At 36.1% G+C, this 57,671-nt stretch carries 56 protein-coding genes and 2 tRNA genes; 31 read left to right on the top strand and 27 right to left on the bottom strand.

What is annotated here, in order from left to right:
* Nucleotides 1-80 precede the first annotated feature (80 nt).
* Complete coding sequence (locus tag ACTJJF_RS00290) at nt 81-464, top strand: acyl-CoA thioesterase (protein ID WP_065398734.1); 384 nt, start codon at nt 81-83, stop codon at nt 462-464.
* A 55-nt stretch (nt 465-519) separates the two neighbouring features.
* Here the strand turns inward: ACTJJF_RS00290 and ACTJJF_RS00285 are convergent, their stop codons facing one another.
* The 3 genes from ACTJJF_RS00285 to ACTJJF_RS00275 all read right to left on the bottom strand — a co-directional run bounded on the left by ACTJJF_RS00285 (nt 520) and on the right by ACTJJF_RS00275 (nt 3,149).
* Nucleotides 520-1,110: an HD domain-containing protein gene (locus ACTJJF_RS00285; protein ID WP_065398735.1), complete on the bottom strand. Its 591-nt coding sequence runs from the start codon at nt 1,108-1,110 to the stop codon at nt 520-522.
* Nucleotide 1,111: 1 nt separating this feature from the next.
* Entirely contained in the window at nt 1,112-1,816 is a 705-nt protein-coding gene (locus ACTJJF_RS00280) for an XAC2610-related protein (RefSeq protein WP_440698271.1), read from the bottom strand.
* An 826-nt stretch (nt 1,817-2,642) separates the two neighbouring features.
* Entirely contained in the window at nt 2,643-3,149 is a 507-nt protein-coding gene (locus tag ACTJJF_RS00275) for an acyltransferase family protein (RefSeq protein WP_440698270.1), read from the bottom strand.
* Nucleotides 3,150-3,525: 376 nt separating this feature from the next.
* On the opposite strand from ACTJJF_RS00275, the gene ACTJJF_RS00270 reads away from it, so the two are divergent.
* The 5 genes from ACTJJF_RS00270 (at nt 3,526) to ACTJJF_RS00250 (ending at nt 8,277) form a co-directional block, all read left to right on the top strand.
* Nucleotides 3,526-3,855 carry a PadR family transcriptional regulator gene (locus ACTJJF_RS00270; protein ID WP_002977573.1) on the top strand — a complete coding sequence of 110 codons (330 nt, stop codon included), beginning with the start codon at nt 3,526-3,528 and terminating at the stop codon, nt 3,853-3,855.
* A gap of 11 nt (nt 3,856-3,866) precedes the next feature.
* On the top strand, nt 3,867-5,588 hold the full coding sequence (locus ACTJJF_RS00265) for a PspC domain-containing protein (RefSeq protein WP_440698269.1): 1,722 nt from the start codon (nt 3,867-3,869) through the stop codon (nt 5,586-5,588).
* 314 nt (nt 5,589-5,902) lie between these two features.
* Nucleotides 5,903-6,505 carry a 1-acyl-sn-glycerol-3-phosphate acyltransferase gene (locus tag ACTJJF_RS00260; RefSeq protein WP_312296344.1) on the top strand — a complete coding sequence of 201 codons (603 nt, stop codon included), beginning with the start codon at nt 5,903-5,905 and terminating at the stop codon, nt 6,503-6,505.
* 76 nt (nt 6,506-6,581) lie between these two features.
* Nucleotides 6,582-7,010, top strand: a complete 429-nt coding sequence (locus ACTJJF_RS00255) for a PaaI family thioesterase (protein ID WP_312296342.1) — start codon at nt 6,582-6,584, stop codon at nt 7,008-7,010.
* Between the two features lie 298 nt (nt 7,011-7,308).
* Nucleotides 7,309-8,277: a chorismate-binding protein gene (locus tag ACTJJF_RS00250; RefSeq protein WP_440698268.1), complete on the top strand. Its 969-nt coding sequence runs from the start codon at nt 7,309-7,311 to the stop codon at nt 8,275-8,277.
* Nucleotides 8,278-8,460: 183 nt separating this feature from the next.
* Here the strand turns inward: ACTJJF_RS00250 and ACTJJF_RS00245 are convergent, their stop codons facing one another.
* From ACTJJF_RS00245 to ACTJJF_RS00195, 11 genes are all read right to left on the bottom strand, one after another.
* Nucleotides 8,461-8,658 (bottom strand): hypothetical protein, encoded by a 198-nt coding sequence (locus tag ACTJJF_RS00245; RefSeq protein WP_065398745.1) that lies wholly within the window; start codon nt 8,656-8,658, stop codon nt 8,461-8,463.
* 5 nt (nt 8,659-8,663) lie between these two features.
* Entirely contained in the window at nt 8,664-9,266 is a 603-nt protein-coding gene (locus tag ACTJJF_RS00240; protein ID WP_065398746.1) for a MarC family protein, read from the bottom strand.
* Nucleotides 9,267-9,310: 44 nt separating this feature from the next.
* Nucleotides 9,311-11,050 carry a BatD family protein gene (locus ACTJJF_RS00235; RefSeq protein WP_440698267.1) on the bottom strand — a complete coding sequence of 580 codons (1,740 nt, stop codon included), beginning with the start codon at nt 11,048-11,050 and terminating at the stop codon, nt 9,311-9,313.
* Complete coding sequence (locus ACTJJF_RS00230; RefSeq protein ID WP_440698266.1) at nt 11,050-11,790, bottom strand: tetratricopeptide repeat protein; 741 nt, start codon at nt 11,788-11,790, stop codon at nt 11,050-11,052. The genes ACTJJF_RS00235 and ACTJJF_RS00230 overlap by 1 nt, the downstream gene beginning before the upstream one ends.
* A gap of 100 nt (nt 11,791-11,890) precedes the next feature.
* Complete coding sequence (locus ACTJJF_RS00225) at nt 11,891-12,898, bottom strand: vWA domain-containing protein (protein WP_440698265.1); 1,008 nt, start codon at nt 12,896-12,898, stop codon at nt 11,891-11,893.
* Nucleotides 12,898-13,890, bottom strand: coding sequence for a VWA domain-containing protein (locus ACTJJF_RS00220; protein WP_065398749.1), 993 nt, complete (start codon nt 13,888-13,890; stop codon nt 12,898-12,900). The genes ACTJJF_RS00225 and ACTJJF_RS00220 overlap by 1 nt, the downstream gene beginning before the upstream one ends.
* A complete protein-coding gene (locus ACTJJF_RS00215; RefSeq protein WP_440698264.1) occupies nt 13,883-14,779 on the bottom strand; it encodes a BatD family protein in 897 nt (298 codons plus the stop codon). The genes ACTJJF_RS00220 and ACTJJF_RS00215 overlap by 8 nt, the downstream gene beginning before the upstream one ends.
* 58 nt (nt 14,780-14,837) lie before the next feature.
* The gene (locus tag ACTJJF_RS00210; protein WP_312296327.1) at nt 14,838-15,701 is read right to left on the bottom strand and encodes a DUF58 domain-containing protein; all 864 of its coding nucleotides are present in this window, start codon (nt 15,699-15,701) and stop codon (nt 14,838-14,840) included.
* A gap of 58 nt (nt 15,702-15,759) precedes the next feature.
* The gene (locus tag ACTJJF_RS00205; protein ID WP_440698263.1) at nt 15,760-16,218 is read right to left on the bottom strand and encodes an N-acetyltransferase family protein; all 459 of its coding nucleotides are present in this window, start codon (nt 16,216-16,218) and stop codon (nt 15,760-15,762) included.
* Nucleotides 16,218-17,222 carry an AAA family ATPase gene (locus ACTJJF_RS00200; protein ID WP_312296325.1) on the bottom strand — a complete coding sequence of 335 codons (1,005 nt, stop codon included), beginning with the start codon at nt 17,220-17,222 and terminating at the stop codon, nt 16,218-16,220. The genes ACTJJF_RS00205 and ACTJJF_RS00200 overlap by 1 nt, the downstream gene beginning before the upstream one ends.
* A 325-nt stretch (nt 17,223-17,547) precedes the next feature.
* On the bottom strand, nt 17,548-18,855 hold the full coding sequence (locus ACTJJF_RS00195; RefSeq protein ID WP_440698262.1) for a hypothetical protein: 1,308 nt from the start codon (nt 18,853-18,855) through the stop codon (nt 17,548-17,550).
* 238 nt (nt 18,856-19,093) lie between these two features.
* Here ACTJJF_RS00195 and ACTJJF_RS00190 point away from each other — a divergent pair, with 238 nt between their 5' ends.
* From ACTJJF_RS00190 to ACTJJF_RS00160, 7 genes are all read left to right on the top strand, one after another.
* Nucleotides 19,094-20,428, top strand: a complete 1,335-nt coding sequence (locus ACTJJF_RS00190) for a peptide-N-glycosidase F-related protein (RefSeq protein ID WP_440698261.1) — start codon at nt 19,094-19,096, stop codon at nt 20,426-20,428.
* A 321-nt stretch (nt 20,429-20,749) separates the two neighbouring features.
* On the top strand, nt 20,750-21,220 hold the full coding sequence (locus tag ACTJJF_RS00185) for a DinB family protein (protein ID WP_065398756.1): 471 nt from the start codon (nt 20,750-20,752) through the stop codon (nt 21,218-21,220).
* A 105-nt stretch (nt 21,221-21,325) separates the two neighbouring features.
* The gene (rlmB, locus tag ACTJJF_RS00180) at nt 21,326-22,075 is read left to right on the top strand and encodes a 23S rRNA (guanosine(2251)-2'-O)-methyltransferase RlmB (protein ID WP_065398757.1); all 750 of its coding nucleotides are present in this window, start codon (nt 21,326-21,328) and stop codon (nt 22,073-22,075) included.
* Nucleotides 22,076-22,244: 169 nt separating this feature from the next.
* Nucleotides 22,245-23,294 carry a DUF6263 family protein gene (locus tag ACTJJF_RS00175; RefSeq protein WP_065398758.1) on the top strand — a complete coding sequence of 350 codons (1,050 nt, stop codon included), beginning with the start codon at nt 22,245-22,247 and terminating at the stop codon, nt 23,292-23,294.
* A 58-nt stretch (nt 23,295-23,352) separates the two neighbouring features.
* The gene (locus ACTJJF_RS00170; protein ID WP_276162902.1) at nt 23,353-23,586 is read left to right on the top strand and encodes a hypothetical protein; all 234 of its coding nucleotides are present in this window, start codon (nt 23,353-23,355) and stop codon (nt 23,584-23,586) included.
* Between the two features lie 31 nt (nt 23,587-23,617).
* Nucleotides 23,618-26,158, top strand: coding sequence for a YfhO family protein (locus ACTJJF_RS00165; RefSeq protein WP_440698260.1), 2,541 nt, complete (start codon nt 23,618-23,620; stop codon nt 26,156-26,158).
* A gap of 42 nt (nt 26,159-26,200) precedes the next feature.
* The gene (locus ACTJJF_RS00160; protein WP_440698259.1) at nt 26,201-27,493 is read left to right on the top strand and encodes a glycosyl transferase family 1; all 1,293 of its coding nucleotides are present in this window, start codon (nt 26,201-26,203) and stop codon (nt 27,491-27,493) included.
* A 91-nt stretch (nt 27,494-27,584) separates the two neighbouring features.
* Here the strand turns inward: ACTJJF_RS00160 and ACTJJF_RS00155 are convergent, their stop codons facing one another.
* Entirely contained in the window at nt 27,585-28,229 is a 645-nt protein-coding gene (locus tag ACTJJF_RS00155) for a hypothetical protein (protein ID WP_440698258.1), read from the bottom strand.
* Nucleotides 28,230-28,450: 221 nt separating this feature from the next.
* Here ACTJJF_RS00155 and ACTJJF_RS00150 point away from each other — a divergent pair, with 221 nt between their 5' ends.
* Nucleotides 28,451-29,413 carry a YpdA family putative bacillithiol disulfide reductase gene (locus tag ACTJJF_RS00150; protein WP_440698257.1) on the top strand — a complete coding sequence of 321 codons (963 nt, stop codon included), beginning with the start codon at nt 28,451-28,453 and terminating at the stop codon, nt 29,411-29,413.
* A gap of 104 nt (nt 29,414-29,517) precedes the next feature.
* On the top strand, nt 29,518-29,922 hold the full coding sequence (tssD, locus tag ACTJJF_RS00145; protein WP_312296309.1) for a type VI secretion system tube protein TssD: 405 nt from the start codon (nt 29,518-29,520) through the stop codon (nt 29,920-29,922).
* An 80-nt stretch (nt 29,923-30,002) separates the two neighbouring features.
* Here tssD and ACTJJF_RS00140 read toward each other — a convergent pair whose 3' ends face one another.
* The 7 genes from ACTJJF_RS00140 to ACTJJF_RS00110 all read right to left on the bottom strand — a co-directional run bounded on the left by ACTJJF_RS00140 (nt 30,003) and on the right by ACTJJF_RS00110 (nt 36,329).
* A complete protein-coding gene (locus tag ACTJJF_RS00140; RefSeq protein WP_440699217.1) occupies nt 30,003-31,184 on the bottom strand; it encodes an MFS transporter in 1,182 nt (393 codons plus the stop codon).
* A gap of 268 nt (nt 31,185-31,452) precedes the next feature.
* The gene (gene arsB, locus ACTJJF_RS00135) at nt 31,453-32,484 is read right to left on the bottom strand and encodes an ACR3 family arsenite efflux transporter (protein ID WP_312296307.1); all 1,032 of its coding nucleotides are present in this window, start codon (nt 32,482-32,484) and stop codon (nt 31,453-31,455) included.
* Nucleotides 32,485-32,489: 5 nt separating this feature from the next.
* On the bottom strand, nt 32,490-32,981 hold the full coding sequence (locus tag ACTJJF_RS00130) for an N-acetyltransferase family protein (protein ID WP_440698256.1): 492 nt from the start codon (nt 32,979-32,981) through the stop codon (nt 32,490-32,492).
* Between the two features lies 1 nt (nt 32,982).
* Nucleotides 32,983-33,594: an arsenate-mycothiol transferase ArsC gene (locus ACTJJF_RS00125; RefSeq protein WP_440698255.1), complete on the bottom strand. Its 612-nt coding sequence runs from the start codon at nt 33,592-33,594 to the stop codon at nt 32,983-32,985.
* Between the two features lie 25 nt (nt 33,595-33,619).
* Nucleotides 33,620-34,093, bottom strand: a complete 474-nt coding sequence (locus ACTJJF_RS00120) for a DUF6428 family protein (RefSeq protein ID WP_440698254.1) — start codon at nt 34,091-34,093, stop codon at nt 33,620-33,622.
* 64 nt (nt 34,094-34,157) lie between these two features.
* A complete protein-coding gene (locus tag ACTJJF_RS00115) occupies nt 34,158-34,490 on the bottom strand; it encodes an ArsR/SmtB family transcription factor (protein WP_312296302.1) in 333 nt (110 codons plus the stop codon).
* A gap of 165 nt (nt 34,491-34,655) precedes the next feature.
* Entirely contained in the window at nt 34,656-36,329 is a 1,674-nt protein-coding gene (locus ACTJJF_RS00110; RefSeq protein WP_440698253.1) for a glutamine--tRNA ligase/YqeY domain fusion protein, read from the bottom strand.
* Nucleotides 36,330-37,362: 1,033 nt separating this feature from the next.
* Here ACTJJF_RS00110 and ACTJJF_RS00105 point away from each other — a divergent pair.
* From ACTJJF_RS00105 to ACTJJF_RS00095, 3 genes are all read left to right on the top strand, one after another.
* Nucleotides 37,363-37,521, top strand: a complete 159-nt coding sequence (locus tag ACTJJF_RS00105) for a hypothetical protein (RefSeq protein WP_312306423.1) — start codon at nt 37,363-37,365, stop codon at nt 37,519-37,521.
* A gap of 61 nt (nt 37,522-37,582) precedes the next feature.
* Complete coding sequence (locus tag ACTJJF_RS00100; protein WP_312306425.1) at nt 37,583-37,750, top strand: bacteriocin-like protein; 168 nt, start codon at nt 37,583-37,585, stop codon at nt 37,748-37,750.
* 191 nt (nt 37,751-37,941) lie between these two features.
* Entirely contained in the window at nt 37,942-38,109 is a 168-nt protein-coding gene (locus ACTJJF_RS00095) for a bacteriocin-like protein (RefSeq protein ID WP_312306427.1), read from the top strand.
* Between the two features lie 9 nt (nt 38,110-38,118).
* Here ACTJJF_RS00095 and ACTJJF_RS00090 read toward each other — a convergent pair whose 3' ends face one another.
* Both ACTJJF_RS00090 and fbp read right to left on the bottom strand, forming a co-directional pair.
* Nucleotides 38,119-39,123 (bottom strand): o-succinylbenzoate synthase, encoded by a 1,005-nt coding sequence (locus ACTJJF_RS00090; RefSeq protein ID WP_312306429.1) that lies wholly within the window; start codon nt 39,121-39,123, stop codon nt 38,119-38,121.
* On the bottom strand, nt 39,124-40,140 hold the full coding sequence (fbp, locus tag ACTJJF_RS00085) for a class 1 fructose-bisphosphatase (protein ID WP_065398771.1): 1,017 nt from the start codon (nt 40,138-40,140) through the stop codon (nt 39,124-39,126).
* 323 nt (nt 40,141-40,463) lie between these two features.
* Between fbp and ACTJJF_RS00080 the strand changes: the two genes are divergently transcribed.
* The 5 genes from ACTJJF_RS00080 (at nt 40,464) to ACTJJF_RS00060 (ending at nt 45,543) form a co-directional block, all read left to right on the top strand.
* Nucleotides 40,464-41,702, top strand: coding sequence for an aspartate kinase (locus ACTJJF_RS00080; RefSeq protein ID WP_440698252.1), 1,239 nt, complete (start codon nt 40,464-40,466; stop codon nt 41,700-41,702).
* Between the two features lie 22 nt (nt 41,703-41,724).
* On the top strand, nt 41,725-43,566 hold the full coding sequence (locus ACTJJF_RS00075; RefSeq protein WP_440698251.1) for a lysophospholipid acyltransferase family protein: 1,842 nt from the start codon (nt 41,725-41,727) through the stop codon (nt 43,564-43,566).
* A 109-nt stretch (nt 43,567-43,675) separates the two neighbouring features.
* Nucleotides 43,676-43,748 (top strand) — tRNA-Phe (locus tag ACTJJF_RS00070).
* Between the two features lie 253 nt (nt 43,749-44,001).
* A tRNA-Phe gene (locus tag ACTJJF_RS00065) sits at nt 44,002-44,074 on the top strand.
* 248 nt (nt 44,075-44,322) lie between these two features.
* Entirely contained in the window at nt 44,323-45,543 is a 1,221-nt protein-coding gene (locus tag ACTJJF_RS00060) for a site-specific integrase (protein ID WP_440698250.1), read from the top strand.
* Between the two features lie 435 nt (nt 45,544-45,978).
* Here the strand turns inward: ACTJJF_RS00060 and ACTJJF_RS00055 are convergent, their stop codons facing one another.
* Nucleotides 45,979-46,476 (bottom strand): hypothetical protein, encoded by a 498-nt coding sequence (locus ACTJJF_RS00055; RefSeq protein ID WP_440698249.1) that lies wholly within the window; start codon nt 46,474-46,476, stop codon nt 45,979-45,981.
* A 206-nt stretch (nt 46,477-46,682) separates the two neighbouring features.
* Here ACTJJF_RS00055 and ACTJJF_RS00050 point away from each other — a divergent pair, with 206 nt between their 5' ends.
* From ACTJJF_RS00050 to ACTJJF_RS00020, 7 genes are all read left to right on the top strand, one after another.
* Nucleotides 46,683-47,225: a toll/interleukin-1 receptor domain-containing protein gene (locus ACTJJF_RS00050; protein ID WP_172795481.1), complete on the top strand. Its 543-nt coding sequence runs from the start codon at nt 46,683-46,685 to the stop codon at nt 47,223-47,225.
* A gap of 2 nt (nt 47,226-47,227) precedes the next feature.
* Nucleotides 47,228-48,688: an SIR2 family protein gene (locus ACTJJF_RS00045; protein ID WP_059155289.1), complete on the top strand. Its 1,461-nt coding sequence runs from the start codon at nt 47,228-47,230 to the stop codon at nt 48,686-48,688.
* A 2-nt stretch (nt 48,689-48,690) separates the two neighbouring features.
* A complete protein-coding gene (locus ACTJJF_RS00040; RefSeq protein ID WP_440698248.1) occupies nt 48,691-49,182 on the top strand; it encodes a TIR domain-containing protein in 492 nt (163 codons plus the stop codon).
* A gap of 3 nt (nt 49,183-49,185) precedes the next feature.
* Nucleotides 49,186-49,893 carry a TIR domain-containing protein gene (locus tag ACTJJF_RS00035; RefSeq protein ID WP_440698247.1) on the top strand — a complete coding sequence of 236 codons (708 nt, stop codon included), beginning with the start codon at nt 49,186-49,188 and terminating at the stop codon, nt 49,891-49,893.
* Nucleotides 49,894-50,040: 147 nt separating this feature from the next.
* Nucleotides 50,041-52,734, top strand: coding sequence for a type I restriction endonuclease subunit R (locus ACTJJF_RS00030; protein ID WP_440698246.1), 2,694 nt, complete (start codon nt 50,041-50,043; stop codon nt 52,732-52,734).
* 13 nt (nt 52,735-52,747) lie between these two features.
* Nucleotides 52,748-54,184: a type I restriction-modification system subunit M gene (locus ACTJJF_RS00025; protein ID WP_440698245.1), complete on the top strand. Its 1,437-nt coding sequence runs from the start codon at nt 52,748-52,750 to the stop codon at nt 54,182-54,184.
* Entirely contained in the window at nt 54,184-55,671 is a 1,488-nt protein-coding gene (locus tag ACTJJF_RS00020) for a restriction endonuclease subunit S (RefSeq protein ID WP_440698244.1), read from the top strand. The genes ACTJJF_RS00025 and ACTJJF_RS00020 overlap by 1 nt, the downstream gene beginning before the upstream one ends.
* A 29-nt stretch (nt 55,672-55,700) precedes the next feature.
* Here the strand turns inward: ACTJJF_RS00020 and ACTJJF_RS00015 are convergent, their stop codons facing one another.
* On the bottom strand, nt 55,701-56,504 hold the full coding sequence (locus ACTJJF_RS00015; protein ID WP_440698243.1) for a tyrosine-type recombinase/integrase: 804 nt from the start codon (nt 56,502-56,504) through the stop codon (nt 55,701-55,703).
* 39 nt (nt 56,505-56,543) lie between these two features.
* On the opposite strand from ACTJJF_RS00015, the gene ACTJJF_RS00010 reads away from it, so the two are divergent.
* Nucleotides 56,544-57,092 (top strand): restriction endonuclease subunit S, encoded by a 549-nt coding sequence (locus ACTJJF_RS00010; protein WP_440698242.1) that lies wholly within the window; start codon nt 56,544-56,546, stop codon nt 57,090-57,092.
* Here ACTJJF_RS00010 and ACTJJF_RS00005 read toward each other — a convergent pair.
* Complete coding sequence (locus tag ACTJJF_RS00005; protein WP_440698241.1) at nt 57,087-57,623, bottom strand: restriction endonuclease subunit S; 537 nt, start codon at nt 57,621-57,623, stop codon at nt 57,087-57,089. The genes ACTJJF_RS00010 and ACTJJF_RS00005 overlap by 6 nt on opposite strands.
* Nucleotides 57,624-57,671 lie beyond the last annotated feature (48 nt).

Here is a 57,671-nt window from a genome sequence, read left to right as displayed (position 1 = left end):
TGTTTCAGGAATTTCCCAGGTTCCTGTCATTATTCTGTTGTTTTGATACAATTTCATTTCGCTTTAATTAATAATGAAATATGACTACAGAAGAAAGAATTGAAGCTGCCGAAACCAGAATCTTTAAAGCGGTTTTCCCAAACACCACCAACCATTATGATACTCTTTTCGGAGGTACAGCCATGCAGCTGATGGATGAAGTAGCCTTTATTGCAGCTACCCGTTTTGCAAGAAAGAGAGTAGTAACCGTAAGCAGTGACAAGATCGATTTTAAAAAGCCTATTCCTGCCGGAACGATTGTAGAACTGATCGGAAGAGTTTCATACGTTGGAAAAACCAGTATGAAAGTAAGTGTTGAGATCTACACAGAGCAGATGTATTCTTATGAAAGAGAAAAGGCTATCGTAGGTGACTTCACTTTTGTTGCCATTGATGAATTCAAAAAACCAATTCAGATTTTATAAATAGATTCGGGCGGCCTTTGGCCGCCCGAATCTATTATTTTCCTGCTTAAAATATTTACTTTAAAACCTTTTCAGTTTCCAGGCTTCTGTTCAGCAGCAGCTCAAAAGCCTCCCCCATTTCATCCGAAGCTCTTGTAATTGCATTTTCAAGCATATTTCTGATTTGTTTTTCGGTAACCCCGGCTTCTGTCCAGCTTTTTCCTGAGGTATGGGAGTTCAGAATAAACGGCATGATTCTATCAATGGAACACGCAAAAATAGCATCCGGTGTTTTCTCTTCTTCAAACTCAAGCCACAGATTAAAGAATTCCGTACGCAAAGGTTCATCCAGGATTCCAAAGATTTTTTGTGCCGAGGCTTTTTCACGCTCAAACTTTCCTACCATGGCTTTTTCATCAAAAAGAAATGTATCTCCCGCTTCAATTTCTACCAGATCATGAATGGAAAGCATTCTGATCACCCTTAAAAGATCGATATCTGCCCGGTTTTTAGCATAGGGATAAAGGATCTGCGCCAGGATAATGATCTGCCATGAGTGTTCTGCTGTATTCTCTCTTCTGGTATCATCCGCATTATAATTCCTTCTTTGAACATTCTTCAGGGCATCTACGGCCAGAATAAAATCGATCTCTTTCTGTATCTTCATCTTACTTTAATTTATTATATTCTTCTGATGAGTAAATCTTGGTTTTGGTTACCCATTTATTCTTTATTTTTTCTTTCGTAATCACTTTTACACGATCTTCATTGGTCATATCCACTTCTTTTTCAAAAACTTTATCCAGCCCTTTATTGGGGATTACGACGTATTCTGTAGTAAAAAGATCACAGCAACCGGATTTTCCGAAAGTAGTCAGGCGTTTGCGTTGGGAATCAACACCAAAAAAATCAAATCCGTTTGATGCAAGGTCTGTAAGCTCTTTACTTTTTACAAAGCTCATTCTGGTACTGTTGAAGACATATACATCATAAGAAGCACTGTGATAGTTCCCCATATTTCCGTTCCTTACGGCTATATCTTCGGTACCGTCAAAATTAAAATCATCTATGATAATAGAGTTCTGGTCTTTGGTCAGCTCCATCATTTTTCCTGGCTTTGGCTTTTGATCCGGCTTTAGGTCTATGACCAGGTCATCAGATACAAAGGTCTGCACTTTGGTATTGCTGTTATTAAACAGTTCTACTGTTCCCTTGTCTGTACACCTGCTTTCATAACAATTTTCAGAATGAATGACAGCGCTATAATTTTTCGAAACATTCTTGATTTCAAACTGATATTGTGCAAAGCACAAAGGTCCCAGAACAACGAAAGCCGACAGACTCTTAAACTTATTGAATAGATTCATAGTCATAGTATATGGATTTGAAGTGTTTTTAAATTCATAACAAAAATACGAATCATAATACCGATTTCAAAATTCAAAACCATTATCTGAAGGATTTGAAACCATTATAATTCTTTACATTCTGAAAACTTCTTTCCCACTATATACTTTGAAATAAATGAAAACTTCCCGACTTTTTATGTAGAAATGCTTTCTATATTTTGTGACTTACCCTTTAACAGTCCATCCCTTAATTTTGTTGTAGGTATTTCAAAATATTTATACATCAAAATTGAAAGTCCTATTGTAAGAATAAAAAAAACACTAAAAGTTACCCCTGTATTTAACATTATGGAACTCTTAAAAAAATCAACCTTACCTATAATCCACTTTTGAACCAGCGAATAATGTATAAGATACATGCTATAGGACGTTAAACTGACGTATGTAATAGGTTGTAAAATGATTTTCGGAGCTGATTTTACTGAATCTAAAAAGGGAATCAGAAACATAGTAGAAATTGATGTAAAAGAAAAACTTAAAACTTGGTCAAAAAAGGGATTGGTTCCATAGTTTAAATAATATTGATGTACAACCATTAATATTAGGCCGGCACAAAAAAAATATTTTTTTGAACTTTCAAAAAACCGATTGTAGTAAGCCTTAACATATGCAGCTAAAACACCATACATCAAACTGTCAAGCCTTGTTATTACCTGCTTCCTGTAATATAAATCCCAGATGCCAATATCAGTTACAGAAACATTGAATAACAGTCTATATGCTCTGAAAGATGTAGTAAATACTATGATTGATATAATGGTAATTAAGACTGCTTTTTTTACACTTAAATTTAAAAATTGATTAAAGAAAAGATCATTATCGGCGAAATCAGATAAAACCACTCTTCAATACTCAAACTCCATGCTTCCGGGAAAAAAGAAGGGTGAGGTGTTTTAAAATTCTGCAGAAATAAAAAGTATTTTATAATTTCTGAATTAAAAACAAATTTTTCATTAAAAATGATATTCAATCCAAGTAAAAGTATTAATACTAAAAGATAGGCTGGAAGTGTTCTAAACCATCTCCGTTTCCAAAACTCCAACAATGTTTTAAAGGTAAATGATTCTTTATTCAGTACTTTAATTAAAATTCCTCCAATTAAAAAACCACTTAGAACAAAAAAAATAGTAACTCCATCAAAAATAAAATACGATACAATTCCTTTAACCATTCTTGGCATATATATCAAACCGTGGCCAACAACAACAAACATGATCGCAAAGAACCGGAGAATATCAAGACCAAAAACCCTACTTTCATCAAAATAGAGTTTAAATAAATTTTTAAAATTCATCATTTTGTTTTTCCAAAGATACAAATAATTCTACCCCTTTTTATTTTTTATAGATCTGTTTTTTTCGCACTTTTTTAGTGAAACCATATATGTATTTCATTCTTTTATTTCCTTTTCTAAAACTTTGACATTCTATTTTTTTTATATAAAATTTAAAGACATCTTACTATTTTCTACTTAAATTTATTTTCACAAAAATTACAGCACAAAAATTACAAACTGATTATCAGTTACTTATAATAATTATTTTAAAATTCCACTACTTTGTATTGCATAATACCATTTTATTTACATATCTTTGTAATGTAAAATTAGAATACGCTCAACTAGCTAGGGGCATTTTTCTAACGATAACCTTAATTAACAAAAATTATCAAAGATGAATACTGAAAATACCAAAGCGCAAATGCGAAAAGGAATTCTGGAATTCTGTATTCTAAGTCTCATCAATAACCGTGAAATGTATGTTTCCGATCTTATTGATGAACTGAAAAAAGGAAAACTGGATGTAGTGGAAGGGACCCTCTACCCTCTTCTTACAAGACTTAAAAACGGAGAGTTTCTCTCCTACAGATGGGAAGAATCTACCGGGGGACCACCCAGAAAATATTATCAGATCACAGAAAAAGGAAAACTTTTCCTGGATGAACTTCTCAATACGTGGAATGAACTGACAGCCTCAGTGAACCAAATCACCCAACAAAATTAAAAAACAAAGCTATGAACAAGACACTCTCAATAGGACTCGCAGGTTTTTCTTTTACAATAGAAGAACACGCATATATAAAGCTCAGCGATTACCTGAACGCCCTTAGAAGCTCACTGGATGCTTCAGAGGCAGATGAGGTAATGCATGACATAGAAATAAGAATGGTGGAGATCTTCAAAGACTCTCTTGGAAAACGTGAAGTGATCAACGATACAGATGTAGAAAAAGTAATCGCACAGATCGGAACTCCTGAGAAAATAGAAGAACAGGAAGAAGCTTATTTTTCTGAAAAAAACACAACTAAAAATACCAATTCAGGAACCAGCTATTCAGACAAAAAACAACTGTTCCGTGATCCTGAAAAACAAAAGATCGCAGGGGTATGTGCCGGTTTAGCTCAATATGTAGGAATGGATATTACTGCCATGAGAGCCATCTGGCTTGGAGTTTTCGTTCTGGGAATTTTCACAGCAGCCATTTCCTCTTCATTGATCGCACTGCTATATGTAATCCTTTGGATCGTACTTCCAAAAGCTGAAACCGCAGCAGATTTCCTGAAAATGCAGGGAAAGCCTATGAACTTCGACAATCTTAAGAATGAGTCTAATAAATTGGTACAGTTTGCCAATGAATCTACTCAGAGGGTCGGAGAGATATACAACGAAAACAAACCTTACATCAATAACGCAGGAAGCGGAGTGTGGAATATACTGAAATATGTTGTAGGAGGAATCTTCGTATTGATGGCAGTAGGAAGTATCATCGGGGTATTTGTATTATTCGGGCTTTTCGGAATGGACACGGACTTCCCCGGAGCTAATGAGATCAGATTCTATATGGATGATCAGGGGCTGGATAAAGTACTGGCAGCCATGATGGTGATCGGAAGCTTAATTCCTGCAATTCTTTTCAGCTTATTAAGCATCAAGATTTTCTCTCCAAAAACAAAGCTGAGAAACATCGGATGGGTTGTGGGAGGTTTATTCCTTCTTCTGATCGGGCTTGGAACTTACTTCGGCATCAGCATGGCCAAGAAAAACATGATCTACAGAGGTAGTAAGGAAGATACTGAAAATATAGCGATCAACACAACTTCTGACACGGTATATGTAGATATGAAGCAGGTAAGCATCCCGCAGAACTACAAAGCATATAATGATGATATTTATTCAGATAAGAGAAACGTTTATGAAGAAGACTATGTTTCTGTAGAAGTGACAAGAAAGCCGGATATCAAAACACCTTATCTTATCATCAAAAAAGAAGGAAACGGATATAACTTCCCTATTCAGCTTACTGTTCCGGTAGAAGTTGTTGACAATAAAGTAATGCTTCCCAACTTCGTAAAGTATCCGTATGAGCATAGATTCAGAGATTACAGAGTTAACTACGAACTTGTAGTACCACAGAAAGCACGGGTAATTTCTATGAATAAAAACAGAATCAATATAGACGGAGACCTTGATGGTGACGGCATTAATGATGATGATCAGGACAGAGATGAAAATGAAGACAAAATCAGAATCGAAAAAAATAAGATTACTGTAAACGGCTCCAGCATTGTATATGATTCCAATGATAAAGACAGCATCATCATCAACGGTAAAAAAGTACCTAACAACCAGGCGAAGAAAGTAATTGATTCTGTAGCATCCGATATCAAAAAAATCAACAAGGATGTAGACATCAAAATCAAAGACGGAAAAAACGAAATTTCCATACAAACTAAATAATTAACTTCAGAGAGTGGCAGAAGGTGTGGATGGAAGACAACCGTTTGAAATTCACACCCTTCTTCTCTCAGAAATGTGAAAAAAAAACAAGATTTAGTTCGCTATGTGAAAAAATTGTTTTAATTTCGTAAAGCTAAAAATATAATAACCAATTAACTAAAAACACAGCCTTATCATGATACAATTTGCAATGGAATTCGTAATGAAAATCGTAGATTTAATTAGCGGTTTGTTTTAAGAGCGATAATATTTCAATATATTTGTAAAGTATAACCAAAGTTTGGTTATACTTTTTTGTTTTTAATTCAAAATCTATGAAAAAGCTGATAGGCAAACTGATGTTAAAATTATTAGGTTGGAAAGTCGTTTTACAGGGCGACGTCAACAACCTGAACAGGTGCATCCTGGTGGTGGCACCTCATACCCATAATATGGAATACATTTTAGGAAACTTTGCCTACTGGTCTCTGAATAAACCGTTGAAAATCATCATTAAAGATGCCCATACCAAAGCATGGTACGGAAGCGTTGTAAAAGGATTGGGAGGAATCGGGATTGACAGGAGTCAGAAGAATGACCTGGTCAACTTTGTGGCCAATCAGTTTGCCAAAGAAGATTTCAGCCTTGTCATCACTCCTGAAGGAACAAGAAGCTGGGTTCCGAAATGGAGAAAAGGATTTTATCATATGGCTTTAGCAGCAAAAGTTCCTATTGTTCTGGCTGCAGGTGACTTCAAAAGAAATATTGTCTATCTGGGATATACTATTCCCTACGAAAGAATTGCTTCGGTTCCTTTTTCAGAGATCATGCAGGAAATTCAGGATTATTATGTGAAAAATGATATCGTTCCTAAAGTTCCGGCCAACTGGAATCCTGATATTATGGGAACCGGTAGTGAATCGGAAGTTAGAAGTTAGAAGTTAGAAGTTAGAAGTTAGAAGTTAGAAGTTAGAAGCAAAATTACTTATTACTCATTAATCATCTATAAGCAAAATGAAAGGTCAGACAAAAGAAGAAATATTAGCGTTCATCAATAACTGGGGTGATGAGACCCTTGCGAAAACCCTTGAAATAAAATTCATCGATATTGACGTTGAAAATGAAACCCTTACCGCAACGATGCCTGTACTTCCGAGAACCCATCAGCCGTTCGGGATCATGCACGGAGGGGCAAGCTGTGTTCTAGCAGAAACTTTAGGTTCAAGTCTGTCGAATATCTTTATCGATGGTGAAAAATATTACGGAGTAGGCACCAATATCAATTCCAATCACCTGAGAAGCAAAAAGGACGGTACTGTAACCGCTACTGCCCGATTCATCAGAAAAGGAAAAACCATGCATGTTTCGGAAATTGAGATCCGGGATGAAAAAGGAACGCTTATCAACCATACAACAATGACGAATAATATCATTCATAAATAGGTTGAAAAAACATACAAAATAAAAAACTCATTTTTTTTGAGTTTTTTTTATATCCTTACTGCAACTTTTTTATTTTCCTGTATCCATACTTTTTTTTGAAATCCAGTATGTATTCATGAAAAAATTTCTTGTCTCCTTTAGAATATCAGGAATATAAAATGAAAAATATAAGATTAAAAAACAATGATTTTAATTTTGACATCTTTAAGACTAATAATACCTTTGCAGAAAGGAAAATCAACCTCGGAATTTCCTAAATTACTTCCGGCCGCTGATTTTCAAAATCACTTCATAACTCATGATTTATTTCAAACTTCCTTTCGACGAAAGACTATGGTCTGTCAGTGAGCAAAACGATAAAAATGCAGTCAGTTTCTATTCTTACGACAGCCAAAATCATATCAGTTTCAACGGCGATATTCTTGAGATTGCCCCTGCTGAATTTAATGAACTGTCTATTACCAATGAGCTTTTAAACAATGGTCCGGCAAACGTTGTCGCTGAAACCAAAGAGGAATATTGTGATACCCTGGAACAGGTAATCGGGGTGATCAAAGACCATCATCTGCCTAAACTGGTATACTCAAGGAGGAAGATTTTTACAGATTTTAATCGTATTGATTATCCGAAAAGTTTTGGAAACTTATGTGAGACTTATCCGAATGCTTTCAGGTATCTCTTCAATGATGGGGAAAACGCCTGGATGGGGGCTTTCTCTGAAGTTCTGGGAAAATTTAATAAGGCAACCCATGAGTTTGAAACGATGGCTCTGGCAGGCACTCTTCCGGTTTCAGAAGAATGGTCCGGGAAAGAAATTGAGGAACAGAAGCCTGTTACCACTTACATCCGTAATATCCTTGAAACCTATTCGGATCAGGTGCTGCAATCGGAAACCTATGATCATATTTCCGGAAATATTAAACATTTGAGGACAGATTTTAAAACCAGAATTAAGTGTGAAGATCTTGATCAGCTTATTAAAGACCTACACCCTACTCCGGCTGTTTGTGGCATTCCCAAAGATTTCTGTAATGAGAATATCAGAAAATATGAGAAATTTCCCCGTGAATTTTATGCTGGCTATATTAAGATCGAAACGGAAGAAACCATCCAGTATTTCGTCAACCTGCGATGCGCCAGACTTTATAAAGATGCCGTACATGTGTTTGTAGGAGGTGGAATTACTGCTCAGAGCAGCCCGGAAAAAGAATGGACTGAAACGGAGCTGAAATCTGAGGCTATACTCAAGAATCTGGTTATCTCTTAGAAGCAATAAGTTTTGGCTAAAGCCAATGGAAGATCTGATTTATTTTTTTAAATGGGCTAAAGCCCATTGCTATTGAATTTTAATTTGGCCATAAAAATATATAATACGTAAATCATTTCATCATTAAAACAAAAAACCTCCTTCATAATGAAAGAGGCTGATTTATATCTGAATAAATTCTATTTATTTTTTTGCACCTATTTTGCTCCATGTATCCATTACGAAAAGCAGGAGAAGGCCTAATGCAGCTGCTGAAGCTGAAAATACAAATTTAAGGTTATCTTCATCACCTAAGATGTCTGTCTGCCAGTTGATAGCATAAAGGTTGATAGCAATGAATACGATAAATACAACTAGAAATACTTTATAAAACTTCTGCATGATACTTAAAAATTAATATAATTCTGCACCAATTGAGCAAAATTTGCGGTGAATAATTTAATTGAAATTGCTAAAAGGATAATTCCAAAAACTTTCTGAAGGATCATTAAGGTTGCATCCCCGATTTTCTGTTCTAACCACTTCGCTGATTTCAGCACCAAATATACGAAAATTGTATTAAGAATGATTCCACAAATAATATTAATATCATGAAATTCAGCTCTGAGGGATAAAGCCGTTGTGAGTGTTCCGGCACCTGCAACCAGCGGAAATGCGATGGGTACAATAGATGCGGCCTTTGCTTCGGTAGTTTTATTGATTTCAATACCTAAAATCATTTCCAATGCTATGACAAAAATCACAAATGCTCCGGCAATGGCAAAGGAATTCACATCTACCCCGATAAGCTTAAGGATCTTATTTCCTACAAACAAAAAAACGATCATAATTGCACCGGCAGTAATTGCAGCTCTGCCTGCCTCAATCTTTCCGAATTTCTGCTGAAGCCCTACTATAATAGGAACAGAGCCAATAATATCGATCACGGCAAAAAGTACCATAAAGCTGGTGATAATCTCTTTAAAAGAGAAACCTTCAAAAATTTCCATCTCTTTGTAATTAAAAATTTCGCAAAAATATGAAAATAAACTGATTATTTGCTAATTTGTGAATATAAATTAACAATTGTCTTCAAAAGTTCTTCCAGACCTTCTCCGGATTTCACAGGAGCATATTTCTCCATCTGAATTTTCTGCTGCAGATTGCTGTATTCTTCTGCTACTGAAGAGCCTTTGTGCTTTTCAAGAAAAGTCTTAAACTCTGCAACAGTGCCTTTGAAGTACTGGTTTCTCACTTCCTGATCCAGCTCCTCCAATGTCACAAAAAACTTTTCATACTCTCCGTTGTCCTTCAGGTTTTCAAGATAGCCAAAATAATCATTGATATCCGTTTTCAGCAATTCTCTGATTTCCTGTTCTGTTTCGGCCACTGAACCTAAAGGTTTAGACGGTACGGTTTCCCTAACTAATGTACGTTTTTTTTGCCAAGTCTTAAATAACAGATAGATAGCGAATAATCCCAGAAGAATGGCAATATTGACCAAAAGAATATTCCAGTGGAATTTACTTTTTTCTTTTACTTTAAATGAAGTTGTTTTTAAAACCGGGGTATTAACTGTTTCAAGGAGGTTATTGGTATATTCATTTACCTTTTCTACAGTAGAACGGGACTCCAGGATCTGATCATGAGAAAAAGCATTTAAAGCCAATGTTTCCTGCCCGAGATCCACATATTCCCTGTTTTCAGGATCGAAGAAAGCAAACTGCTCTGTTTTGATGGCTATTGACCCTGATTTGTTCGGAATTACTACATAGCTTGCCATAACCTCTCCTTTCATACCGGTAGTTCCCGGGCTCACTTTAGAGGTGATCTTAGGGGCGAAAATTTCGTAGTCGGGAGATGCTGCAATTTTAGGAAGTTCCATATCCGGTAAATTACCTTCTCCTGAAACTTTTATAACCACATTCATAGGTTTTTTGGCCTCCACTTTTTCCTTGGAAGCATTATAAACACTCACATTGAAATTTCCTACAGCATTTTTAAAACATTCTGGAGCTCCTTCCGGAAGCTTTCTTACGTTGATTTTTACTTTATTGGAAACAATCTTGTTTTTAGCGGCATAAGAGCTTACAGACGCTGATACGGCTGGAACTTCCACATAGCCTGCTTCATTAGGAAATACCATGAACATAGCCAGGACCTGTGACGGCATATTTCCATAGCCGGACGGGTCTATTTCAGATTTATTGAAATTGATAGGATGTACATTGATATTATCCTGCTCAGGAAGGCGGATGTTTTTTACCTTTCTGAGGTTATCCATATTTCTGGAATATACCCTCAGTACAGCAACTGTAGGCTGATCCTGGTAAACGTCACGGTCTTCGATTTCCATATTCAGGTAGACCTCGTTGGAAGTATTGGCGGCCAGTGCTCTCTTATCTACAATATCTCTGATATTGACATCAAAAGGTTCGGTTTTATAGATTTTATTATTAACGGTAACCAGAACGGAACCTATTTTTATTTTACCCTTTTTCTTAGGTTCAAGGGCAATTCTGGAAATCTTTTGAGTAATTAATGTATTGGTGGCAGGGTCTATGACGGTATTGGTTACAGATCCGCTTCCAATGATATTAAATTTTGAAAGGTCCGGAAGCTGAAATCTGGACTGTTGTTCCAGTTCACTACCATTAAGTTCCAGTACAATCGTCAGATTTACGATATCTTTGCTGCCATATTCGGATTTGTCTGCATCAAGACTAAGATTTACCTGTCCGTAAGTAATTACGGATGCCAGAGTAAGCAATATGTAAATCAATTTATGCTGCATCACCAATCTTTCTCGTTGCTTTCAGGCATCGAATAAGAATTTTTGTTTAAAATTCTTCTGGCGGTTTCTTTTTCTTTTTCGTTTATTTTATCTAAGATCGCATTTTCAAGATTCTTTGGCATTCTGCCCTCATTGTTCGGATTTTGCTGAGGATTATTTCCCTGTTCACTTTTTCCTTCATTCTGCTCGCCACTACCCTGGTCCTGTTTCTTGTCTTTATCTCCTTTCTGATCGTCACCTTTGTTCTGATCATTACCACCGCCTTCTTTTCCTGAGTTGTTCTGCTCGTTCTTTTGTTGTTGTTCTTTTTCTTTCAGTTTGGCAATTTCGTAATTTTTCCGAGTTGCCTCACTGTATGGGTTTTGCTTCAGCGATTTTTTATAATAATCTGCCGCTTTTTCCGGCTGGTTCATCTGCATATAGGCATTTCCTAAATTATGAAGTGCTGCGGCTTTATCAGGAAGGGTCTGTGAAAGCTTTTCTGCTTTTTCAAATTCTGTTTTGGCCTCTTCATACTTTTTACTCTTATACAAAGCATTTCCCATATTGTAATGAGCCGTAAAGTCCTTATCGTTGGATTTCACAGCTTCCATATATTTTGATGATGCTCCTTCATAATCTTTACCGTCAAATTTCTGGTTACCTTCATGAACTAAAGTCCTGTAGTTTTCCTGCCCAAACAAAAAGCCTGAGAATGAAAAAGTAAGAATAAACGATAAAAATATAATTTTAGTATTCATCACTTGCAAAATTATTCCTTTATATGTTAAGAAACAGAGTTTTATTTGTTAAAATTCGGTTAAAGTACTTGTAGAATTTCTTCTATAAATCAGGGAAAAGCTACACATTAAAATCTTTTTTGGGATTAAAAATATAAATTAAAAAGAAGAACAGGATAGATACTGCCAGAAAATATTGATAATAATGGTTGGCATTCTGGGATTTCACCAGTGTTTCAGCACCTGACGACTTTTTATTAACGGCATCTATAATTCTGTCAGGAGCTTCATTGATGTTGTTTCCGTCAATATAGCTGCTTCCTGTAGATTCTGCCATTTTCTTCAGTGCATCGGTCTGTCTTTTCGAGATTACCGTTCCACCATTGATGTCTGTTTTATATCCCATTAACTGCCCAAACGAGTACTCAGGAACCGGAGCTCCTTCATCTGTTCCTATTCCTACGGAAGTAATGCTTATTCCTTCTTTGTTGGCAAGTCTTATCGCTGCATTATCGTTTCCTTCATTATCCTCACCATCACTCAGCAATATCACTTTTCTGGAGCCTTTGCTTACATTTTTAAATTTTTCTACGGCCGCCTGCATTCCTTTCAGAAAATCGGTTCCCTGCACCTGCATAGAGCTGGTTTCAATACCGCTGATATAGGTTTCTGCCGAATTGTAATCTGTAGTCAACGGCATGATAGACATCGCCTGGCCTGCAAATATCACAATTCCCACTTTATCATTCTTCATTTTCTGCATTGTTCCCAGCATCAGATTCTTTGCCTCCGCAAGACGGCTTGGGTCAATATCTTCTGCATTCATTGAATTGGAGACATCCAGCATAAAAATTACATTATTCAGTTTCTGGGTAGTCTTCACTTCTTCCGAACCATTCAGAAGATCTATAATTGAAAATATGAGAAACAGGGTACCCAACAGATATAATCCGGGGAAAAATTTCGTAAATCCTGACTTTTTTTCAAATAAGTTATCATGAAACTGGCTGCTCGCAAAAATTTCTCTTTTCCTGTTTCTCCATTTCAGGAAACGGATCATAAAGGATGCTAACAGCGGCAGAAGCAACAGTAAAAATAAATACCAATAATTTCCTAAAGACCAACTCATCAGCTTAAAATTTTATAAAACACCCATCTCAGCAATGCATCCAACACCAACATTCCTAAAGCAATCCACAGAAATATTTTGAAATATTCGTCATAATTGTAAAGCTTGGAAACCTTCACATCCGTTTTTTCCAATTGATTGATCTCGTCGTATATTTCTTCAAGACTGCTGTTTGAAGTAGCCCTGAAATACTTTCCTCCCGTAGTCTGGGCAATTTCTCTCAATGTATTTTCATCAATGGCCACTTCAGTTTCGGTAAAGATCAGATCTCCGAAAATATCCTGTGAAGTAGGCATCAGGGCATATCCATTGGTCCCGATTCCTATGGAATATACCTTAATATTATTATTCTTGGCCAGTTCAGCAGCTACCTGAGGCGGAATAGCATTCTGAATATTGCTTACCCCATCAGTCATCAGGATAATAACTTTGCTTTTGGCCTTGCTTTTAATTAAATGGTTCACGGCTACAGAAAGCCCTTCTCCAATCGCAGTTCCGGGTTCAAGACCTGCAGAATTCAGGTTTTTAATTTCATCAATAACGACCTGATGATCTGAAGTGACAGGAACTTTTGTAAAAGCTTCTGCAGCATACGCTACCACTCCTATTCTGTCATTCGGGCGCTTCTGCACGAATTTCACTGCAATATCTTTCAGGGCAGTGATACGGTCAGGATTAAGGTCTTTGGCCAGCATACTCAGTGAAACATCTATAGAGAGCATGATATCAACTCCTTTTGTATCATCTCTGTCCTGAGAAATGGTGAACGTTCTCGGTCTGGCCATAGCAATGATCAAAGCAGAAAGAATGATATACTTTGATATTTTCAGTAAAAAAAGTACACCCCGGATTCCGCTGCTGTCATTCATGTCCTTTATGGTAGGAACTTTTATTCCTTTTCTTTTCCGTTTACCGGCATCTTTAATCAAAAGAGGGATAAACAGGAGAAAAAGAAGCAAAAACCACGGGCTGTAAAACTCAAAATTAAACATCCTTTCTTAAGTTTTCAAATTCTAGATCTTTGGAAGATCTTTTTACAAAATCTCTGATATTGGCAAAGTCTTTTTCCATGGTTTCCTGATCCGGGAATGTTTTGGCAAACTTTACGAGGTCTCCTCTTAAGAAGACATCTTCCACTATTTTTTCATTATCCTGAGAGATGGTATTGTTCTTTTTCATCACCTCAATAAGGTCATCGGTAAGAAGTACATTTGCAGGGAGATGATATTGTTTTGTAATAAAGTTTCTGGAAATATCAATCAGCTCAACATAGAACGAACGGAAATTACCTCCTTCAATATATTTTTTCTTTTTCAGAGAATCGAGTTCTTTTAATGTCTGATTGGTAGCAACTACAGGAGCGCTTTTTGATTTTCTTCCCCATTTTACAATCATAATGATAGCAATAATGAGTGCAATCACTGCCAACGCTGCCAGAATATAGAATTTATAGAGTTCCCAATAGTCTTTCGCAATAAGTTTCACTTCCTTATTCTTCATGATATCATTGATCTGATCGGCTTTCTGAGCCGTATTAATGACATCTATTTCATAGGGAATCGTTTTAAGTATTTTATCTCCTGCTTTAAATTCCAGCTCGGGAATGGTAAATTTTCCTTCTTCAAAAACAGCAAATTCTATTTTCCTTTCATAAGAATTCCCGTTCTGCCCGATACTGTCTTTTGTTTCTTCAAAATGAAAAGGAAGCAGTTCATTCTTTGGTGCGGAAGTTACCTGCTGCTGATTAAGATTGTCAATTTTTATGACGAGATGGTTAACCTCACCTAAAGCAATTGTTTTCTTTTCTACATTGGAGGACAATATCTGTGAAAAAGCATTTGCACAGACCAGAAAAGATAATATTAAAAGTATTTTTCTCAATGTTACAATATAAAGGCTAGTACCTTTTGTTTTTATATCCGGGTAAATCCCGTGTTATTTATTTTTTCTGAAAATAATTATACAACAATTTTGAATAATCTGAGCCGGTACTGATATTCATGAAGCTTGCCGAGCTGTTGGCAAAATCTTCTTCCAAAGCTCTTAACTTTTGTTTTTTGCCTTCTGCAAAGGTATATCTCCATCTTGCACCGGAGGTATTGGCCCAAACTTCTTTCCCCGTTTCCGAATCATACAAGAGCGCATAGCCTACATCAGGAATTTCATTATCTTTTTCATCATAAATCCTCATCCCCAGCAGCTGATGTTTCTTCGATGCTACCCTCAGCATTTTGGAATCATATTCATCCTCAAAGTCTGAAAGCAGGAAAACAAGTGATTTTCTTTTAAAAATCCCCATCATATATTCCAGAGCTTTGTCCAGTTTAGATTCTGCAGGAACATAATCTGCCGTCAGAATAGTACTGATGATGGAAAGGATATGCTTTCTCCCTTTCTGTGGAGGAATAACCTTATACACTTTATCAGCAAACAGAATCAGTCCTACTTTATCATTATTGCCTGCAGCAGAAAATCCTAAGCTGGCAGCAATTTCCGCTACATACTCTCTTTTCAGCTGCACTTTGGTGCCGTAATCCATGGAGGCCGAAATATCTACAAGAAGCATCATTGTCAGCTCCCTCTCTTCTTCCATCACCTTCACAAAAGGTTCACGGAAACGGGCTGTTTTATTCCAGTCGATCCTTCTGATTTCATCTCCAAACTGATACGGTCTTACCTCAGAAAAGGTCATCCCCTGCCCTTTGAAGGCACTGTGATATTGTCCCATCAAAGCAGCCTCCGTCTTTTTTCTGGTACGGATTTCTATCTGCTTTACTTTTTTTACAATATCTTTTATCTGCATATTCTGCTCTTAAATTTTATTTTGGTTACGGGATGCGGGATTCGGTCCGTTCAGACTTTTAGTCTTTAAATTCAATAGAGACGTTCAACCATTCATCGTCAAATTTCGGGCTGTATTTTTTATAAAAATTAATAGCAGGCTCGTTCCAGTTCAATACCTGAAACACCATTCCGCTGTAATTATTGATTTTTCCATGTTCCAGTGTGGCATCAAACAGTTTTTTCCCGATCTGCATTCCTCTCATTCTTTCCGTCACTACCAGATCTTCAAGATAGAGTCTTCTTCCCTTCCAGGTTGAATACCTGTCATAATATAATGATATTCCTACAATCCTGCCATCAACTTCTGCTACAAAAGCTCCCCAGACCGGAGATTTCCCGAATCCATCTTCAGTAAACTGCTCTAAAGTAACCGTTACTTCATGCAAAGCTTTTTCATATTCCGCCAGCTCCCTGATTAGTTCCAACATGGAAGCACAGTCCTCCTGAACTGCTTTTCTGATCAATACTTCACTCATTACGGCGCCTGGATTTTTGCTAAAATTCTGTTGATGATTTCTTCACTTGATATTTCTTCAGCCTCCGCTTCAAAAGTCAGTCCCATTCTATGTCTCAACACATCTTTCGCCAATGCTTTTACGTCTTCCGGAATTACAAAAGCTCTTCCTTTCAGGAATGCGTAAGCTCTTGAAGCAATTGCCAGATTGATTGATGCTCTTGGAGAAGCTCCGAAGCTGATGTAATTCTTCAGTTCAGAAAGTCCGTAGTTTTCAGGATAACGGGTTGCAAATACCATATCCAGGATGTATTTTTCAATTTTTTCATCCAGATAGATCTGATTGATCAGTTCTTTGGCATCTACGATATCCTGAAGAGAAATCACAGGCTTTACAGTAGGCTGATGCGATGTGGAAACCATTCTCATGACCTGTCTTTCATCTTCAAAAGCAGGATAATCTATGGTACACTTCAGCATAAAACGGTCACTTTGAGCTTCCGGAAGCAGGTAGGTACCTTCCTGATCAATCGGGTTCTGAGTTGCCAGTACCAGGAATGGTTTTGGCAGCTTCATGGTTTCATCGCCAATGGTCACCTGTTTTTCCTGCATCACTTCAAGAAGTGCAGACTGTACTTTTGCCGGTGCACGGTTGATCTCATCCGCCAATACAAAATTAGCAAATACAGGTCCTTTTTTTATAGAGAAATCATTGTCTTTGATATTGTAAATCATAGTTCCCACTACATCCGCAGGCAGCAGATCCGGTGTAAACTGAATTCTGGAGAATTCCCCATGAACAGCATCAGCCAGGGTTTTTATCGCCAAAGTTTTAGCCAGTCCAGGCACTCCTTCCAAGAGAACGTGACCATTCCCTAAAAGGCCCACCAGAAGACGGTCTATCATATATTCCTGTCCAATAATAACTTTATTGATTTCCTGTCTCAGAAGAGAAAACAAGTAGTTTTTTTCTTTTACTTTTTCCGTTAATTGGCGAATATCTTCGGCTTGATATGTATCTGACATAGCTTGATTTAAAATAAGTGGTAAATTTCTGATAAATACTTGCATTAATCAACACAATGAATGCCATTTTTGAGTTAAAGTTTGTTAAATATTCCGGGATTGATAATCTATTTTAAAGAATAAACAACTGTTTTCTTATCCATAAAAACAGATTTACAGACCGTTAAGAAGCTTTAAAACATTTCTTTTTTTTTTAAAAATTGATAATTCCATTGTTTTAAAAAACTCAATCATAAAAGAATTCCATTATATCAGTCACAAAAAATGTTGTAATCATACCGATCACAACATTTTAAATCCTAGCTATACAAACTGATTAATTTTTTTAAATCTTTGTTATCGTTATGGTAAATGTATCTTCAGGTGCATCCGTCGTATCATCATAAGCTCCGACATTGATGAAATATTCAGTTCCTGCCGTAGTCGTAATGGTTATCGTTTCCGCTCCACCACCTCCTGCAGCATCTACGGTACCTACACACGCAAAGTTCCCACAACTTCCGCTATACACCCCAATTTGCGGATCAAAAGTACTTCCCGAAGGCATTGTTGTTTTAATAGTATACTGACCTCCGTCACCTGTAAGTTTAAACCAGGTACCATCATTCATCCCTGTATCTCCTGTACTTGTACAAACACTTATATTTCCTGCATTATTAGTAGTGGATACCGCATCGTCCTGAGTATAGGTATAAGGAAAAACCGAAGCTACCAACGCCCCTGAACATCCGTCATTTGCCGGTATCGGAGGAATTGTTTTAAATAAAGCATCTGCACAGCCAGCAGATTCAACACCTCCTGCTACGGCTGTAACCTTTAAGTAATAATTGGTATTGCGGATTAATGGAACTGACGGAGTAAGACTGAGCCCCGTTACCACCTGCTGATTGATCACGTCTGTACCGCCCGGGCTGGTTCCTAATGAAACCTTATAAGAATCCGCACCTGAGACAGCCAGCCATTTGAATTCAGGCGTTAAAGAAACCTTCTGAGGATTATTGGCAGGATAAAGAATAAAAGGGCAAGCAGGATTTGCTGACGGCACAAGACCAGAAATCGTAATTGCTGATTTGTAGCTCGCTCTTATCCCTCCCGGTGGGGCTGCAATATCTACAACACTCCTGTCTCCTTTATAGTAAAGGATTGAATTAGGTAAATGCTGATATACACGAAAAACTTCATCAAAATTATTAATATCGATACTTGGCGAATTTTCTTTGGCCGCAATCACCAGATTATCTGTATTATTGTAAGGAAACGGCGTAGTAAAAGCAACCGTAACTTTATTATTAGTCTTTACTACAGCACCACTGTATACCTGGGTAAGTGATGATGCAGGAATCCAATCTGTACCAGAAGCAAAAGATGTCTTTGACGTATGCCCCAGATAAACCGTCCAGTCTGATGAATCCGTAATGGTAACCGACGGATCCAGATAAAAAGTAAGTCCTGTAATATTACCTGCCGCACCGGCATTGAGTTCCGGTTTTGGATAAATCTGCTGTACATAGGAATAGGAAAAAAAGCTGCTTACAGGGGCTGTTCCTACAGTTGTACTTGCTGTATTCAGATTGATCTGGGCTTTTACACCCATGACTACAAACAATAAGGATAAAAGTAAAATTCTTTTCATTATTAATAATATTACCAACGAATATGATGCTAATTTAATAATAATATTATTGATTTATACAATAAAAAAAATATTCAATCAAATAAATAGAAATTAATGAACAGATTAAAATTAGAATTCATTTTTTGATTAAAATTTTTAAACATTTTACAATAAAAACGCAATACATTTAAAAACAATTTCAATTAAAAGCATTTTTAAGCACATATTTAATATATTTACACTAAATATCAATGATATGTATAAAAGGCTATTTTTTTTAAGTTTCCTCTCTGCAGGTCTCTTTCCTTCACAAACAACCATGATGAATGTGATATCTGATGCCGTTTATTATGACGGCTATGCTGCTACCGTTTCTAATCCTGTCCCGCCGGGCCTTACAAGACTCAACAACGCCAGATACAAAAGAAAGCTTACGGATGCTGAACTTGATTCTTTCAAAGCAAAGATCGCCATGAGGGTAACTATAGGAGCGCTGTGTGATAATTATGACCGCCTCGGAGAAGTTTACCTGGCAATGGTCCCTAAAAATCAGGCTACCTACACAATAAACGATGCGAATGTAAAAAGAATTGAAGTAGCCAGATACATCACACCGTTTATGAACAAAAACCGCTCTCCAATAGAAGTTCCTTATACTTATGATATCAGTAATTTGTATAATGTATTCCATGATTCTACATTACGAAGTATGTATGATATGTATATGGAGCTTGATGTTTTCGGAGTACCCTATGCTGCCCAGACCCAAGTTGCAGGCTGCTCCGGCAGAATAGATGTTTTTTCCGGAACTCTGACTTTTTTCTCAACAGACTCAGGAGTGACACCCAGCACCCATAACAGCCTCGTTCCTCTGCTGAGCTATAACAAACTCAATAATTACAACAGTACTGACGTTTCCGGTGAAACTGTAAGAATTGTAAGCTTCAATCTTCCGGATCCTGTCACGGACGCCCGCTTCTTTGTAATATCTACACCTCATGGCGCAGATGTAGGGGGTGAAGAATATATCAGAAGACAAAATTATACTTATATAGATGATGTGCAAATGCTGACCTATACTCCAGGTGGGATCTCCTGCGAACCCTTCAGAGTCTACAATACTCAGGGAAATGGGATTTATGGTGCCAATCCAAAATCTTTTGACGACTGGACCTCATGGAACAACTGGTGCCCGGGTAATTCAGTTCCTATAAGAGGCTTTACGATAGCCAATATGGCTGCAGGTAACCATACTCTTAAACACACGATCCCTACTGCTGTTTTCTATCAACAGAAAGGTGAAGTATATCTGTCAGCTTATATGCAGGGCAAAAGTAATACAACCTTAAATGTAAAGGATGTCAAGACGATAGACCTCAATATCTACCCTAATCCCACTGCAGATTTCGTCAATATAAAATCAAAAGAAGATGTTGCTTCTATCAGCCTTTTCAGTGTAGACGGAAGAAAATTAGCAGAAAACTACAGAGAAAACAGAATAGATCTTTCTTCATACACTCCCGGAGTTTATTTCCTGAATATTGTTTTGAAAGGGGGAATCACTTTTAAACATAAAATTATCAAAAAATAAACGGCAGAAAATATTCAAGCTGAAAAACATGCATACTGCCTCAAAAGCCGGAAATAACAGGTTTTTTGGGCAGTCTCTTTTTACATCTCTTCCATTTTAAAAACCATTACTGATATTATCTAAAACCAAGCAGATTCAAAAGTCGGATTTTATAATTTTCATCTAAAGTCTGAAGTCTGAAAAACCGTTCAAAAATTATAGAAAAACAGCTTATTAATAAGGTATTTTTTCTACGTTTAAAACGTTTACTTTAATCCTTTGCCCAAAAAATTGTCATTTCCAGTTTATTAAACTATTTTTGGAGATTAAAAATTCTGCAAAATGAATTATCATTTTCAAGCACACAGACAGGTAAGAAAAAACCTTTTAGACATCCTTCAGAACACTTCTCATGAAGATCTGCTGCTGATTCCTGACGGTTTCAATAACAATATTTACTGGAATATTGCACATACTGTTGCTACCCAGCAGCTTCTGCATTATTATCTGAGCGGAAATCCTTTCCGGATCGACAAGTATTGGATTGAAACTTATAAAAAAGGAACTTTACCCAACCTGAATGTTCAGAAATCTGAAGTGGAAGACCTTGAGTTTTTGCTTACGGAAACTTCGAAGATTTTAATGAAAGATTATGACAGCGATTTCTTTTCAGACTACACTCCTTACACTACAAGTTTCGGAATGGACCTGAAAAGCATCCAGGATGCCATCATCTTTAACAATATGCACGAAAGTCTTCATTATGGCTATATAATGGCGCAGAAAAGAGCAATTTTAGGAGAAAAATATTAATAGGAAGCTGGAAGAAAGGAGGCTGGAAGTTTGTAGTCCTTGCAAACCACGAATCTTCTAACCCCGAAACCCAATACCCTTAAACATAAAATTTTAAACAAATCAATGAAAGACGATTTTATTTTCGGGCTGCGTCCCGTAATTGAAGCAATTGAAGCGGGAAAAACGATTGACAAGGTCTTTGTGCAAAATGCACTTCAAGGGCCTATTTATGCTGAGCTGAAAGCAATTTTAGCAAAAAATAAAATCCGTCCCAATTATGTTCCGGTTGAAAAGCTGAACCGTTTTACCAGAAAAAACCACCAGGGTGTGGTTGCTTTTATTTCGGATGTTCCGTTTCATAAAGTAGAAGATATTGTTCCTCAATTATTCGAGCAGGGAAAAACACCTTTCCTGTTGATTCTTGACAGACTTACTGATGTAAGAAACTTCGGGGCGATCTGCAGAACTGCGGAATGTGTAGGGGTAGATGCGGTCATCATTCCTGAAAAAGGAGCTGCACCTATCAATTCTGACGCCATAAAAACGTCTGCAGGGGCACTTTATAATGTAAAAATATGTAAAGAGAACAATCTTGCCCACACTGTAGATTTCCTTCAGCAAAGCGGAATTTCAGTATATGCAGCGAGCGAGAAAGCCGAGAAATTAATATATGACGTCAACTTCACAGAACCATGCGCTATCGTAATGGGAAATGAAGAAACAGGTATTTCCAAAGAAGTATTGCATCATTCTGATGAAAAAATAAAACTTCCTATTGAAGGAAAGACCCAGTCTCTGAATGTTTCTGTAGCCTGCGGAGCCATTTTATACGAAGCGGTGAGACAGAAAATGACAGCAGCACCCAATCCTTAAAAACTACTCTCAAAAATGGATCCGGACCGTTAAAAATGAATCTGCTCATGAATTGGTATGAATTCTGCACCATCTGACAGATCTTCTCAGAAAAAACAACCGGAAACAGCAGAAGATAGTAATCAAAAAGAGTAAGTAGTAGAATTTTAAAATTAAAAAACAGTAGAAAATGAAAAACATAGCAGCATTAGCGCTAATCTCATCTATAGCCCTTGTATCCTGTAAAAAAGAAACAGCAAAAATCACCAAAGTAGACCCTAAAACAGGGAAGACAGTAACGGTGGAAGTTCCTGCTGATTCTGTAGCTAAAGTTGCAGAAAATCCGGCCATCAGAGATTCTGCGGGGATCGTTACCCAATCTTTTAAACTTGAAAAAGGAAAAACGTATCCTCTTACCACGTACCAGAGAGATGTGAAAACCATGACTGATCCTCAGGGAAAATCAATCACTGCGACCAGCGAATCTACGGATGAAATGAATTTCACAGTTAATGATATCAAAGGAAATGTATATGACATGACCCTTAATCTTGTGGCTAAAAGAAGTTCACAGTCTGCACAGGGAAAAACAATTGTCGTAGACACCAAGCTTCCTATCCCTAAAGAGGATGAGCTTAAAATGATCTGGAATATCAACAGAGCCCTTACCGGAAACAAGCTTGAAATGCAGATGGATAATAAAGGAAACGTACTTTCCATCAAAGGTTTTGATGCGGTTTATACAAAGGTTTCCAATGCTGTAGGAACGCTTATCAAGGATGCTAATGAAAAGGCAAGCGTGGTAGCAAGTCTTAAAGAATCTTTCAATGAAAAAGTTCTGAAGGACCAGTTCCATAAAAACCTGACAATGATTCCTAAAAAAGGGGTGAAAGTAGGTGAAAAATGGTCAACTTCTGAAAGTGCAGACCCAAGCGGAAGTGTGAAGGTAACCTCTAATTATGTCTTAAAAAGCTTAGGAAACGGAACAGCTGAAATTGCAGTAACCGGAGGAATTCCTAAGAAAACTGAAAAGAAAAACCAGGGACCTATCACCCACAGCTTAAGCAGCGAACTTGTTCAGAACGGAACCATCAAATTTGATGAAAATACAGGTTGGATCACTAATCAGAATATCAACGTAAAAACAACACAGGTTGAAACCATTTCAGACGGAAAACAGTCTCAGTCTATGAAAAGCGTTTCCAATTCTTCTGTAATGGTCAATCCTTCCGCTAAATAATTGAAGTAAAACGTTCAGGATTTATATGGTAAATCCTGAACTTTAAATTTTAAAAGTTATGAAGTACATTCTTGAGTTAGTACTCACTGCCATTATTTTATTCTTTGTCTGGAATATTCTGAAAAGAATCTTTTTTAAGACATTTTACAGCTATCGTTTCAACAACAACGGGGATCAGAATAACGGACAACAGGATATACACAACTCGAATAAGAATAACAAAAAAAACCTTAAATGGGATGCGGAAACCGTAGACTATGAAGAGGTGAAAGAGACTAATGACAAAAGGTAAAAATTCAAAGAAATAAAAGATAATAACCAGTATGGCAAAAAATAAAAACTTAATTTATATTGCAGCTTCACTAGTAATATTTATAGTTTTAGCATTTTTATATTCCACTCCTGTCTTTACAGGGAAACAGCTTTTCCAGCATGATATTGTACAGTACAGAGGAGGAGCAAAAGAACTGCTCGACTACAGAGCCAAAACCGGAAACGAGACTTACTGGAGTGATTCTATGTTCGGAGGAATGCCGACCTATCAGATGGGAAGCCAGTTCAAAGGCGATATCATCAAGAAAATCGACAGCAATCTGAACTTCCTGCCAAGACCGGTCAATTATCTCTTCCTGCTTTTTGCAGGTTTTTTCCTTTTGGGAATGGTAGCAGTCCGAAACTGGAAATACGCTTTATTAGGAGCCACTTTCTTCGGACTCTCCACCTATTTTTATATCATTATTGCAGCAGGGCACAACGGTAAAGTAAATACTATTGAGTATTTCGCACCGCTTCTGGCCGGAATTTTATTGGTTTACATCAGGAAACAATACATCTGGGGATTCATTGTCACTACCCTGTTCATGGGACTTCAGATTGCAGCAAACCACCCACAGATGACCTATTATCTTTTTCTGGCTTTAGGATTTTTATTCCTGTCTGAGCTGATCAGAGCGATCCAGAAAAAGATACCGATGAAACATTTCCTTATCTCTTCAGGAATCATTGCAGCATCCTGTATGATCGGGGTTGGAATGAATTCCCAAAGAATTATGGCCAATTCTGAATACGTAAAAGAAACGGTAAGAGGAAAACAGATTTTAACGAATGACAGCCATACTTCAGGAAAATCTGGAATGGATAAGGAGAGTATGCTGCTTTGGAGCTATGGCCAGCTTGAAACCTTAAACCTTTTCATTCCAAGATTAATGGGAGGCGGAAGCCAGGAACCTGAAGGAAAAGTAATGATGGGCAGAGTTCAGGAGCTTGTTCAGGAGAACGTAGGTTCACAGGCGGAAATGGACAGAATTTCGAAAGGTTTCAGCGGGATGACTTACTGGGGTGACCAGCCGGGAACTTCAGGACCTGCTTATCAGGGAGCTATCGTGTGTTTCCTTGCAGTACTGGGATTCTTCTTCGCATGGAAAAAATACCGTTACTGGATTCTCGGAGCTTCCATCCTTACCATTTTACTGGCATGGGGGAGCAACTTTATGCCGTTATCCGATTTCTTTATTGAATATGTTCCGTTTTACAACAAATTCAGAGCTCCTTCTTCGATCCTTGTAGTGGTGGAATTATTATTCCCGTTAATTGCTATTATAGGACTTTACAGATTCTTTACAGATGAAAAGCTGACTGAGGAATACAAACAAAAAATACTCACCTATGTAAGTGCCGGAACTTTAGGGTTATTATTGATTCTTCTGGTTTTCGGGAAATCATTATTAGGATTTGCTACGGAAAATGAAAAGACTTACTTCCCACCTTTCCTTCTTGATTATCTTGTGGACGAAAGGTATAAACTATTCAGAACAGATGCGATAAAGGCACTTATCTATGTAGCAATTGCTGCTGTTGCTTTATTCTTAAGCTTAAAAAAGAAACTCAACCAGAATATTGCTTTGGTGATCATTGGTATAGTAAGTTTATTTGACCTTTGGACGGTAAACAAGCGTTATCTGAATGATGAAAACTATGTAGACAAGATCTTTGCTGAAAATCCTTTCCAGACAGAAAGTTCAGATCTTCTGGCTGAAAAAGTACAGGGAAATCCGAATTTAGAATCGATATTATCCAATGTCAATATCAACAAGACACTGGAAACCGTTGCTGAAAAAGATAAGGCACACTATAGAATCTACAACCAGACCTTAGGAGTAACCAGTGAAACAAATACTTCATACTTTAAGGCTTCCATTGGGGGGTATCATGCTGTAAAGCTAAGAAGATATGATGATGTACTTAATGAATACATCAATACTATCGACAGTGTAAAAACACCTAATGTACTGAACTTACTGAATGCTAAATATATGATTTTCGGAGGTCCGGATCAGCCACAGGTAGTTCCGAATCCTAAAGCTAATGGAAATGCATGGTTTGTAAGCGACTTAAAGTTTGTGGAAACACCTAATGAAGAAATCAAATCTATAGGATCCATTGACAATAAAAAGACAGCAGTGATTGCATCTTCTGACAAGTCTTATTTTGATAATAAACCCGTTCAGGCAGATTCTACGGCGTACATCAATCTTACAAAATACCAGCCTAACGAGCTTGAGTTTAAATCTCAGTCTAAGACTCCACAGCTGGCAGTATTCTCTGAAATCTACTATCCTCACGGATGGAAAGTCATGATTGACGAAAAAGAAGTTCCTTACATCAAAGCGGATTATTTACTTCGTGCCGTACATGTTCCGGCGGGAAGCCATCATATCAGAATGGTTTTTGAGCCTGAAGTGATTGAAAAAGGGAAATGGATTTCGCTTCTTTCTTTCGGATTGTTTATTGCATTGGCAGCATTTGGAATTTTCTGGATGAATAAAAACAAGAAAAAACAAATTTTAGCAGAACAAAAAGCCTAATTCTATATTGCATAGGTCATTCTCAGTGACAAACCAACCAACATGGAAGAGAAGAAAATATTGATCATCACCTATTACTGGCCTCCTGCGGGAGGTCCTGGTGTTCAAAGATGGCTGAAGTTTGCCAAATACCTGCCCGATTTTGGATGGAAACCCATCATCTACACTCCGGAAAACCCAAGTTATCCTTTGCTGGATGAAACCCTGATGAAGGATGTTCCCGAAAATATCGAAATCGTTAGAACAAAAATCTGGGAACCTTATCAGCTGGCAGAAAAGCTGAATAAAAGCAATAAAAAGTTTAAAGCCGGGCAATTCGATGTAGGAAATAATCAAAGCTGGAAATCCCGACTTTCCATTTGGGTCAGAGGTAATTTTTTCATTCCTGACGCCAGGGTATTCTGGGTAAAACCTTCAATTCAGTTTCTAGAGAAATACCTGAAAGAAAATAAAATAGATACCATTGTCACTTCAGGCCCGCCCCACTCGATGCATCTGATTGGTTTAGGCCTTAAGGATAAGCTTCCGGGATTGAAATGGATTGCCGATTTCCGCGATCCATGGACGGAAATTTCTTACTACAAGCATCTAAAGCTGACAAAAAGCTCTGATAAAAAGCACAGACAGCTTGAAAGTGCAGTTTTTAAAAATGCAGACATAACATTAGCCACAAGCTATACCGATGCTGAGAACTTCAGGAAAGCAGGAGCTCATGCAATTTGTATTACGAATGGATTTGACGAAAGTGATGCAGGCGAGAAATCAGACAAGCAAGCCAATCAAAGCTCAATGTTTACTTTAAGTTATATCGGGGTATTGGAACAGCTCAGAAATCCTGAGAACCTGTGGAAAGTTCTGGATGAACTGGTAAGAGAGAATGATGCATTTGCACAACATTTTCGCTTAAAGTTCGTAGGAAGAATTGATGATAAAATACTGAACAGTATTCAGAATACAAGCCTTAAGAATCACATCTTAAATTTAGGATACCTTTCCCATGGCAAAGCTGTTGAGGAGATGCAGAACTCTGAAATGCTTCTGATCACGAATTTCCCGAATGAATCTTCAAAAGGAATAATCCCCGGAAAGATATTTGAATACTTGGCATCAGGAAAACAGATCTTATCATTCGGACCGGATCAGGCTGATGTTGCAAAGATCTTAGATGAAACACAGGCAGGAAAACATTTTGGTTACAGTGATAATGAAATCGTAAAAAGATTTATTCTGGAAAAATTTGACCTTTGGGAAAGCGGTAATCTGTCTGAAAATACACAGCATATTGAACAGTTTTCAAGGAAAAACCTTACCAAGCAACTGACTGCAATTTTATAGAGCAACTGAATTCTAAATATATTTTAAACCACAAAAGACCCAAAAGAAATTACAGTTGAAGTCTTTTGTGGTTTGAAAAAAATTCTATTAATTAAATGGTCCACTGATCGTTTACTACTGCTACCAGGTAATATTTCCCCTGGAATTCCTCAAATACAAAACGAACGGTTTTCCAGTCCATTTCCCCATATTTTTGGGTTCCTTTGATGTAGTTTTCCGTGAAATCATCTTTAGGATAGGTTTCCTTTAAGTTATTCAGGGAATTTCCCCCGCCGAGAAACTTATTAAGGGAATATTGTGACGCCGTAAAATCTTTTGAAAAAACCCATTTACCAAGATAGTCATTGATGGTAGCTTTATAAGGATCACCCGAACCGTCATGAGCGCCCCATGTGAACTGGGTTTTGGTAGGCTGATATTTTTCAAAATCGGCTTTGGAAAAATGTTTATCTTCTTTGGGATCTATAAAAGCATACATTGAAAAACGAATTCCTTTTTCAGGATGAATCCATGAAGCAAAAGCTTTATAATCTTTATTTTTCAAGGTCATCAGCACCTCATCATTGCTTTGTTTTAAAGCTGCTTCTTTGGCTGCAGTATTTTTAACGGTGGTGGCTGCACTGTCTGATTTCGCCTGTGCCATTGAGTCAATCACATTCGGAACCGGCTTTTGTACTTCTTTCTTACAAGCCACAACTACACCCAGAGCAACCAAGGGGATAATCTGTTTTTTCATATTTTCAATTTTGCAATTCATAGAAAACACCAAAAGTGATGCCAAGCGGAAAGATATACCTAAAAATTTGAAAAGTTTTAAGAATGAGAAGATTCCGCCTGTGAATTCCGGGATGTAGTTTTTGAAATATGGCTAACAGAGGAAAACGAAGGATGAAAAATTTAAGTAATAAGTTTACTCTGGAAATCTATAATTGAAAATTTACATCGTACCTTTGTTCTATGGAAATTTTGGATATTCTTATTATCGGAGCCGGCCCCATTGGATTGAACTGTGCGCTTGAGGCCCAGAACAACAATCTGAAATATTTAATTGTAGAAAAAGGAACCATTGTCAATTCACTCTATCATTATCCATTGTATATGCGATTTTTTTCAACCGCTGAAAAACTGGAGATTGACAGCATTCCGTTTATTACAACTTCTCCTAAACCGGGCAGACAGGATGCCCTGGAATATTATCAGGGAATTGCCAGGCAGAAAGAACTGAATATTCATCTTTATGAAAAGGTTCTGAACATTTCAGAAAATAACGGAATATTTGATATTGAAACTACAAAAGCAAACTACCGGGCCAGGAATGTTGTCATTGCAACAGGATTTTATGATATTCCCAACCTCATGAATGTTCCGGGAGAAAATCTTCCAAAAGTAAAACATTATTATACAGAACCTTATCCGTATGCAAGACAAAAGATTGTAGTTGTAGGATCAAGTAATTCTGCTGTGGATGCAGCACTTGAAACGTACAGAAAGGGAGCGGAAGTGACTATGATCGTCCGTCACTCCGAAATTTCGAAAAGTGTAAAATACTGGGTAAAACCGGATATTGAAAACAGGATTGCCGAAGGTGCTATTAAAGCTCATTTCAATGCTGAGATCATTGAAATCAAAGAAAGATCTGTGGTTTTTAAAAGTGAAGATCATCAAGTCCTGGAAATTGAGAATGATTTTGTACTGGCCATGACAGGTTATCTGCCGGATTTCGATTTCCTGAAAAACTCAGGGATCGAGCTCAAAGGTGACTGCCTGAACCCTTTTTATAATCCTGAAACCATGGAAACCAATATCCCCAACCTTTACCTTGCCGGAGTGGTATGTGGAGGAAAAGATACCCATCTATGGTTTATTGAGAACTCACGGATTCATTCGAATATGATTATTAACCACATTCTTTCAAAATAACTTTTAAAAATTTCCGGTTATTTTTTTTGCTGATGTAGCAAATACTTTTATTTTTGATCTGTAAATAACTGATCATAGAATATTAATTAAAAAAACGACCAGCCATGGCAGAAAGAAATTCAAGAGGAATTTTAAAATTCAACAACGGTGAAGGCCAGAAGTTATTGAAACTTAATTATAGTGTATCAAGATCTATCGACGTATCAGGACGTGTAGCATCCGATCCTTCCAATGCATTAATCAAGATCACGGTAGAAGCTACGGATAAATCTGATATCCTGGAAAGCCTTCTGAACGGAAAATATAAGCCGACTGTAGGTGAAATCACCTTCAATAAATCTCATGAAGAAGGTACTTTAACAACGATAAAGTGGAAGAATGGATATGTCATTCAGCATGAAGTGGATTTTGATGCTATAGACAGCAACAGTATGCTGATCAGTTTTGTAGTAAGTGCCGAAGAGATTGATATGGGCAATTCTTCTTATTTCGGAGGATGGCCATCTTAAGCAATTCATCATTCATTCAATATAAAACCCGGCTGAGATCAGCCGGGTTGTTTTTTGATATCTTCAATATAATAGATGGCTTAAACGAGATCTTCTTCCACCTCATTTTTGTCTTTAAGCATCCATGGAATTACAAAGTAAAAACCAACAGCAATTGCAGTCGCCAATATACCTGTTCCGATCCAAAGAATATTAAATCCAAGTTTATCGGCAATCAATGTTCCTATATAAGGGGTAATAATAAACGCAATGGATATTGACATCCCGTTCATTCCCATATACGCTCCCTTGTTATTTTTCCCTGAACGCAGTGCTGTAATGGTAGACATAAAAGGCAGTACCCATATTTCTCCTATACAAAGCAGTGTCATAGAGACCAGCAGCGTAATCATGCTGTAATCAAATGCCAGCATCGCATACGAAACACCACAAAGGAATGTTCCGAAAAGCATGGTAAATGCCAGTGTAAAATACTTTTCAGCCAATTGTACAAAGCCCATTTCAAGCAGCACAATCAGGAAACCGCTATACCCCAGAACATATCCGATATTCTGCTGGCTAAGGTGCGCCGTATCCTTATAAAAGATTGTAAGGGTACTGAACAGCTGGAAAAAACATATGGCAAAGAGCATACAAAATATACTGTAGATCATAAATTTACTGTCCCTGTAAGGCGATGCATCTTTCTTTATAATGATGGCCTCTTTTACTTTTTTGGCTTCCTGCTTTGCTCTTTTTGTCCGGCCTTTGAAAAACCAGATATACATTAAACCAGCCAATAAAGCCGCCAAAGCATTGCTGAAAAATAAAAATTCATAAGAAATAGCAGATAAAATACCTCCCAATGCAGGCCCGATAGAAAATCCCAGATTGACCGCCATACGGTTCAGAGAAAATGCCCGTGTAATATTTTCCGGTTTTGCATATTTTGTAATGGCTACTGAGTTAGCCGGGCGGAATGTCTCACTTACAATACTCTGGGCCAGAATAATCCCGGCCAGGCCCGCTTCAGTGGTAAAGAGCGGAATCAGACAGAATAAAGGAACACTGAGCAGCAGACTTAAACTCTGCACCCTGTACTCTCCTATTTTATCCGTGATCATCCCTCCCAGCCATGAACCGATAACCGAGCCAATTCCGAAGAAGCTCAGTACAATTCCTGAATTTTCAATACTAAAATGTAAATGATTGGTCATATAAACTCCCAAAAAAGGAAGTACCATAGAACCTGCCCTGTTGATGAGCATTACCAACGCCAGCATCCAACTCTCCTGCGAGAGTCCTTTGAAAGAACTCGTATATAAGTTAATTAATTTCACAATAATATTCTGGGGGAATCTGAAAGTGCAAAGGTAGTTAAAAATAGCTCGAAGGCCTTTATTTAAAGTATTTTTTTATAAATAGCTTTGATAAGAACAGCCTATCGAGTATTTGCTATAATGAGGTAAAAATTTCATTGCTGATCTCAAGAAATATGGAATTTCATATCATTGAACTAATAGATATGGTCTTGTGTAATGCCGTAAACAATTAGTTATAATACCTCTTTTTCAACCATAGACTTGCCCGGACAAGTAGTATAAGTACCGGAACTTCTACTAAAGGTCCAATAACGCCTGCAAATGCCTGAGGTGAATGGATGCCAAATACTGCAATAGAAACTGCAATTGCCAGTTCAAAGTTATTTCCTGTTGCAGTAAAAGCGACAGATACATTCTTATCATAAGGAACCTTCAGGGATTTATTGATAAAAAAGCTTAAGAAAAACATCAAAATAAAGTAGATCACTAATGGAGTCGCAATTTTTATTACATCCAGGGGTAATTCTATTATTTTGTCACCTTTGAGACTAAACATCAGTACGATAGTAAATAGGAGAGAATATAGTGTAATCGGTGATATTTTAGGTACAAATTTCCGATTGTACCATTCTATACCTTTTGATTTCACTAAAAAGTATCGACTTAAAAAGCCAGCCAAAAAAGGAATGCCAAGATAAATAAGCACACTCTCCGTAACATCTTTCATCGATACACCTACATTAAAATTGGCAATACCTAATGTATCCGGGAGTATATTGATGAATAACCAGACAAAAAAACTATAAGTGAATATTTGAAATATACTGTTTAAAGCAACCAGTAAGGCGGCATATTCTCTATTCCCTTTTGCTAAGTCATTCCACACAATTACCATAGCAATGCATCTGGCCAAACCGATAAGTATTAATCCAATCATGTAATCCGGTTCATTCCTCAAAAACAAAATAGCGAGAACAAACATTAAAACAGGTCCTATAAACCAATTTAGCAATAATGATATGGTTATTATCTTTCTATCTTTAAATGCCGTAGGCAAGAGAGAATAGTCTACTTTAGCCAATGGAGGATACATCATGAGGACCAGTCCAATAGCTAATGGAATATTGGTTGTCCCTAAGGATAGAGAGTCTGTTATCTTTGCGATATCTGGGAATAAAAATCCTAAACTTATTCCAACTGCCATAGCAAGAAATATCCATAAAGTCAGGTATCTATCAAGAAATTTTAACTTTGGTTGCATAATCATTAATTGATCCCTGTTGTTTTGCTTCTTCTTTCCATCATAACGGTGTCACGCCAGCTATCTCCAAGTTTTCCAATCTTCTCTCGGTAGCCTATGATCCTGAAACCTAAATTAGTATGCAATGCTATTGTTGCTTCATTCTCTGGAAACATGCCACTCTGCAATGTCCAGATTCCATTTTTTTCACTTTCTGAAATCAGTCTGGCCATGAGCATCTTTCCTATACCTTTACCTTTATAATCGTTGCCAATGTAAATACTTACTTCTGCAACACCACCATACACACACCGATCACTCACTGCTGACAGTGCAGCCCATCCCACCACGATATTGTCAATCACAGCGGCTAAACGGCTATGCTTTAATTTACTTTTGTCCCAATCTTCCCATGTTGGAACTATTGTCTCAAAGGTAGCATTACCAGTTTCAATACCTTGTTTATATATTTCTGCAATTTCTGAAAATTGTTCCTTGCCAATTGTTATTATTTCCATCTTACTTTTTTACAAATGAAAAAACATAAAACATTTCTGTCGCTATCTGTAAACTTCTGTCACTGTAGATTTGCGTCTGTTCCGGAGTGTCATCCGAAACTTTAGGATCATCATATTGTATTGAGAATCTGGCTTCTGCCCCTAAAACTGAAGGGCAGCCTTCGTCTGCATTGCTGCAGGTCATTATAGCAGCAAATTCATTTTCAGGATTGAATTCATTATTATATTCTTTTGAAAAACAGATCACAGCGGGTTCATTTTGTGCATATTTAACAGCATAGACCGGATTTTCAGTTTCGCTAAGCTTTTGGATCTGAAAACCCTGATCATTTAATGTTTCTGCTACTTTAGGGAACATGGCCGTAGATTCTGTACCTCCTGAATAGCAATACACATTCCCAATGTCAAAATGATAAGCCATTGTCTGTGCCCAGATCTGAGACAGATGACTTCTGCGGCTATTATGTGTGCAAATGAAATTCAACCTGATATTCTGATTGGCTTCTACTTTACTTTTTATGTAATTTACTAATGGGTCTAAAACAGCTTTTCTTTCCTCTGAAATTGAATCAATTGAAAGAGCCTTAATACATTCTGAAATTTTCCGGTTCATTTTACTTATTTTATAACCTGTATTCTTAACAGCATCCACCTCCCGGTGTGCAGGAATTGCTTTGATTTACCGTAAGTTCTGAAAGATTTTTCTTTTGTTTTTCGGAAGGAATTCCACAAGCTTCCCGGGCCAGACATGCTGTAGTCTTACTTTTCAGAACGAATGTTTTTCCGTTGAACTCAAGATCGTATTTACCGATGGTATCACTTTGATATTCCACCTCAATCTCAGAGTCCTCAATGCCTAATTTTTCTTCGGAAAGTCTGATAATGTTGAGGAGTTTTCCAGGTTTTAAACGGTGTTCATAATCGTCAGCATTCCACAGCTGAAAGTTTACAGCTTTTTCAACACGGATCACGCCGCCACAGTCAATGAATTTTTTATTGATCTGGCCTACTTCGGTAACATGAAAGTGCTCCGGTACAAATGTTCCGTTTTCTAATTGAAATTCAACATTTTCTAATGTTGGTAGAATTTCCTTGATCTCAGATAGCTTCATAAAAATTATTTTTTAAATTATAATGTTATATTGCAATATTACGATATTGAAAAATAAAAAAAAGTTAAGAACAGCAATTGTTCACTTTTACTTCCTGGTTGAAAAATGCATTAAACTCATTTTGAATTTCCTTCCAAATTTTATCATCAATACAGTAACAAACAGATTTTCCCTCTACTGTACCCTGTATTATTCCCAGATTTTTTAACTCTTTTAAATGCTGCGAAATTGTTGCTTGTGCCAATCCCAATTCATCTACCAGATCATTGCAAATACAGGCTTTTTGATTGATAATATGTTGTAGGATAGCAATTCTGGCGGGATGAGCCAAAACTTTAAATGCGGAGGCTAATTTATTTTGCTCATCTGTAAATATTTCTGACTTGGTAAGCCCCATATCTTGTATTTTATAATCGCAATATTACGATTATAATTTTGAAAGACAAAATTACTGATGAAATTTTACATTTTTCTTTTCTTAACTTAAGATGCTCTGGACTTGCATAATAAAACAGGACCTATTTCTAAGTCCTGCTTTATTTATTTTCTATAATTCTGAAAATTATTCAGGTTTATAAGAATCTTTTAAAGTTACGGTACGGTTGAATACCAATGTAGAATCCGTAGAATCCTGATCTTTGGTAAAGTACCCGATTCTCTGGAACTGTAATGGTTCTCCAATCGCCACATCTTTCAGACTTGGTTCGGCAAAACCTTTCACAGTAGTCACTGATTCAGGATTGATGAAGTTTAAGAAGTCTACGTCTTTTTCAGCATCCGGCTGCTCTACAGTAAACAACTGGTTGTAAATTCTTACTTCTACAGGAATCGCATGTTTGGCAGATACCCAGTGAAGTGTTCCTTTTACTTTTCTTAAACTTTCTTCTGTTCCGCTTCCGGATTTACTCTTCTCATCGTAAGTAGCATAGATGGTAGTGATTTCACCATTTTCATCCTTCTCTACTCTTTCAGCTTTGATGATATAAGCAGATTTTAAACGAACTTCTCCACCCAACTTCAGTCTGAAGAATTTATTGTTAGCCTCTTCTTTGAAGTCTTCACGCTCGATATAAAGCTCTCTTGAGAAAGGAACTTCTCTTGTTCCCGCATTTTCCTGTTCCGGGTTATTTTCAGTCTCCAGCCATTCTTCTTTATCTTCAGGATAGTTTTCGATCACCAATTTTACCGGATCTACCACAGCCATCACACGCTTAGCTACCTTGTTCAGGTCTTCACGTACGCAGAAGTCAAGCAGCTGGATTTCGATCAGGTTTTCTCTTTTTGCCACCCCTACTTTATCAATAAAGTTTCTGATGGAAGTCGGAGTAAATCCTTTTCTTCTCATTCCTGAAATGGTAGGCATTCTAGGGTCATCCCATCCTGTCACTACTCCTTCAGCTACTAATCTCTGAAGTTTTCTTTTGGAAGTGATCATATAGGAAACATTCATCCTTGCAAATTCTCTCTGCTTGTTTTTAACCCTTCCATCTTCATAAACCTGGTCTAAATACCAATTGTACAGTGGTCTGTGATTTTCAAACTCCAATGAACAAAGCGAATGCGAAATTTGCTCAATATAATCGGATTCCCCATGAGCCCAGTCGTACATCGGATAAATTTTCCAGGCTGTACCGGTTCTGTGGTGAGGTTTATTCAAAATTCTGTACATCACAGGGTCACGCATATTCATATTGGGTGACACCATATCAATTTTTGCACGAAGTGACATTGAACCGCTTTCAAATTCTCCATTTTTCATTCTTTCAAACAGGTCAAGAGATTCTTCTACCGGACGGTTTCTGTATGGAGATTCCACTCCCGGCTCTGCAGGATTTTTTCTCTGTTCTGTAATCACTTCGGACGGCTGCTCATCTACGTAAGCTTTGCCTTCCTTAATCAATTGTACTGCCCAATCATAAAGCTGCTGGAAGTAGTCTGAAGCATACAATTCTTTATCCCATTTGAAACCCAGCCATTCAACGTCTTTTTTGATAGAATCTACGAATTCCTGTTCTTCTTTCTCAGGGTTCGTATCGTCGAAACGAAGGTTTACGGGAGCGTTGTATTTTTCACCCAGGCCAAAGTTGATGCAGATGGCTTTTGTATGCCCTACATGCAGGTACCCATTTGGCTCAGGGGGAAAACGGAAACGGATCTGATCTCTTTTCAGACCGTTTGCCAAATCATCTTCAATAATTTGCTCAATAAAATTGAGGGATTTTTTTTCTTCTTCCATTAAGATTAGCTTTTATTTTTTATCAAAAAAAGTTGTACAAAGTTACGGAAAAATTAGTGTTTTTGAAAGCGATAATTTAAAAGCCTTATTGTTTGCAATTCAGTATTTTTCATTAATTTAGGAAAAGCTAAAAACCATAACTCAAATTACTAATCATGGCCGTTTATATCTTAAATAACCGGAAAATAATCCGTCATAATGGGGAAAGACCTGATTCTTTTTTCAGCGATGAATACTTAATTTCCAATTTCAGGATTGCTCAGTGCAGTTTTGACAATAATAAAGAACGTACTGCTTCTTTATTAACTTCTGATGTTACATACAAAGTATTTGAAGACTCAACCAGGTGATATAGTTAAATATATTATGTCTGTCATCGACTGTACTTTTATGAAAGATGATTTTTAAAAAGTCTGAAATATAAAGTCGCAACTATTGGAAATACTTTCCAGTTCACAGATGCGTAATGATATTTTCAAAACTTATATGGAACAGATAGAAATATTATCAGCAATAGATTAAAAAATAACGAAAATATTTTCACAATTATTTCTTAAAGATTAATTAAAAAAAACTTATAAAATTAAGCTTATGTTAAACTTACAGAACGCCTTAAAAATGGCATAGAGATTGCCAATTCAATCTATAGAGAATTACAATTTTTTTATCATGAGAAAGATTAAAAAAAAGTTTTCTTATATCTTAATGTATATAAAGAAAGCCATCTTTGTAAAAGATGTAATTTAAACCCGAGTATTTAACCCTGTAAAATTGAAGATTATCCGATCCAACAATTACTTTATCCTTTAATTAAACCGAAACAGAATCAAAATTCCTACAAATGAATTGCAGGAATTTATTTCCATGCATTATCATAAGAGATTGATGAGAGAGATATTATGTTTGTCACTTTTTTTGCATCCAGCATAAAAATCAGATATTTTGTTAAATATTATTAAAATAATTCACCCGTCATTGTATTATCAAAAAAGTTTCGGATATTTACTTACCAACTCAACTAAAAACTTTTACTATGAAAAATCTAAAGAAATTAAAAAATGGAGAATTAAAGACCATCAAAGGCGGCATTATCCCCCGTGACTGTATGAGCTGGGATCCAAAGTTAAGATGCTGCCGACAATGGCTTCCTGAATCTTCAGACAGACCTGTTTGCCCGGATAATCCTTTTTAATTTTCGGAATTAAAATAGATCATATTCAAAATTAAACCAACAACTTTTTAAAATATTTATTATGAAAAATCTAAAAAAAATCAACAGAGAAGAATTAAAGAGTATTAAAGGGGGAAGACCACCTCTTGGATGTAATAATTGGGATCCAACGGCCAGATGCTGCAGAGCATGGGCAGAAGGATACTGTGGAGGTACTACCTGCCCGGATTCACCTCCTCCGTATTGCTAGTTAACTTTTAAAAACAGCAGTTTGAGACAAAACACATCTCATTTCAGAGAAATAAACCAGGTTCAAAATGTATTTCCATACATGTCCAATGCCTAAAACTTGAGGCATTGGGCTTTTTATTACGAGCTAAGACAGTCTTTAAACCAGATCCTGTCATTACATACACATCTCATCAAAAACCCAATATTATCATGAAAAAACAACACAACAACTTCAAAAAACTGAACAAAAGGGATTTGAAAACCATTCAGGGAGGAGATATTCCGGTAGTACCTATTGGCTGCAACAACTGGGATTTTAAAGCCAGATGCTGCAGGGAATGGGATTGGGAACATTCGGGCAACCCAACGTGTGGCTAGTCTGTTTCTTTACACCTTGAACCACAGCAGCTCATTTCTGAGATCTAAGCTGGATTCAAAATTATTGACAAATAAAGCTCCGGTGCCTAATCCTTGCGGCATCGGATTTTTTTTGGTGAATGTATATTGTGCAATGGCATTTAATCCTATATTACTTTCCAATGCTGAAGTGATCCACCAGCCGATATTCTGATGTTCAGCAAGAGAAATCCATTCATCTGAACCTGAAAAACCTCCTACCAATGCAGGTTTCAAAATAATATACTGTGGTTGTATTGCTTCTAAAAGCTGTTTCTTTTTCTCAGGATCAATAATTCCAATCAGTTCTTCATCCAGTGCTATGGGTGTAGGTGTCTGAGCACATAATTCAGCCATATCACTCCAGTTTCCTGCTTTGATTGGCTGTTCAATAGAATGAATATGGAGATCTGCAAGCTGATGCAAAACAACTGATGCTTCCTCTTTACTGAATCCTCCATTGGCATCTACACGAAGTTCCAGCTGATCTTTGGAGAACTTTTTTCTCAGTTTCTGAAGAATTACATGTTCTGATTTCCAGTCCACCCCAATTTTTAGCTTAATGCAATGAAATCCTTTTTCCAGTTTATCCTGAATCTGTTCTTCCATATAGCCTACATCTCCCATCCAGATAAGCCCATTGATTGTGATGGCTGATTTTCCTTCCGTAAATTCACTGGGGAAATATAAACTTCCGCTGTATTTCAGATTCAGAACAGCCTGTTCATATCCAAACCACAGGGACGGAAATTCTTTCAATTCCTCTTTTAAATAAGCGGAATCTTTCTCTATATTTTCACAGAGCCATTTTAATTTTTCTTCATAATCCGGCCTGTCATCAAAGCTCAGCCCTCTGAAGATTGCACATTCTCCTACTCCTTTTTTGCCGTTTTCAGCAATTTCCAGAATAAAGGTTTCCTTATCAAGCAAAACGCCGCGAGATGTTCCACTCGGGCGTTTGAATTCTAACAGATATTTTAAATACTTTGCTTCCATTTATTTTACGCTGTCGATACGCATAAATTCTTCCGCTTTTTCTACCATATCAACACTTCCGCAGAAGAACGGAATTCTCTGATGAAGTTCTGTAGGTTCTACTTCCAGAATTCTTCTGAATCCGTCTGTTGCTTTTCCTCCGGCCTGTTCTGCAAGGAACGCCATAGGATTACATTCGTATAATAATCTTAATTTACCGTTCGGAGCCTGGGAATAAGAAGGATAGATATAAATTCCTCCTTTCAGCATATTCCTGTGGAAGTCTGCTACCAGAGAACCGATGTATCTTGAGGTATAAGGACGATCCCCTTCTTCCATCTGGCAATATTTAAGGTAATTTTTTACTCCCTGAGGAAATTTGATATAATTCCCTTCGTTGATAGAATAAATTTTACCTGTTTTTGGGAATGTCATATTCGGGTGTGAAAGGTAATAGGTACCAAGAGAAGGATCCAGTGTAAATCCGTTTACTCCGTTTCCTGTAGTATATACGATCATTGTGGAAGATCCGTAAATAACATATCCTGCTGCAATCTGGTTGATCCCTTTCTGTAAGAAGTCTTCCAGCTTAACAGGAGTTCCCGGTTCAGTTACTCTTCTGTAAATAGAGAAAATAGTCCCTACGGAAACATTCACGTCGATATTGGAAGATCCGTCCAAAGGATCAATCAAAACCACATATTTACTTAAATGACCATTTTCACCGCATTTGATATCGATAAAATCATCATTTTCTTCAGATGCTATACCACAAACAACCTCTCTTTGAGACAAAGCCGTAATAAAAATTTCATTAGCGATCACATCCAGTTTCTGCTGTTCTTCACCCTGAATATTCTGGTTTCCCGCAGCTCCTGTTATATCTACAATTCCTGCTTTATTTACTTCTCTGTTTACCACTTTAGAAGCCAGTCTTATTGCACTGAGAAGACGAGAAAATTCTCCTGTAGAATACTGAAAATCGTCCTGCTTATCAATAAGAAACTCTCCTAAAGTCTGTAATGGCTGATTTGACATATTTTTCTTTTTACTTTCCCCCAAATTTCGGAAAATTTATTGCATTAAGAAAATTTAATTACAAAAGAGATTACTCACTGTATTTCAATACAATATAATTCAAACACAACATAATATTAAGCAGTTAGATAAAATGTAAGGTCCAGATTTGCTATTCCGGAGGCGTAAAAAAACCGGATTATTTCATGAATTGTTGATTTTAAGGAAATCTTAATTCTATCGGGCCGCTAGGCTATTTCATATCTCGTTGTAAATTTATAATTTTGACGTCCGTAAAAAACTCATGTAATTTTTTATCTAACAATTTTATTTTTAACAATTTAATGAAAATTTTCAAGTTTGGTGGAGCGTCTGTAAAAGATGCCGAAAGTGTGAAAAATGTGTCCATGGTTCTAAAAAGCCAGGGATTTGCCAAATGTTTGCTGGTGATTTCAGCAATGGGCAAAACGACCAATGAGTTGGAAAAAGTTGTAGAACTTTATTTCAAAAAAGATAACTATCAAACTGAGATTGAAAAGATAAAACGAAAACACATTGAGATTGCGGAAGGTCTTTTTCCTGAAAATCATGCGGTTTTTGCTGAAATCAATCTCTTCTTTGATGACATCGATTCTTTTTTAAGAAGAAATAAATCTCCTAATTACGACTTTGTGTATGATCAGGTGGTGAGCTGCGGAGAAATGATTTCCACAAAAATTGTAAGCGAGTACCTGAATGAAATTCAGTTTACCAACCAATGGCTGGATGCCAGGGATTACATCAAAACTGATAATTCATACAGGGAAGGTACGGTAGACTGGACGAGAACGGAAGAGTTTATCTCGAATCTTAATCCGGAAATCTGCTATGTTACCCAGGGCTTCATTGGTTCTGATGACAATAATTTTACGGTAACGTTAGGAAGAGAGGGATCTGATTATTCTGCTGCTATTTTTGCGTATTGCTTAAATGCCGAAGCGATGACGATCTGGAAAGATGTACCTGGGGTAATGACCGGAGATCCGAGAAAATTTGAAGAAGTATCTCTTCTTTCGAATATTTCTTATGAAGAGGCTATTGAAATGGCTTATTACGGAGCAAGTGTAATTCACCCGAAAACATTACAGCCGCTACAGCAAAAAAACATTCCTTTTTATGTAAAATCTTTCGTAGATCCTGCCAAAGAAGGAACAAAAGTAGGTGCCTCAGACAAGAATCAACATGAGGAGTCTTATATTTTAAAGGAAAATCAGGCTTTACTGAAAATTTCCACAAGAGATTTCTCATTCATTGCGGAAGATCATATGAGCTTAATTTTCGGGTATCTGTCTAAATATAAGATCAAGGTTTCCCTGATGCAAAACTCTGCTATATCACTGGCATTGTGCCTGGAAGATAAATTTAATCAACTTGAAGAGCTTAATGAAGAGCTTCAAAAAATTTTTAAAACCGAAGCAATTAAAAATGTATCTTTATTCACAGTAAGAAATGCGAAGATGGATCACATTGAGAGATTTTACCAGGAAAAAAATGTATTATTGGAGCAAATTTCCAAGAATACACTTCAAATGGTAACACAATAATATTAATTGCGACTAAACACACATGAGTTTAATTTCGAAAAACGATCTGATCAAAGCTTCCGGCTTAAGTAAAATCGGGTTCCTCAAGAACCCGGTAGCATCTGCTGTGATGAGCATTGCTAAAATAAATGAAGTAAATAAATTATACGATAAATTAAAAGATAAGGAAGGCAAAGACTTTTTCGACTCATTTGTAAGAGAAAGAAACCTAAGCTATGTAGCTTTTGAAGAGGATCTGGCAAAAATTCCGAAAACAGGACCTTTTATTCTGGTTTCGAATCACCCGCTGGGTGCTATAGACGGAATTCTGATGTGCAAGATCTTATCAGAGGTACGTCCGGATTTCAAGGTAATGGGAAATTTCCTTCTGGAAAAGATCAAGCCTATGGAGCCGTATGTAATCTCTGTAAACCCTTTTGAAAACCGAAAAGAAGCTTACAGCAGTTCTTCGGGAATGCGTGAAACCCTCAAGCATTTACAAAACGGAAGCTGCGTAGGTATATTTCCTGCGGGAGAAGTTTCCAACAAAAACAATCCTTACGGAGAAATCTTAGATAAAGAATGGGAAAAAACGGCACTTAAGCTGATCAGAATGGCTAAAGTGCCGGTAGTTCCTATGTATTTCCATGCCAAGAACAGCCGTCTTTTTTATCAGGTAGCCAAGCTTCACCCGAATTTACAAACGCTGATGCTACCTGCTGAAATGATGAATGACAGGGAAAAACCTATCAGAATCAGAATCGGAAGGCCTATCACGGTGAAAGCAATGGATGATATGGAAACGATTGAGGAACTGGGAGAGTTTCTGAAGCGTAAGGTTTATATGATGAAATCTTATTATGAAAAAAGGAAATCTCTGGCTCAAAGTATCAATCTTCAGAATCTTTCTGTAAAATTTCCTTTGCTGAAGGAAGAAAATATTGTTCAGAACATTATTGATGAAACTCCGATTGAGGATATTATCAAAGATGTTGACAAACTTAGAGGTACTGACAAAATGCTGTTCAGCAACGGAAATTACGAAATCTACTTTACCACTTACGAAGAGATTCCTTCTATCATGCGGGAAATCGGGCGCCAGAGAGAGCTTACTTTCCGTGCAGTGGGTGAAGGTAGTAATCTTCCGTTTGACCTGGATGAATATGATAAGCATTACCACCACCTGTTCCTTTGGGACAATGGTGAGAAGAAACTGGCCGGAGCGTATAGAATGGCACTAGGCAGAGAGGTGATGAAAAAATATGGCATCAAAGGCTTCTATACAAGTTCTTTATTTGAATTTGAACAGGACATTCACCCTTTCTTCAAAAAAGTGATCGAAATGGGCCGTGCCTATATCTGCCAGGAGTATCAGCAGAAACCACTTCCGCTTTTCCTTTTATGGAGAGGAATTGTGCATGTATGCCTGAGAAACCCTGATCATAAATTCCTGATGGGTGGTGTAAGTATCTCCAATAAGTTCTCGGAGTTCTCAAAATCTCTGATGATTGAGTTTATGCGTTCCAATTATTTTGATTCTGCCGTTGCTCAATATATCACCCCAAGAAATGAGTACAAAGTAAAGCTTCGTGACAGGGATAAGAATATTTTCTTTGAGGAAATGGAATCTGACCTTAATAAGCTTGATAAGATCATCGATGATCTGGAACCTGAACTGAGACTTCCTGTTCTGATCAAAAAATACATCAAACAAAATGCGAAAGTAATTGCTTTCAACGTGGATCCCAACTTCAATGATGCGATCGATGGGTTGATGTATATCCGTATCAGTGATCTTCCGGAAAACACGATCAAACCGGTATTGGAAGAAATGAGTGAGCAGATCAGAAAGGAACAGGAAAATAATCCGTCTGATAATCAATAGTTTTTTTAGTTTCAATAAAAAAAGCATGATGAATACTTGCTTTGTATACTAAAACTTACTACTTTTGCAACACTTTAAAACAACAAAGTAAGTCAAACAACAATATAATGGTTTCTTAGCTCAGTTGGTAGAGCAATGGATTGAAAATCCATGTGTCCCTGGTTCGATTCCTGGAGAAACCACTTGAAGACCTCTGATTTTTCAGAGGTTTTTTTGTTTTTAACACGCAGACTTCTCTTTTTATACTGATGCGATATTTTTCTCACGCAAAGTTTTCTATTCTTTATGTTGTATTTTTAAAAATCTTTAGCCCTGTTAATCTTATATTTAGGAATAAAAGCGGATCTAAAGTAAAAAACATGTTTAAGAATTGAAAAAAATGTACTACTTTTGCATCACTTTAAAACAACGAAGTAAGTCAAACAAAAATATAATGGTTTCTTAGCTCAGTTGGTAGAGCAATGGATTGAAAATCCATGTGTCCCTGGTTCGATTCCTGGAGAAACCACAAGAAATTGGATGATTTCAAACAAAACCCCTCAAATTGTATGATTTGAGGGGTCTTTATTTTGAGTAATATATACAAAATAAGCTATTTTCTCACAAAGTAAAGGTGCCCTTTTCGGTGACCTCTATATTTAGATTTTTTCAGGTAACCGAATTTCTCTGAAAGTCCCATCAGCAAAGCTGTTTAATAATCGAACATCTTGATTAATGGGTCTCTGGAAATTATTTTAACCTTTAAAAGTCATTATTATGAAAACTAAAATTTCAGTATTGCTCTATGCTAAAAAATCCAAATCGAAAAGCAATTTACAAGTTCCTGTTTACTTACGAATTACAGTTAATGGAAAACGTTCAGAACTCTCTACAGGTAAAAATGTAGATCTTTCTAAATGGAATCCAGAAATAAACCGTTTAAAAGGCAATTCTGAGGAGGCTCGTACCATCAATAAGTATTTTGATGTATTATCATCTAAAATCCTTGAAATCGAAAGAAATCTTATTTTATCAGGAGAATCTTTCGATGCTACCGATGTGAGGAATCTTTTAACCGGAAGACAAGAAACAGAACGTCATTTGATTCCTATCTTTCAAGATCATAATGATAGGATGAAAAAATTAATTGGAAAAGATTATGCACTAGCAACTCTTAAAAATTTCAAAACGTGTTTGTCTCATTTAAAACAATTTCTATGGAGTTTTTATAAAAAATCTGATATTAATATTAAAAAAATTGAACCTGCTTTTTTGAATGATTTTGATTTCTTTCTTCGTACCGTAGCAAAATGTAATAACAATTCCACGGTAAAACATACCAAGAATTTAGCAAAAATTCTCAAAATATGCTACCAGAATACTTGGATTGAAAAGGATTTAGTGGTGTATTACAAAGGAAAATTTAATGAAGTAGCCACAAATTTCCTTACACTAGAAGAAATTAAATCTATTCAGGATAAAGATTTTGCAGGTCAGGGCTTAAATTTAGTTCGGGATATTTTTATTTTCAGCTGTTATACCGGATTGGCTTATATTGATATTTACAATTTAACAAAGGATCATATCTCTACCGGAATAGATGGAAATTTATGGATAATGACTCATAGACAAAAGACCCATACAGCATCAAATATTCCCTTACTTCCAATAGCTGAAGAAATACTAAGAAAATATGAGAACCATCCTTTAATAATAGATTCAGAAAGGTTACTCCCAATGTATACTAATCAAAAAGTTAACGAATATTTGAAAACAATTGCTGAGACTTGTGGAATTACAAAGAAACTGACTTTCCATGTAGCACGCCACACATTTGCAACGACAGTGACTTTAGGGAATAATGTTTCTATGGAAAGTGTAAGTAAAATGTTGGGACATAGAAGTATTAAAACCACTCAACATTATGCTAAGATTCTGGATAAGAAAGTAAGTGAAGATATGAGTTCATTAAAAACATTACTAACAGCTAGATTATAGATGTAGTATTGATATATGTAATATCAACTTTTAACTTCAATCAAAAATACTGTAAAATATATTTGCAGTATTTTTTCTGTATTTGATTAGCAGAAATATTTCTAAAAGAAAGCGAAGAAAAAACCGAAAAAAAAAGAAAAAAAAAGTCCTTTTTTAAGGGAGCGAGGTGTTATGTCAAGGTTTTTTGGAAAAAGTTTTTGTGTATTTTTTATACATAAAAACTTTTTCTAAAAACCCGTAGGGCTTGACCTTGACAAAACTTTAGCACTTGGATTTAGGAGCTCCCTATCTTTGACTTCTTTTTTTATTTTTGTTATGGGATGGGTATCTTTTTAGGATGAAATAAAAGTAGGTCTATTTTTATATATGTTAGCGTTTTTCATTTTAGAATTTTTACTTATTAAACTTGTTATTTTAAAGCCCATGTTTTGCTTATTAAAAACTTTTATTTAAGCCCAAAACAAAATGTAATGGAATTAATTTTTGAGTGTATAAACTTTCGCTTATGTTTGAAATGGAAAACCGTTGAATGCTATTTGAGTTTAGTAAGTTATTGCCCTGTAGAAATAAATTCATATTCTGTTTCTTCAATCTATAATTTAATTTAACATCCCAGAATTGAGTAGTTCTTGCATTGGTATTACCAAATTTATAATATTCAAGATAGGATTCGATTCTAAATTCAGGAGTAATAGTCATGTAAAGATTTATAAATCCTTTTTGGTCAATATATTTGTTATCATTTACATCAGACATAATTTTGTTAAATATCCATTGATAGCCCAGTTCATAATTGATAAAGGTTGTCCAACCTGATTTCATTTCAAAACCGGTTTTTAAACTGGAAAATTTGCTTTTAATCAGCCTCTGATTGTTTACACTATTTTCGTAATCAGAGGAAATAAATGATTCAAATAAACTTAGTGGGCTCATAGCCACCAATGGTGGCATTACGCGGGATCTTCCGGAAAACCGTAATTTTTTTTCCCTTTAAAAGTCTAGTTTTACAGATTATAAATATAAAAACGAAATAATATATGCCTTTTTTACTATTTTGGCTAATCAATTCCACTTAGAACACTAACAATCAGATTTAGGGGATTGAATAAAATAATAACAAGAAAACAAAAATAAAACATATGGCCATTTTTACTAAACAAGAATTTCAGACGATTGCCTACAATAAGGCTAGAAATAAAGGATATACAACCTTGAATGAAAGCCGAACTTTCTCTGAATATTCATCAAAGACAAGTATCTTTTTATCGCATTCTCATAAAGATAAAGCGTTGATTGCTCAGGCAAAGACATTTTTTGAAAATTTAGGTATTTCTATTTATGTAGATTGGGCTGATGAAACAATGCCACAACGCACAAGCGGAATAACAGCACAAAATATTAAAGGACAAATTAGAAAAAATGACAAGTTTGTACTATTAGCGACAAACGATGCCATTGCTTCTAAATGGTGCAATTGGGAAGTTGGAATTGGAGATACCTATAAATTGGCAAGTGATAAAATTTGCATTTTACCTTTAGCAGACAATAGACTTACCTGGCAGGGGAATGAGTATCTTCAAATTTATCCTAGAATTGAGGAAAGTGAATACACAAAAGATTATTACAAAATAATTTATCCCAACAAAACAGAAATATCATTAAACGAGTGGTTAAATAAATAATTATGACATTTACAGAACAACAAAAGAAATTTATAAATGATTTTGCTATAGAAATAAATAGTGGAGATGCTGCTATTTTTGCAGGTGCGGGTTTTTCCGCAACATTAGGCTTTGTAAATTGGAAAGAACTGTTGAGAGACTTAGCTGTTGAATTAAAATTAGATGTTGATAAAGAACACGACTTGATTTCAGTGGCACAATATCATTTCAATAAATTTAAGAGAGGTAAAATCAACAATAAAATTATCAATGAATTTACCACACTCACCACAGGTAGCGAAAACCATAAAATTTTGTCTCGTATTGGTATTGACACCTTTTGGACAACAAATTACGATCAGCTTATAGAAAAGACCTTGGAAGCGAATGGTAAAACAGTTGAAACAAAAATTAGGAATGTAGACTTTTCAAGAAACATCAAGAAGAAAGATGCCATTGTCTACAAAATGCATGGGGATAAAAACTCTCCTGATGAAGCTGTTCTAACAAAGGATGATTACGAAACTTACAATGATAAGAAAGAATTATTTTCTACTGCCTTGAGAGGAGATTTATTATCAAAGACTTTTTTATTTATAGGCTTCAGCTTCGATGACCCAAATCTGGAGTACATTTTAGGAAGAATAAAAATTCTGCTAAAAGATAACACGCCTACGCACTACTGTTTTTTCAAGGAAGTGCAAGAAACCGATTTTAATGATACCACAAAAACACCTGAGCAAAATAAGGAAGATTATTTGTACGCAAAAATTAAACAGGAGTTAAAAATTGAAGATTTAGTTAGGTATGGTATTCATGCCATAATGGTTAAAGAATATTCTGAAATAACAGCAATTTTGCACGAGATAGAGAAGAGAATAAAAAGAAAAAATATTTTTATCTCAGGAGCGGCTCACGATTATTCACCTTATACCGCAGAAGATGCGAATGACCTAATTCATTCCCTAAGTTACAAATTGGCTGAAAAAGAGTATAAAATTATTTCGGGATTTGGATTAGGAATTGGTAGCGTTGTTATTAATGGTGCATTAGATTTTAAATTAAATTCTAATTACAGAAATTTGGATGACTTATTAATTTTAAGACCTTTTCCCCAAATTCAGTCTGGAGCTAAAAGTATCCCTGAAATATGGACAGATTATAGAAACGAGATGATTTCAAAAGCGGGCGTAGCAGTTTTTGTTTTCGGTAACAAAAAAGTTGGCGATGATATAGTCAATTCAAATGGTATGGAAGAAGAATTTGAAATTTGTTTGCAACATAATGTTATTCCTATTCCTATAGGAGCAACTGGATATGTTTCCAAATCATTATGGGATAAAGTTACTGGAGAACTACAAGTTTATTATCCTGATAATGCAGAATTATACAATGCTATAAGAGAACTCGGAAAAGATAATCCAACAAAAGAAGAAATAATAAACAACACAATAAAAGCAATCAATATTTTACAAAAACTATAATTATGGCAAGAAAAGTGTTTACAAGTTTCCATTATGTACCCGATAATTGGAGGGCTTCTCAAATAAGAAATATGGGAAAAATTGAAGGAAATAGTGTGGTTACTTCCAACAAATGGGAAGAAGTAACGAATGGTGGTGACAAAGAAATAGAAAAATGGATTGATAATAATATGAGTGGAAAATCTTGTGTTATTGTATTTGTTGGAGAAAAAACAGCAGGAAGAAAATGGATTGACCATGAAATAAAAAAGGCTTGGGAAGAGGGACGAGGAATTTTTGGAATTTATGTACATAATCTAAAAGACAGTGGGGGTAATCAATCTAATCAAGGAAATAATCCATTTGATGGCTTTAGTGTGGATGGAAAATCCCTTTCTTCAATTGTAAAATGTTACAATCCGCCATACAGTACAAGTACCTATGTGTATGACCATATTAAAGAAAATCTTGAAGACTGGATTGAAGAAGCAATAAAAATCAGAAACAATTACTAAATTATGGGTAAGAGTATATTCGTTTCATATAAATATGCAGACGCCCAAGTGCAAGATTTAGGAGTGTATGAAGTTATTGATTTCTTTGTTACAAAAAGAAGAATTGCAACAACAGCAAGACATTATGTTGATGAAATTGCGAAAATTTTGGAAGAAGATGACCATATTTATAAAGGAGAAAATGATGGGGAAAGTATGGTTGCGCTTGAGGATACTACAATTGCCTCAAAGTTAGGAGATAAAATATTTTATAGTTCAATTACAATTGTTCTTGTTTCTAAAGGGATGAAAGAGAATTTCTCTAGTGAAAAAGACCAATGGATTCCTTGGGAAATTTCATATTCTTTGAAAGAACAATCAAGACAGGGAGGAAGGAGCAAAACAAATGCAGTCTTAGCAGTTGTATTACCCGACCAATGGGGAAGCTATAATTATTTTATTGAAGAAAACTCTTGTTTATATTGTAATTGCAGAACATTGAAAACTGATTCTTTGTTTCAAATCCTTAGAGATAATATGTTCAATGTAAAAAATCCTGTCTATACAGATTGTGCTAATCATATTGGTAGTAGACCATATAAAGGTTATTCATCCTTTATTCATTCTGTTAAATGGAGTGATTTTATTGTTAATCCAGATAAATATATTGATATTGCACTGACCATAAGAGCTAATATCAATGAATATGACATTGTAAAAACAATAAAATAAACAACCAATTTAAAACTCTTCACAAACAAAATTATCAAATAAAGTTACTTCTTCATAGCATTCTAGGAATGCATAAGGAGATATCAAATGAAATTAACTATTTTTGTGATTAACTTCTGATAATATAAATTATATAGAAGTAAATAAATGACACCAGAACAAAAAGCTAGAGAAATTATCAATCGAATGCTTAATGAATCTGGGTGGGAAATTGTCAATAGAGACCATTACTCACCCAATATTTCTGCTGTGGCTATTGAAGAAGGGATTTTAAAAGGAAGCCTTGAAGCTGATTATCTTCTGTTTATTAATGGCAAAGCGATAGGTGTTCTTGAAGCAAAAAAAGAAGAATGTAGACTATCTAATGTTGTAATGGAGCAAGCTGAAAGATATACTTACAGATTGCCAGATTGGTGTTCTTACTGGTATCAACCGCTGCCCATCATTTATTTATCAAACGGTAAGGAAATATTATTTAGAAATATTAATAATCTTGATGAAGATTATTTGACAGTCCCTCGTATACATTCACCAAGAGAGATTGTGAAAATGCTTGGAATAGAAGACGAGTATTCCGGTTTACCTTCACTGCAAAAGAAGGGACTAAGGGATTGCCAATATGAAGCAATTACTGAATTGGAATCTAGTTTTAGATTAGGCCAATCTCGTGCGTTAATGGTACTTGCAACGGGGGCTGGAAAAACTTTTACGGCTTGTATGGCCGCTTACAGACTACTTTCTTATACGCCTGTTAAGAGGGTTTTGTTTCTTGTTGACAGAAATAATTTAGGACGACAGGCAGAAGGAGAATTTGGCACTTTCCGACTTACAGAAACAGGAGAGCCATTCAATACGATTTTTACAACAGAGCGATTAAAATCTGCTAAAATCCCCAAAGATGCGAATGTCGTTATTTCAACCATTCAAAGACTTTTTGCGCTGCTTACAGGACAGGAATTAAATGATAACGAGGATGACGAATCATATAATAACGATGGCAAAGAAATACAATTGGATGGAAACTTAAATCTTCCTCCTGACTTTTTTGATTTAATCATTATTGATGAGTGCCACCGTTCCATTTACGGCAACTGGCGAAAAGTCTTGGAGTATTTTAAATCAGCAAAAATGGTTGGTCTTACCGCTACACCAGCTCCCGAAACTTTAGCGTTTTTCAATAATAACCGTATAGTAAATTATACCCTTGAAAAATCTATTGCTGACGGAATTAATGTTGATTATCGTGTGTTCCGTATTAAAACTCAGGCTACGGAAAATGGAGGAGCTGTAAAAGAAGGAGAAAATATAACGCAGATAACAAAATATTCCGGTAAGGTAGAAGATATAAGAACTTCAGAAGAGAAAACATATACTTCTACAGAACTCAATCGCAGTATTATCAATCCTTCGCAAATCAAACTTATTTTAGAAACTTACCGTGATTCTATATATAACGAGCTTTATCCCGATAGAGAACCTCAATTAGAGTATATTCCTAAAACTTTGATTTTTGCTTTAAATGATGCTCACGCAACCAATATAGTCCGAATTGCGAAGGAAGTATTTCCTAACCAGTCCGAAAATTTTATTCAAAAAATTACTTATTCTGCAGGAGACAGCAATCAGTTAATAAGAAGTTTTAGAAATGACAAAGATTTCCGGATTGCTGTTACCGTGACATTAGTGGCAACAGGAACGGATGTGAAACCTTTGGAAGTTGTTATGTTTATGCGGGATGTGGAATCGGATGCTCTTTATACACAGATGAAAGGTCGTGGTGTAAGAACAATTGGAGACGAACAACTCCGTAATGTAACTCCCAATGCAGTCAGTAAAGACCTTTTCTTTTTGGTAGATGCAGTCGGAGTAACAGAACACGAAATGCAGGTTACTCGTCCTGGTGCAGATATGCCGCCTCCTAATATGTCTTTGAGAATATTATTAGAGCGTATTACGCACGGAGATTTGTCGGATGATAATTTAAGACTCTTGGCAAGTCGTTTATCACGAATCAATATTAAATCAGATGATAAACAACGTCAAAAATTCACAGATTTAGCAAGAATCGAAATAATAGATTTGGCAGTACAAATATTCAGTGCTTTAGAAGAAGGAATATTGGAACCTTTTATTGAGGTCAATCATCCAAATCTTGGACGAAAAGGCCTCGTTCGTCCTCTTACGCATAATCCGAAAGCAAGACAATATCTGCTAGAACTGAATGCAGGATTTATATCCATTTTGCAACCGGGAGAAGATAATTTAATTGAGAAAGGATTTTCCATTGAAGAAGCTCGGAACACCACACAAGCATTTGAAGATTATGTCAATTCCCATAAAGATGAGATTGAAGCTTTACGTATTATTTACAACAACAGCAATGAGCCGATTACTTATAAAATGTTGAAGGAACTACGAGAAAAACTAATGCAAGCCAGCAACAAATTCAATCCTATCCTGTTATGGAATACCTATTCTGTCCTGGACCCGACTCACGTTGTCTCTTTTCGCTCAAAAGATGAAAAAGATGCGCTAACCAATATTATTCAATTAGTACGTTTTGCTTTAAAACAAAGTCCTGACCTACGTTCTTTATCATCAATGGCTGCAAGTCGCTTTGAGCTTTGGTGCGGACAAAATCAACGACCTTTGACGGACACTCAAAAAGAGATTATCCGCAACGTTGTTAATTATATTGTAGCCAATGGAAGTTGCAATTTTAATGACATTAAAGAGGAAGACAAACCTTTAGTTGCCCAAATGGTAAGAGATTTTGGCACTGCAGATTCTGTAAATACCGCCATCATCTCACTTTCACAATTTATACTAAAAGCTGCTTAAAATAAAATTATTAATGGCAAAAAAAACAGTTGCGACCGAACAGTCGCTTACAAAAAGAGTCTGGAATTTAGCTACCATTCTTTCTTCACAAGGTGTTGGCTTCACCGATTATATAACACAATTAACTTATCTTTTATTTCTGAAGATGGACAATGAAAATGTTGAAATTTTCGGAGAGGAATCGGCTATTCCAGACGGTTATCGCTGGAATGATTTAACGGAACTGGATGGACTTGATTTAATCGACCATTACGAGAAAACCTTAAAATTATTGAGTCAGGAAGACAACCTGATAGGAACAATCTATACAAAAGCCCAAAATAAAATAGATAAACCGGTATATCTCAAAAAAGTGATAACACTTATTGATGAAGAAAATTGGTTGTCGATGGATGGAGATGTTAAAGGTGCAATTTATGAAAGTATTCTTGAGAAAAACGGACAAGACAAGAAAAGTGGCGCTGGGCAATACTTTACTCCACGACCACTAATTAATACAATGGTTGAAGTTAGCCGTCCGCAAATTGGAGAAACGGTCTGCGACCCAGCTTGTGGTACAGGCGGTTTTCTTCTTGCTGCTTACGATTATATGAAAGAGCAGTCGCAAGATAAAGAAAAACGGGCATTCCTGAGAGATAAAGCATTGCACGGTAACGACAATACACCTCTCGTTGTAACCCTCGCTTCAATGAATTTGTATCTGCACGGAATCGGCACGGAACGCAGCCCGATAGAATGCTGTGATTCATTAGAAAGAGAACCGGATACATTGGTAGATGTAGTACTTGCTAATCCTCCGTTCGGGAATAGACCTGCTGGTTCTACAGATATTGCTGCTATGCGTACCGATTTGTATGTTTCCACAAGCAATAACCAGCTGAATTTTATGCAACAAATTATGCTGATGCTCAAAAATGGCGGAAGAGCAGCGGTGGTATTGCCAGATAACGTATTGTTTGAAGGTGGTGCCGGGGAAACGATTCGTAAAAAATTACTTACAGAATTTAATCTTCATACCATTCTTCGCTTGCCTACAGGTATTTTTTATGCCAATGGTGTCAAAGCAAATGTATTGTTTTTTTCAAAAGGGAATAAAACCAATGAAACGTGGTATTACGATTACCGCACCAATGTAAAACATACATTGGCAACCAATCCTATGCGCCGTCAGCATTTAGATGATTTTATAAAATGCTACAATGCTGAAAATATTAACAGCAGGATAGAAACTTATTCCAAAGAAAATCCGTCCGGTCGCTGGCGGAAATATACTTCGGCAGAATTATTAGGAAGAGACAAAACTAGCCTGGATATAACCTGGATTAAAACAGGAGAAGAGACTGTAGATATGTCGCTTGCCGAATTGTTGTCACAAATTGAAGAGAAAAGTTCCAATATATCAAGAGCTGTAACTTCATTAAAAGAAATAATCGGCAAAATAGAGGAATAATGGATACGAAGAAATTAAGACAAAAAATCCTCGATTTAGCAATCCGTGGAAAATTAGTTCCGCAAGACCCAAGTGATGAGCCCGCTTCTGTGCTTATCGAAAAAATACGTGCAGAAAAAGAACAGTTAATCAAAGAAAAAAAGATTAAGCGAGATAAGAACGAATCATACATTTACCGTTCCGATAAATCATATTACGAGAAGTTCGCAGACGGAACCGTGAAATGTATTGATAACGAGATACCTTTTGAGATACCAGAAAGTTGGGAATGGGTAAGAGGATATTCGTGTTTTAATCCAATGGAAAGTACTAAGCCAACGGGAAATAGTTTTAGATACATCGATATTGATGCAATAAATAACAAAAAACATAAAGTAACCAATCCAAAAACTATCAAAATAGAAAATACTCCAAGTCGTGCTACACGAAAACTATCAACAGGAGACACTCTTTTTTCTATGGTAAGACCGTATTTAAAAAATATAGCTTTTATAGATAACTCTTTGGATGATTGTATTGCTTCTACTGGCTTTTATGTTTGTAAACCAAATAATATGCTGTTTCCTGAATTCTGCTTTAACTTAATGACTTCGAAATATATAATAGATGGGTTAAATAGCTTTATGAAAGGAGATAACTCTCCGTCAATAAGTAATAATAATATTCTTAATTGGCTATATCCAATTCCTCCTTTTGAAGAGCAAATTAAAATTGTTCATAATATAGAACGATATAATCATTTTATCGATGAAGTAGAACTGAATCAGATAGATTTACAAAAAACTGTAAACCAAACCAAATCCAAAATTCTAGACCTTGCCATCCGAGGTAAACTTGTCCCGCAAGACCCAAATGATGAGCCCGCTTCTGTATTGCTTGAACGCATAAAAGCAGAGCATCCGGAAAGCAAAAAGAAGGCTAAATACACAGGGGATAACTCACATTATCCCTTTGAAATTCCAAAATCTTGGGAATGGTGCTATTTTGAAGATATTTCAACTAATGATTTAGGCAAAACATTGGATAAAATTAAAAATCAGGGAAAGTATTATCCTTATCTCCGTAGCGTAAATGTCAGGTGGGGAGAAGTTAACTTGGATGACTTGAAAGAAATGAAATTTGAAGATATTGAAATCTATCGTTACTCAATAGAGAAGGGAGATTTACTTGTTTGCGAAGGAGGGGAAGTTGGGCGATGTGCAGTATGGGATAGAGAGAACAGCATACTATATCAAAATGCGATACATCGAGTACGTTTCCATTGTAAAATTGATTCTTATTTGTATATGTATTTTTTATGGCATTATAATGATATATGTCTCCTCGACAATTACAGCAAGGGAATTACTATTAAACATCTCACAAAATCATCTTTAAATACTATTCCTTTCCCTTTACCCCCACTATCAGAACAAAAACGAATTGTCCAAAAAATTGAAGAAATTTTTGCTTCAATTGATAAAATAATAAATTCAATTATAGCGTAAGCATCTGCCTACGCTATAATTTTCAATCTTTACCAATTCACTATTTTATCAACAATTGCTTGTTGCTCACTTGCAGTACGGCGAAGATAAATTCGGGTCGTTTCTATGCTTTCGTGTCCCATAAGGTCGGCAAGCAGTGCTATGTCATTAAATCTATCTAAAAAGTTTTTGGCAAATCGATGGCGAAAAGAATGTGGATATACTACATTCACATTTAAGCCATATTTTGAAGCAAAATGTTTCAACTGTTGAGATATTCCACGGGTTGTAATTCTTTCTCCAAAACGATTAAGAAATATATATCCGGATTTTATACTTTTTGTTTCTAACCATTTGATAGCTTCTGCACGAAGATTTTTAGGAATATATAAACGTCGGATTTTCCCTCCCTTTGTGTACATATCAAGATGTCCTATTTGAACGTGTTCTGCTTTTATCTGCAACAATTCACTGACCCGAGCTCCGGTTGCTGTTAAAAACCAAACGACAAAATACCATTCACTGTTTCCGTCTGCTTTTAACTTTGTTTTGAAAAACTTGTAATCTGCGTCACTAATGACATTTTCTAGAAAATTTTTCTGCTGAACCTTAACAAATTTGAGCTTCAGCCTATCTTTTTTGATAAATTCTAAATACTTGTTAATTGCTTGCAAACGCAGATTCACTGTTTGTGGTTTAAAATGTTCGATTAGAAATCCTTTGTAGGCCAAAAGGTTTTCCTTGTTTACTGCCCCATATTGAGTAAGAAAGTGATTTACTGTCCATACATACGATGTAATTGTGTTTTCTGCCAAGTCATTTTTACTTAGTGATTTTTTAAAGTCTGTTACCATTATTCTATTAATTTTTTAAAATAAGACAACAAATTTATCTTGGCTATCTCACATTATCAGAACTTGCCTCAAGGATGGGCGGAATGTACCTTAGAATGTGTTGGTTCTTGGTCTTCTGGTGCAACTCCAAACCGTTCAAATAAAGCGTATTATGAAAAGGGAACGATTAATTGGCTGAAAACTGGTGACCTAAATGACGGCTATATTGATTATATACCTGAAAAGATAACCGACTTAGCCCTTAAAGAATGCTCAGTTAGATTAAATCCAAAAGGTAGCGTATTGATTGCAATGTATGGTGCAACTATTGGAAAAATTGGTATTCTAAATATACCAGCTGCTACAAATCAAGCTTGTTGTACCTGCATTACATATTCAGGTATTTATAATAAATTTCTTTTGTATCTTTTGATGAGTAAGAAGAAAATTTTCCAAATAAAAGCAGAAGGTGGGGCACAACCCAATATTTCAAAAGAGAAAATTACTAATTTTCCTATTCTATTACCTCCAAGTCAAGAACAAATTAGAATAGTCCAAGTCATCAAAAACTTATTTCAACAATTAGATAATATAACAGCAGAATTATAATTCTACTGTTATATTATTTAACATAGTATATAATGAATTAATTGTTTGTGTTATTACCATTTGTTCTTTAAGAGGAGGAATCGGAATAAATTCATTCCTAATTGTTTCGCTAGAAATGGCCAAAAAAGTTGTACCGGTTGCTTTATTTACAAAGCTATTTTTAAAATAGGAAACCCAATAATAGGCGAAGCCAAGAGAGATTTCGTTTAATGGTTTCAGAGAACACAACCCACGACCTATACAAACCTCTCTGTTTGTGATGTTTATATCACCAACAGGAGCTCTCACACACAACAATAAGCTATGAGATTGAGCGAGTTTAGTTGGATAAGATGTGAATGTTTGGGACGATAATAATATTTTATCTCCAAAATGAGTTCTGCCTTGATGAAATTCATATTCTCCATCACTACTTATGTATTCACCGCTAGGCGATTGTCCCATTATAATATTGAATATATCTTGAAACCTTGCCCATACCCAATTCTCAGGTATCTCAAAGGGCAAGTTCTGATAATGTGAGATAGCCAAGATAAATTTGTTGTCTTATTTTAAAAAATTAATAGAATAATGGTAACA

The sequence above is a fragment of the Chryseobacterium sp. 22458 genome (genome assembly GCF_052044975.1).
Taxonomy (GTDB): domain Bacteria; phylum Bacteroidota; class Bacteroidia; order Flavobacteriales; family Weeksellaceae; genus Chryseobacterium.
The sequence above is the reverse complement of the archived record's forward strand: the minus strand, read 5'-3'. Positions and strand labels throughout refer to the sequence as shown.

What these genes read in the sequence shown, in the direction of transcription:
- ACTJJF_RS00200 (WP_312296325.1), bottom strand. Translation starts at nt 17,222, where the DNA reads ATGTCAGATACATATCAAGCCGAAGATATTCGCCAATTAACGGAAAAA.
- ACTJJF_RS00195 (WP_440698262.1), bottom strand. Translation starts at nt 18,855, where the DNA reads ATGAAAAGAATTTTACTTTTATCCTTATTGTTTGTAGTCATGGGTGTA.
- ACTJJF_RS00030 (WP_440698246.1), top strand. Translation starts at nt 50,041, where the DNA reads ATGACACCAGAACAAAAAGCTAGAGAAATTATCAATCGAATGCTTAAT.
- ACTJJF_RS00050 (WP_172795481.1), top strand. Translation starts at nt 46,683, where the DNA reads ATGGCCATTTTTACTAAACAAGAATTTCAGACGATTGCCTACAATAAG.
- ACTJJF_RS00130 (WP_440698256.1), bottom strand. Translation starts at nt 32,981, where the DNA reads ATGGAAATAATAACAATTGGCAAGGAACAATTTTCAGAAATTGCAGAA.
- fbp (WP_065398771.1), bottom strand. Translation starts at nt 40,140, where the DNA reads ATGTCAAATCAGCCATTACAGACTTTAGGAGAGTTTCTTATTGATAAG.
- ACTJJF_RS00155 (WP_440698258.1), bottom strand. Translation starts at nt 28,229, where the DNA reads ATGAAAAAACAGATTATCCCCTTGGTTGCTCTGGGTGTAGTTGTGGCT.
- ACTJJF_RS00125 (WP_440698255.1), bottom strand. Translation starts at nt 33,594, where the DNA reads ATGAACCGGAAAATTTCAGAATGTATTAAGGCTCTTTCAATTGATTCA.
- rlmB (WP_065398757.1), top strand. Translation starts at nt 21,326, where the DNA reads ATGAAAGACGATTTTATTTTCGGGCTGCGTCCCGTAATTGAAGCAATT.
- ACTJJF_RS00220 (WP_065398749.1), bottom strand. Translation starts at nt 13,890, where the DNA reads ATGTTTAATTTTGAGTTTTACAGCCCGTGGTTTTTGCTTCTTTTTCTC.
- ACTJJF_RS00185 (WP_065398756.1), top strand. Translation starts at nt 20,750, where the DNA reads ATGAATTATCATTTTCAAGCACACAGACAGGTAAGAAAAAACCTTTTA.
- arsB (WP_312296307.1), bottom strand. Translation starts at nt 32,484, where the DNA reads ATGCAACCAAAGTTAAAATTTCTTGATAGATACCTGACTTTATGGATA.
- ACTJJF_RS00190 (WP_440698261.1), top strand. Translation starts at nt 19,094, where the DNA reads ATGTATAAAAGGCTATTTTTTTTAAGTTTCCTCTCTGCAGGTCTCTTT.
- ACTJJF_RS00100 (WP_312306425.1), top strand. Translation starts at nt 37,583, where the DNA reads ATGAAAAATCTAAAAAAAATCAACAGAGAAGAATTAAAGAGTATTAAA.
- ACTJJF_RS00290 (WP_065398734.1), top strand. Translation starts at nt 81, where the DNA reads ATGACTACAGAAGAAAGAATTGAAGCTGCCGAAACCAGAATCTTTAAA.
- ACTJJF_RS00035 (WP_440698247.1), top strand. Translation starts at nt 49,186, where the DNA reads ATGGGTAAGAGTATATTCGTTTCATATAAATATGCAGACGCCCAAGTG.
- ACTJJF_RS00230 (WP_440698266.1), bottom strand. Translation starts at nt 11,790, where the DNA reads ATGAATACTAAAATTATATTTTTATCGTTTATTCTTACTTTTTCATTC.
- ACTJJF_RS00160 (WP_440698259.1), top strand. Translation starts at nt 26,201, where the DNA reads ATGGAAGAGAAGAAAATATTGATCATCACCTATTACTGGCCTCCTGCG.
- ACTJJF_RS00095 (WP_312306427.1), top strand. Translation starts at nt 37,942, where the DNA reads ATGAAAAAACAACACAACAACTTCAAAAAACTGAACAAAAGGGATTTG.
- ACTJJF_RS00245 (WP_065398745.1), bottom strand. Translation starts at nt 8,658, where the DNA reads ATGCAGAAGTTTTATAAAGTATTTCTAGTTGTATTTATCGTATTCATT.
- ACTJJF_RS00080 (WP_440698252.1), top strand. Translation starts at nt 40,464, where the DNA reads ATGAAAATTTTCAAGTTTGGTGGAGCGTCTGTAAAAGATGCCGAAAGT.
- ACTJJF_RS00105 (WP_312306423.1), top strand. Translation starts at nt 37,363, where the DNA reads ATGAAAAATCTAAAGAAATTAAAAAATGGAGAATTAAAGACCATCAAA.
- ACTJJF_RS00075 (WP_440698251.1), top strand. Translation starts at nt 41,725, where the DNA reads ATGAGTTTAATTTCGAAAAACGATCTGATCAAAGCTTCCGGCTTAAGT.
- ACTJJF_RS00255 (WP_312296342.1), top strand. Translation starts at nt 6,582, where the DNA reads ATGAAAGGTCAGACAAAAGAAGAAATATTAGCGTTCATCAATAACTGG.
- ACTJJF_RS00140 (WP_440699217.1), bottom strand. Translation starts at nt 31,184, where the DNA reads ATGCTGGCGTTGGTAATGCTCATCAACAGGGCAGGTTCTATGGTACTT.
- ACTJJF_RS00275 (WP_440698270.1), bottom strand. Translation starts at nt 3,149, where the DNA reads ATGATGAATTTTAAAAATTTATTTAAACTCTATTTTGATGAAAGTAGG.
- ACTJJF_RS00250 (WP_440698268.1), top strand. Translation starts at nt 7,309, where the DNA reads ATGATTTATTTCAAACTTCCTTTCGACGAAAGACTATGGTCTGTCAGT.
- ACTJJF_RS00040 (WP_440698248.1), top strand. Translation starts at nt 48,691, where the DNA reads ATGGCAAGAAAAGTGTTTACAAGTTTCCATTATGTACCCGATAATTGG.
- ACTJJF_RS00150 (WP_440698257.1), top strand. Translation starts at nt 28,451, where the DNA reads ATGGAAATTTTGGATATTCTTATTATCGGAGCCGGCCCCATTGGATTG.
- ACTJJF_RS00115 (WP_312296302.1), bottom strand. Translation starts at nt 34,490, where the DNA reads ATGGGGCTTACCAAGTCAGAAATATTTACAGATGAGCAAAATAAATTA.
- ACTJJF_RS00120 (WP_440698254.1), bottom strand. Translation starts at nt 34,093, where the DNA reads ATGAAGCTATCTGAGATCAAGGAAATTCTACCAACATTAGAAAATGTT.
- ACTJJF_RS00280 (WP_440698271.1), bottom strand. Translation starts at nt 1,816, where the DNA reads ATGACTATGAATCTATTCAATAAGTTTAAGAGTCTGTCGGCTTTCGTT.
- ACTJJF_RS00020 (WP_440698244.1), top strand. Translation starts at nt 54,184, where the DNA reads ATGGATACGAAGAAATTAAGACAAAAAATCCTCGATTTAGCAATCCGT.
- tssD (WP_312296309.1), top strand. Translation starts at nt 29,518, where the DNA reads ATGGCAGAAAGAAATTCAAGAGGAATTTTAAAATTCAACAACGGTGAA.
- ACTJJF_RS00225 (WP_440698265.1), bottom strand. Translation starts at nt 12,898, where the DNA reads ATGAGTTGGTCTTTAGGAAATTATTGGTATTTATTTTTACTGTTGCTT.
- ACTJJF_RS00210 (WP_312296327.1), bottom strand. Translation starts at nt 15,701, where the DNA reads ATGCAGATAAAAGATATTGTAAAAAAAGTAAAGCAGATAGAAATCCGT.
- ACTJJF_RS00060 (WP_440698250.1), top strand. Translation starts at nt 44,323, where the DNA reads ATGAAAACTAAAATTTCAGTATTGCTCTATGCTAAAAAATCCAAATCG.
- ACTJJF_RS00025 (WP_440698245.1), top strand. Translation starts at nt 52,748, where the DNA reads ATGGCAAAAAAAACAGTTGCGACCGAACAGTCGCTTACAAAAAGAGTC.
- ACTJJF_RS00205 (WP_440698263.1), bottom strand. Translation starts at nt 16,218, where the DNA reads ATGAGTGAAGTATTGATCAGAAAAGCAGTTCAGGAGGACTGTGCTTCC.
- ACTJJF_RS00175 (WP_065398758.1), top strand. Translation starts at nt 22,245, where the DNA reads ATGAAAAACATAGCAGCATTAGCGCTAATCTCATCTATAGCCCTTGTA.
- ACTJJF_RS00165 (WP_440698260.1), top strand. Translation starts at nt 23,618, where the DNA reads ATGGCAAAAAATAAAAACTTAATTTATATTGCAGCTTCACTAGTAATA.
- ACTJJF_RS00110 (WP_440698253.1), bottom strand. Translation starts at nt 36,329, where the DNA reads ATGGAAGAAGAAAAAAAATCCCTCAATTTTATTGAGCAAATTATTGAA.
- ACTJJF_RS00285 (WP_065398735.1), bottom strand. Translation starts at nt 1,110, where the DNA reads ATGAAGATACAGAAAGAGATCGATTTTATTCTGGCCGTAGATGCCCTG.
- ACTJJF_RS00235 (WP_440698267.1), bottom strand. Translation starts at nt 11,050, where the DNA reads ATGCAGCATAAATTGATTTACATATTGCTTACTCTGGCATCCGTAATT.
- ACTJJF_RS00260 (WP_312296344.1), top strand. Translation starts at nt 5,903, where the DNA reads ATGAAAAAGCTGATAGGCAAACTGATGTTAAAATTATTAGGTTGGAAA.
- ACTJJF_RS00055 (WP_440698249.1), bottom strand. Translation starts at nt 46,476, where the DNA reads ATGAGCCCACTAAGTTTATTTGAATCATTTATTTCCTCTGATTACGAA.
- ACTJJF_RS00015 (WP_440698243.1), bottom strand. Translation starts at nt 56,504, where the DNA reads ATGGTAACAGACTTTAAAAAATCACTAAGTAAAAATGACTTGGCAGAA.
- ACTJJF_RS00240 (WP_065398746.1), bottom strand. Translation starts at nt 9,266, where the DNA reads ATGGAAATTTTTGAAGGTTTCTCTTTTAAAGAGATTATCACCAGCTTT.
- ACTJJF_RS00170 (WP_276162902.1), top strand. Translation starts at nt 23,353, where the DNA reads ATGAAGTACATTCTTGAGTTAGTACTCACTGCCATTATTTTATTCTTT.
- ACTJJF_RS00045 (WP_059155289.1), top strand. Translation starts at nt 47,228, where the DNA reads ATGACATTTACAGAACAACAAAAGAAATTTATAAATGATTTTGCTATA.
- ACTJJF_RS00090 (WP_312306429.1), bottom strand. Translation starts at nt 39,123, where the DNA reads ATGGAAGCAAAGTATTTAAAATATCTGTTAGAATTCAAACGCCCGAGT.
- ACTJJF_RS00270 (WP_002977573.1), top strand. Translation starts at nt 3,526, where the DNA reads ATGAATACTGAAAATACCAAAGCGCAAATGCGAAAAGGAATTCTGGAA.
- ACTJJF_RS00265 (WP_440698269.1), top strand. Translation starts at nt 3,867, where the DNA reads ATGAACAAGACACTCTCAATAGGACTCGCAGGTTTTTCTTTTACAATA.